The 56,083-nt window shown below is 67.6% G+C and carries 53 protein-coding genes and 1 riboswitch (1 of these 54 cut by a window edge); of the genes, 23 read left to right on the top strand and 30 right to left on the bottom strand.

Features of this window, described 5'->3' with window-relative positions; translation table 11 throughout:
- Positions 1-309: integrase core domain-containing protein (locus BM228_RS25865; RefSeq protein ID WP_139234123.1), on the top strand; the 309-nt coding region annotated here is incomplete at its 5' end.
- A 596-nt stretch (positions 310-905) separates the two neighbouring features.
- Here the strand turns inward: BM228_RS25865 and BM228_RS25870 are convergent.
- The 3 genes from BM228_RS25870 to BM228_RS25875 all read right to left on the bottom strand — a co-directional run bounded on the left by BM228_RS25870 (position 906) and on the right by BM228_RS25875 (position 5,688).
- Positions 906-1,298 carry a hypothetical protein gene (locus BM228_RS25870; protein ID WP_139234206.1) on the bottom strand — a complete coding sequence of 131 codons (393 nt, stop codon included), beginning with the start codon at positions 1,296-1,298 and terminating at the stop codon, positions 906-908.
- Between the two features lie 98 nt (positions 1,299-1,396).
- Positions 1,397-3,793, bottom strand: a complete 2,397-nt coding sequence (locus BM228_RS34085) for a DEAD/DEAH box helicase family protein (RefSeq protein ID WP_139234207.1) — start codon at positions 3,791-3,793, stop codon at positions 1,397-1,399.
- 887 nt (positions 3,794-4,680) lie between these two features.
- On the bottom strand, positions 4,681-5,688 hold the full coding sequence (locus tag BM228_RS25875) for a site-specific integrase (protein ID WP_167367827.1): 1,008 nt from the start codon (positions 5,686-5,688) through the stop codon (positions 4,681-4,683).
- A gap of 156 nt (positions 5,689-5,844) precedes the next feature.
- Between BM228_RS25875 and BM228_RS34845 the strand changes: the two genes are divergently transcribed.
- From BM228_RS34845 to BM228_RS25890, 4 genes are read left to right on the top strand one after another with little or no spacing between them, the layout of a single operon-like run.
- Positions 5,845-5,997, top strand: a complete 153-nt coding sequence (locus tag BM228_RS34845) for a hypothetical protein (RefSeq protein WP_167367828.1) — start codon at positions 5,845-5,847, stop codon at positions 5,995-5,997.
- Positions 5,994-7,277, top strand: coding sequence for a chemotaxis protein (locus BM228_RS25880; RefSeq protein WP_092045084.1), 1,284 nt, complete (start codon positions 5,994-5,996; stop codon positions 7,275-7,277). Before BM228_RS34845 ends, BM228_RS25880 begins: the two co-directional genes overlap by 4 nt.
- A complete protein-coding gene (locus tag BM228_RS25885; protein WP_092045086.1) occupies positions 7,274-8,938 on the top strand; it encodes a flagellar hook-length control protein FliK in 1,665 nt (554 codons plus the stop codon). The genes BM228_RS25880 and BM228_RS25885 overlap by 4 nt, the downstream gene beginning before the upstream one ends.
- Entirely contained in the window at positions 8,898-9,443 is a 546-nt protein-coding gene (locus BM228_RS25890) for a transglycosylase SLT domain-containing protein (protein ID WP_092045087.1), read from the top strand. Before BM228_RS25885 ends, BM228_RS25890 begins: the two co-directional genes overlap by 41 nt.
- Positions 9,444-9,790: 347 nt before the next feature.
- Here BM228_RS25890 and BM228_RS25895 read toward each other — a convergent pair whose 3' ends face one another.
- The 3 genes from BM228_RS25895 to BM228_RS25905 all read right to left on the bottom strand — a co-directional run bounded on the left by BM228_RS25895 (position 9,791) and on the right by BM228_RS25905 (position 11,497).
- A complete protein-coding gene (locus tag BM228_RS25895) occupies positions 9,791-10,219 on the bottom strand; it encodes a hypothetical protein (protein WP_092045089.1) in 429 nt (142 codons plus the stop codon).
- 277 nt (positions 10,220-10,496) lie between these two features.
- Positions 10,497-10,688, bottom strand: a complete 192-nt coding sequence (locus tag BM228_RS25900) for a hypothetical protein (protein ID WP_092045091.1) — start codon at positions 10,686-10,688, stop codon at positions 10,497-10,499.
- A 212-nt stretch (positions 10,689-10,900) separates the two neighbouring features.
- The gene (locus tag BM228_RS25905; protein ID WP_092045092.1) at positions 10,901-11,497 is read right to left on the bottom strand and encodes a cell wall hydrolase; all 597 of its coding nucleotides are present in this window, start codon (positions 11,495-11,497) and stop codon (positions 10,901-10,903) included.
- A gap of 415 nt (positions 11,498-11,912) precedes the next feature.
- Positions 11,913-12,112: riboswitch (cobalamin riboswitch) on the top strand.
- 110 nt (positions 12,113-12,222) lie between these two features.
- Here BM228_RS25905 and BM228_RS25910 point away from each other — a divergent pair.
- Entirely contained in the window at positions 12,223-14,385 is a 2,163-nt protein-coding gene (locus BM228_RS25910) for a TonB-dependent receptor (protein WP_425284998.1), read from the top strand.
- Between the two features lie 22 nt (positions 14,386-14,407).
- On the opposite strand, the gene BM228_RS25915 is transcribed toward BM228_RS25910, so the two are convergent.
- On the bottom strand, positions 14,408-14,734 hold the full coding sequence (locus tag BM228_RS25915) for a DMT family transporter (RefSeq protein WP_092045094.1): 327 nt from the start codon (positions 14,732-14,734) through the stop codon (positions 14,408-14,410).
- A 332-nt stretch (positions 14,735-15,066) separates the two neighbouring features.
- Between BM228_RS25915 and BM228_RS25920 the strand changes: the two genes are divergently transcribed.
- Positions 15,067-16,296, top strand: a complete 1,230-nt coding sequence (locus tag BM228_RS25920) for a serine hydrolase domain-containing protein (RefSeq protein WP_092045095.1) — start codon at positions 15,067-15,069, stop codon at positions 16,294-16,296.
- Positions 16,297-16,691: 395 nt separating this feature from the next.
- Here the strand turns inward: BM228_RS25920 and BM228_RS25925 are convergent, their stop codons facing one another.
- Both BM228_RS25925 and BM228_RS25930 read right to left on the bottom strand, forming a co-directional pair.
- Entirely contained in the window at positions 16,692-18,092 is a 1,401-nt protein-coding gene (locus tag BM228_RS25925) for an HdeD family acid-resistance protein (protein ID WP_092045097.1), read from the bottom strand.
- A 212-nt stretch (positions 18,093-18,304) separates the two neighbouring features.
- Positions 18,305-19,708, bottom strand: coding sequence for an omptin family outer membrane protease (locus BM228_RS25930; RefSeq protein ID WP_244537313.1), 1,404 nt, complete (start codon positions 19,706-19,708; stop codon positions 18,305-18,307).
- Positions 19,709-20,567: 859 nt separating this feature from the next.
- Between BM228_RS25930 and BM228_RS25935 the strand changes: the two genes are divergently transcribed.
- Entirely contained in the window at positions 20,568-20,996 is a 429-nt protein-coding gene (locus BM228_RS25935) for a Ros/MucR family transcriptional regulator (protein ID WP_092045098.1), read from the top strand.
- A 207-nt stretch (positions 20,997-21,203) separates the two neighbouring features.
- Here BM228_RS25935 and BM228_RS25940 read toward each other — a convergent pair whose 3' ends face one another.
- Complete coding sequence (locus BM228_RS25940; RefSeq protein WP_092045100.1) at positions 21,204-22,229, bottom strand: helix-turn-helix domain-containing protein; 1,026 nt, start codon at positions 22,227-22,229, stop codon at positions 21,204-21,206.
- 901 nt (positions 22,230-23,130) lie between these two features.
- Here BM228_RS25940 and BM228_RS25945 point away from each other — a divergent pair.
- Positions 23,131-24,045: a sugar kinase gene (locus tag BM228_RS25945; protein ID WP_092045101.1), complete on the top strand. Its 915-nt coding sequence runs from the start codon at positions 23,131-23,133 to the stop codon at positions 24,043-24,045.
- 178 nt (positions 24,046-24,223) lie between these two features.
- A complete protein-coding gene (locus BM228_RS25950; protein ID WP_050736270.1) occupies positions 24,224-25,024 on the top strand; it encodes a DUF502 domain-containing protein in 801 nt (266 codons plus the stop codon).
- Positions 25,025-25,092: 68 nt separating this feature from the next.
- Here BM228_RS25950 and BM228_RS25955 read toward each other — a convergent pair whose 3' ends face one another.
- Positions 25,093-25,416 (bottom strand): hypothetical protein, encoded by a 324-nt coding sequence (locus tag BM228_RS25955; protein ID WP_092045103.1) that lies wholly within the window; start codon positions 25,414-25,416, stop codon positions 25,093-25,095.
- 309 nt (positions 25,417-25,725) lie between these two features.
- Positions 25,726-27,945 (bottom strand): ATP-dependent DNA helicase RecG, encoded by a 2,220-nt coding sequence (gene recG, locus BM228_RS25960; RefSeq protein WP_244537314.1) that lies wholly within the window; start codon positions 27,943-27,945, stop codon positions 25,726-25,728.
- 99 nt (positions 27,946-28,044) lie between these two features.
- On the opposite strand from recG, the gene BM228_RS25965 reads away from it, so the two are divergent.
- Entirely contained in the window at positions 28,045-28,929 is an 885-nt protein-coding gene (locus BM228_RS25965) for an alpha/beta fold hydrolase (protein WP_092045104.1), read from the top strand.
- An 8-nt stretch (positions 28,930-28,937) separates the two neighbouring features.
- On the opposite strand, the gene BM228_RS25970 is transcribed toward BM228_RS25965, so the two are convergent.
- Positions 28,938-29,747, bottom strand: a complete 810-nt coding sequence (locus tag BM228_RS25970) for a class I SAM-dependent methyltransferase (RefSeq protein WP_092045106.1) — start codon at positions 29,745-29,747, stop codon at positions 28,938-28,940.
- Between the two features lie 119 nt (positions 29,748-29,866).
- Here BM228_RS25970 and BM228_RS25975 point away from each other — a divergent pair, with 119 nt between their 5' ends.
- The 3 genes from BM228_RS25975 (at position 29,867) to BM228_RS25985 (ending at position 31,835) form a co-directional block, all read left to right on the top strand.
- Positions 29,867-31,087 carry a UbiH/UbiF family hydroxylase gene (locus BM228_RS25975; RefSeq protein WP_092045107.1) on the top strand — a complete coding sequence of 407 codons (1,221 nt, stop codon included), beginning with the start codon at positions 29,867-29,869 and terminating at the stop codon, positions 31,085-31,087.
- A gap of 105 nt (positions 31,088-31,192) precedes the next feature.
- The gene (locus tag BM228_RS35555; protein WP_092045109.1) at positions 31,193-31,489 is read left to right on the top strand and encodes a toxin-antitoxin system TumE family protein; all 297 of its coding nucleotides are present in this window, start codon (positions 31,193-31,195) and stop codon (positions 31,487-31,489) included.
- A complete protein-coding gene (locus tag BM228_RS25985; RefSeq protein WP_092045110.1) occupies positions 31,476-31,835 on the top strand; it encodes an HVO_A0114 family putative DNA-binding protein in 360 nt (119 codons plus the stop codon). Before BM228_RS35555 ends, BM228_RS25985 begins: the two co-directional genes overlap by 14 nt.
- 163 nt (positions 31,836-31,998) lie before the next feature.
- On the opposite strand, the gene BM228_RS25990 is transcribed toward BM228_RS25985, so the two are convergent.
- Both BM228_RS25990 and BM228_RS25995 read right to left on the bottom strand, forming a co-directional pair.
- Complete coding sequence (locus BM228_RS25990; RefSeq protein ID WP_092045112.1) at positions 31,999-32,343, bottom strand: hypothetical protein; 345 nt, start codon at positions 32,341-32,343, stop codon at positions 31,999-32,001.
- Between the two features lie 160 nt (positions 32,344-32,503).
- Complete coding sequence (locus BM228_RS25995; protein ID WP_167367829.1) at positions 32,504-33,769, bottom strand: AMP-binding protein; 1,266 nt, start codon at positions 33,767-33,769, stop codon at positions 32,504-32,506.
- A 477-nt stretch (positions 33,770-34,246) separates the two neighbouring features.
- Between BM228_RS25995 and BM228_RS26000 the strand changes: the two genes are divergently transcribed.
- Positions 34,247-35,020 (top strand): invasion associated locus B family protein, encoded by a 774-nt coding sequence (locus BM228_RS26000; protein WP_092045114.1) that lies wholly within the window; start codon positions 34,247-34,249, stop codon positions 35,018-35,020.
- A 151-nt stretch (positions 35,021-35,171) separates the two neighbouring features.
- On the opposite strand, the gene BM228_RS26005 is transcribed toward BM228_RS26000, so the two are convergent.
- The 4 genes from BM228_RS26005 to BM228_RS26020 form a co-directional block, all read right to left on the bottom strand.
- Positions 35,172-36,155 (bottom strand): DUF4424 domain-containing protein, encoded by a 984-nt coding sequence (locus BM228_RS26005; RefSeq protein WP_092045115.1) that lies wholly within the window; start codon positions 36,153-36,155, stop codon positions 35,172-35,174.
- An 87-nt stretch (positions 36,156-36,242) separates the two neighbouring features.
- Complete coding sequence (gene hspQ, locus BM228_RS26010) at positions 36,243-36,581, bottom strand: heat shock protein HspQ (protein WP_092045116.1); 339 nt, start codon at positions 36,579-36,581, stop codon at positions 36,243-36,245.
- Between the two features lie 61 nt (positions 36,582-36,642).
- The gene (locus tag BM228_RS26015) at positions 36,643-37,026 is read right to left on the bottom strand and encodes a nuclear transport factor 2 family protein (protein ID WP_092045118.1); all 384 of its coding nucleotides are present in this window, start codon (positions 37,024-37,026) and stop codon (positions 36,643-36,645) included.
- Entirely contained in the window at positions 37,023-37,769 is a 747-nt protein-coding gene (locus tag BM228_RS26020; protein WP_092045119.1) for a DJ-1/PfpI family protein, read from the bottom strand. Before BM228_RS26020 ends, BM228_RS26015 begins: the two co-directional genes overlap by 4 nt.
- 53 nt (positions 37,770-37,822) lie before the next feature.
- Here BM228_RS26020 and BM228_RS26025 point away from each other — a divergent pair, with 53 nt between their 5' ends.
- A complete protein-coding gene (locus BM228_RS26025) occupies positions 37,823-38,806 on the top strand; it encodes a GlxA family transcriptional regulator (protein WP_092045121.1) in 984 nt (327 codons plus the stop codon).
- A 30-nt stretch (positions 38,807-38,836) separates the two neighbouring features.
- Here the strand turns inward: BM228_RS26025 and BM228_RS26030 are convergent, their stop codons facing one another.
- The 6 genes from BM228_RS26030 to mfd all read right to left on the bottom strand — a co-directional run bounded on the left by BM228_RS26030 (position 38,837) and on the right by mfd (position 47,693).
- On the bottom strand, positions 38,837-39,220 hold the full coding sequence (locus BM228_RS26030; RefSeq protein WP_092045123.1) for a nuclear transport factor 2 family protein: 384 nt from the start codon (positions 39,218-39,220) through the stop codon (positions 38,837-38,839).
- A gap of 143 nt (positions 39,221-39,363) precedes the next feature.
- A complete protein-coding gene (locus BM228_RS26035) occupies positions 39,364-39,717 on the bottom strand; it encodes an endonuclease domain-containing protein (protein WP_092045124.1) in 354 nt (117 codons plus the stop codon).
- Positions 39,718-39,944: 227 nt separating this feature from the next.
- A complete protein-coding gene (locus BM228_RS26040; protein WP_058191030.1) occupies positions 39,945-40,994 on the bottom strand; it encodes an HpcH/HpaI aldolase/citrate lyase family protein in 1,050 nt (349 codons plus the stop codon).
- A gap of 103 nt (positions 40,995-41,097) precedes the next feature.
- Entirely contained in the window at positions 41,098-42,420 is a 1,323-nt protein-coding gene (locus tag BM228_RS26045; RefSeq protein WP_092045126.1) for a DUF2778 domain-containing protein, read from the bottom strand.
- 263 nt (positions 42,421-42,683) lie between these two features.
- Complete coding sequence (locus BM228_RS26050; RefSeq protein WP_092045127.1) at positions 42,684-44,006, bottom strand: AmpG family muropeptide MFS transporter; 1,323 nt, start codon at positions 44,004-44,006, stop codon at positions 42,684-42,686.
- A gap of 66 nt (positions 44,007-44,072) precedes the next feature.
- Entirely contained in the window at positions 44,073-47,693 is a 3,621-nt protein-coding gene (gene mfd / locus BM228_RS26055) for a transcription-repair coupling factor (RefSeq protein WP_092045129.1), read from the bottom strand.
- A 141-nt stretch (positions 47,694-47,834) separates the two neighbouring features.
- Between mfd and BM228_RS26060 the strand changes: the two genes are divergently transcribed.
- Together BM228_RS26060 and BM228_RS26065 are read left to right on the top strand one after the other, a co-directional pair.
- The gene (locus tag BM228_RS26060; RefSeq protein ID WP_092045131.1) at positions 47,835-48,110 is read left to right on the top strand and encodes a BrnT family toxin; all 276 of its coding nucleotides are present in this window, start codon (positions 47,835-47,837) and stop codon (positions 48,108-48,110) included.
- Entirely contained in the window at positions 48,097-48,441 is a 345-nt protein-coding gene (locus BM228_RS26065; protein ID WP_092045132.1) for a BrnA antitoxin family protein, read from the top strand. The genes BM228_RS26060 and BM228_RS26065 overlap by 14 nt, the downstream gene beginning before the upstream one ends.
- A gap of 9 nt (positions 48,442-48,450) precedes the next feature.
- On the opposite strand, the gene BM228_RS26070 is transcribed toward BM228_RS26065, so the two are convergent.
- Positions 48,451-48,681, bottom strand: coding sequence for a hypothetical protein (locus tag BM228_RS26070; protein WP_092045134.1), 231 nt, complete (start codon positions 48,679-48,681; stop codon positions 48,451-48,453).
- A gap of 15 nt (positions 48,682-48,696) precedes the next feature.
- Positions 48,697-48,993: an FAD assembly factor SdhE gene (locus BM228_RS26075; protein ID WP_007559114.1), complete on the bottom strand. Its 297-nt coding sequence runs from the start codon at positions 48,991-48,993 to the stop codon at positions 48,697-48,699.
- A gap of 195 nt (positions 48,994-49,188) precedes the next feature.
- On the opposite strand from BM228_RS26075, the gene BM228_RS26080 reads away from it, so the two are divergent.
- The 3 genes from BM228_RS26080 to BM228_RS26090 all read left to right on the top strand — a co-directional run bounded on the left by BM228_RS26080 (position 49,189) and on the right by BM228_RS26090 (position 51,093).
- The gene (locus tag BM228_RS26080) at positions 49,189-50,166 is read left to right on the top strand and encodes a quinone oxidoreductase family protein (RefSeq protein ID WP_092045135.1); all 978 of its coding nucleotides are present in this window, start codon (positions 49,189-49,191) and stop codon (positions 50,164-50,166) included.
- A 4-nt stretch (positions 50,167-50,170) separates the two neighbouring features.
- Positions 50,171-50,797, top strand: a complete 627-nt coding sequence (gene pncA / locus BM228_RS26085) for a bifunctional nicotinamidase/pyrazinamidase (protein WP_092045137.1) — start codon at positions 50,171-50,173, stop codon at positions 50,795-50,797.
- Between the two features lie 95 nt (positions 50,798-50,892).
- Entirely contained in the window at positions 50,893-51,093 is a 201-nt protein-coding gene (locus BM228_RS26090; protein WP_007559109.1) for a hypothetical protein, read from the top strand.
- Between the two features lie 24 nt (positions 51,094-51,117).
- Here the strand turns inward: BM228_RS26090 and BM228_RS26095 are convergent, their stop codons facing one another.
- The 3 genes from BM228_RS26095 to rimO all read right to left on the bottom strand — a co-directional run bounded on the left by BM228_RS26095 (position 51,118) and on the right by rimO (position 54,046).
- Entirely contained in the window at positions 51,118-51,351 is a 234-nt protein-coding gene (locus BM228_RS26095) for a hypothetical protein (RefSeq protein ID WP_092045138.1), read from the bottom strand.
- A 141-nt stretch (positions 51,352-51,492) separates the two neighbouring features.
- Entirely contained in the window at positions 51,493-52,575 is a 1,083-nt protein-coding gene (dinB, locus tag BM228_RS26100; protein ID WP_092045140.1) for a DNA polymerase IV, read from the bottom strand.
- Positions 52,576-52,693: 118 nt separating this feature from the next.
- A complete protein-coding gene (gene rimO, locus BM228_RS26105) occupies positions 52,694-54,046 on the bottom strand; it encodes a 30S ribosomal protein S12 methylthiotransferase RimO (protein WP_092045141.1) in 1,353 nt (450 codons plus the stop codon).
- A 380-nt stretch (positions 54,047-54,426) separates the two neighbouring features.
- Here rimO and pabB point away from each other — a divergent pair, with 380 nt between their 5' ends.
- Complete coding sequence (pabB, locus tag BM228_RS26110) at positions 54,427-55,818, top strand: aminodeoxychorismate synthase component I (RefSeq protein WP_167367830.1); 1,392 nt, start codon at positions 54,427-54,429, stop codon at positions 55,816-55,818.
- Positions 55,815-56,083 carry the start of an anthranilate synthase component II gene (locus BM228_RS26115; RefSeq protein ID WP_092045143.1) on the top strand. The gene runs 358 nt beyond the window's last position, so 269 of the gene's 627 nt are visible here — the first part of the coding sequence; its start codon is at positions 55,815-55,817; the stop codon falls past the right edge of the window. The genes pabB and BM228_RS26115 overlap by 4 nt, the downstream gene beginning before the upstream one ends.

Genomic DNA, 56,083 nt, shown 5'->3' on the forward strand with positions numbered 1-56,083 from the left:
GGCGTCGGAGCCAAGACGGCTTACATCGCTCCAGGCTCACCATGGGAGAATGGCTACGTCGAAAGCTTCAACGCACGGATTCGTGACGAACTTCTAAACGGCGAAATCTTCTACACACTCAGGGAGGCGCAGATCGTGATCGAAAGCTGGAGGCGGCACTACAACACCGTACGCCCGCACGCCTCACTGGGATACCGGCCGCCGGCACCGGAAGTGTTCATGCCAGCCTTCACCGCTTGGCCGGCTGCGCTCGCCCGACCAGCTCCGCCGGCCAAGCTACCCGTGGTGGAGCGGCCAACCGTGCACTAACTTTAACCTTGGACCACCCCGTGGGGGCCGATCAGACGTGCTCTCCCTTTGGCCTACGGGACCATCAGGTTCGACATAGGGCTTTGGAGTAGGCGGCTGATCAATTAAAGCGGTGGCGGATGGTGCTGAGCCTGTAGGCGTCTTCTCCATCATACCCGAATTGGTAGGCGCTCCCGGTGTGATGGTGCGGATGGGTTGCCCCTTCGCATCAAGTCCGGTTCGTTCCTGCTTGGATAGGGGAACGACCGGTGATACCCGCTTTTCCTGTGCCACCTGCGGTCGAGGGCCATATCCGATCCATAGCGAAGTCAGAACGACCGATGCCACCGCAAGACCGGCGCTAAGGAACAGCGTGGATCGAAACATCATCACCCCTCGTTCGGATCGCACTTCCGCTGCCCAAGGGTCATGGCATATTCGGGGCATGGTGGAGGATAGGGCTGGAACTGCTCTGAGCCGTCAACGTCCACCTGTAATGGCTAGTTGCCCTTTCGCCACATCACAAAATTGCCCGCGAATTTAGAGCGCAAACCGTTCTCTATAACAGCAATATGAATTGGATGCGGGGCACCTTTGCCGCGATGCCCCTTAGCCTATCAAGCTGCCAAAGTCATCTTACAATCGTCCTCACGGCGATCGTCGGCGATGTATACGGTCAAGTTATTATAATCAGCACTTGCTTCGGCCTGGTCAATAGCTGAAAGGCACCGGCAATGCTGCAACGCCTCCACGATGGTAGTCTTATGATCCTCATAGATCTTTCCGTAGGTATCCATACTCCAGTCAAATTCGTTTAGAGCATCTTCGATAAAGCACATGATGTGCTTGTAATTGTCCGACTTATCACCCGCAGAGATCCGTGACCGAAATGAGGCCTCCTCAATACCCCTCAGCAGCATCTTACGCAGAACATAGCTATAATCGCTACTTGTTCCGTTGCGCGCTAGAAGGAAATCGGTGCGGATAAAATCGTAATTGGTGTCTATCATAGTCATAATGCCTTTTTGATTCGAAAATTTTCTTTGGTAGGTGGATCCGGCAGCTTTGCTGTCTTAGAAATTTCGGACCCCTGTTCGCTTTGATGAAATTAATGCTTCACTTTTTTCAAAAGATCTTGTACTTGCTTTCTCCTATCGTTGGGTGAAGTTGATTGAGTAGCGGCGTTCAAAAGGCGCCATTGGATTTCGTGATAAGGAATTTTTGCTTGTCTAAGGGCGATATAGAGGGTGAAGATACCCGCGTCACCGTTGCCTTTGGAACGGCCAAAAGTTTCCCATCGGTTTGTTGCTTCTACTATGATTAATTCCTGCTCCTGGGTAAGCGCAGCATCTTGATTATTGTAGTTGAACGGAGGAAGATCGTAGAAGTCATCATCGCCTTGAAACCATGAACGCTGATCTAGCCACGCATCTACGTTCAATGGCTCTTTCCCCTTCGTCAGATCGTGGAAGAACGATTCCTTGCCACTTTGCGTTTGACATGGAAGGATTGACAGCAGCGATGGATTAGGCCGGCAGTCGATACCATCAAAGGAACGATTGAAGCTTGCGCTTGGCTTTGCGTTCCGCTTGCCGTTGATCCAACCCTGATTTTTAAGACTATACCTTACCTCATGATAAATTGCAACACTTTCTTCGAAATACATCGGCCTATCTGTAGGAATATAGATCCTATAACGCGGCTCTTGCTTTGTGTGTCGAAACGTATTGAAGGCAACAAATTGGATATGAGGGAAAGCACGTTCGAATTGTTTGACCGTCATGTCCCCAAGCTCAATGTCGATCCATATTCCCCTGCACAAAGCTACATTCTTTGTGTGCCGCGTATTCTCTGATGATCTCCTTGGATCGAATAAGGCACCGGAAATACATGGGATGTCGTCTTTTGACTTGTACGAATTAGTTGATAACTGCTTCAACCAACTGACAAACCTTCTTTCGTTCATAGTTACATTCTGCGGCTCTTTATCAAAGTAATTATGGAAATAAGAACCGCGATAGTTACGGACAAAATTACCTATAGACCTTAAAGTACTTTTGTCCGATGTGTCATGGAACACGACATCCCGAAGAAATTCAGGTCCCAAATCACCGACGAAGTCGGCGCTCCGCGCTAACTGCTCTTTCTTCCGTTCCTCGTACTTATGCCTTCGGTTTTGATTACCGTTATAGACTTTTGGTCGTCCCACCTTCCGTTCTGGTAACGGAGTGAGACCCAGCGGCTTGATGACTGATCCTGGAAAGCGTTCTGACAACAGGTCCGCATCTCGCTTACAGGCTACCACCCATCGAGCTTCTTCACCAACATCCCCTTTCCGTATTGCAGTTCTCATAAAGGCTTGATACAGATTCAGGTTCATAGCCCGTTCCTGCATCTCTTTTTCGAACCACGCAACCTTGCTCAGAAAGTCAGATTGACCCGGATCATAATTATAAGCAGGTAAGATGATTGCGTGCCTGATGTGACTATAGGTATTCAGTCCAGCACATCCCGGAGGTAGCATAGGGCCTTCTTGTCTCAGGATGCTTGTTTCCTCGCGATCCTTGTTTTCAAGCCATAGGTAGGGCTCACCACGCATCAATTCGCGAGCCTTTTCCCATAACTCATTGTTCCCACTCTTCTCTAGTCGGTTGCGAAGCGCCTTGGAATTCCTGCCATCGTAACCGTAATAGATCTGAAGATTGGGGCTATGGTGGTGCTCACGTCGGATCACCGATGATGAAATTTCGCTATCTTCAATCCAGTTCACTCCTAGTCTTTTCCAATAATTAAAGGCTAGCGTGTCCTCGAAATTCGCAGATGCAAATGTTACCTGCTCAAATCCAAGAAATTTATCAGGTTTCCGCAATGAGTATATTGTGAGTTGACCCTCCTGTTTCCTCCCCTCAACAAGATCGGTGAATTGCTTTATCTTGACGTAACTATCGTAGTTCTCGTCAAGAAGGACCGACCCGAAATCGCGGACCAAAGCCCAAGCTGCATCATTATTCTTGTTTTCAACTACTGTTCGCAATCGGCCTGTATCAGTTACAGTAACACGCCCATATGTCGAGCCGGTACTTATTATCGCCATATGATCGGTGATAATCCCGTGGTTCTCTGGAAGGTTCACCGTGTTGGTTTCAAATACCGATATGTTTTCGTCAAAGAAGACTCGCCAACTAGCTTTCCGCGCGAAGTATGGAAGATAGTCGAAACACTGATGCGTGATTATTAGGATCTGGCCGTTAGGCTTGCACGTGTCGAGATAAGCCCTGACCCGATTGGTCACAGCACCTTCGCCGCCATCGTCCCTGTGGAACACATTAAGCTTACAGTTGTCGTCCTGTTCTTCTAATAATCGACGAACTTCTTCCGCCAGCACTAGCGTCGGAACGCAGATGGCTGTATTTCTTCCGGTTTTCGACCGGTGAATCGCGGCTCTGATTATAGAAAACGTTTTTCCTCCGCCAGCTATAGTACTGGCGTAATTAAGTGTGCTCAAAATGCTAGACTCTTATAAAAGGCAGCCCATTTCTTCGATTGAAATTCAAATCGAGTAGGATGCCGAATGAAATCTGTTCGCGCTATAGCTTGAACGGTGAATTTAATATTATAGTGCGGCACAACCGTCACGCCGAGACAGGCGTAAATGCAAGTTGACCGCAACAACCAAATGACAGCGGTAATGACTGAATTTAAGAGTTGATCACGTTTTTGAATGTATACTAAAGATATGATGCGTCAGTTGCTAAAGTATTGGTGATATTGCTTCTTTCAATTCGTCAATGTATCAGCCCTATTAATGCATGCATCGTCGCCCACCTACGATGAGGCGGCGCCCAGACAATCTTGATGTAAGGTGAAGATAACGCCCGCATACACTGCAGGGCGAACGCTGTTACCCCATCCCTTGGGTTTCAAACGTATGCCTTAAACGTAGGCCGCGGTCAAGCGCCATTTACCTTTGAGTAACCAGTTCCTGTCGCGATTCGCCGCTTCACGCAGTTTGGCCGTCAAGACACCTACGCCGATCAAACCAACATTATTGATAAATGTCGCATAACGGTCACACTCACTATCTAGGCGATGTGCTTAGGTTCAGTTGACGATCACATAAAGCTCTCGCACAATACGGTCCCTCGGTTGTCGTTCTGAAAATTCGCTCCTCTGTAATCGACGGTGAAACAGCGGTAGTTCAACCGTATATCGGGAGTTCGATCCTCTCCACCGGAACCTGAATGCCTCCGACTGGGGGAAAGTATTGCAAGGACTAATGGGTTTACATAACTCGTCTCAGTCGCTGCTGACGTTGCAGCTTGGTCTTAAATTCAAAGGAAATCCGGCATCAGCGACAAGAAATGTTTAATCATTTCTTGTCGCATGGCTGTTTTACGAATCCTTATTAAAGAGCATAGCGAGTTTGGCGGCAACATTTGCGGGCTTGATATGGGTATACCTTCTTAGCATTTGGTAGTCCCTGTGGCCCGAGATCATTGCAACCTCGGGAACGCTGAGGCCATATTCGAAATGTCGAGAAATGCCTTCATGTCGTAGATCATGCCATCGAAGGTTCCGAATCCCGGCGGCCTTTAGCAACTCTACCCACCAAGAATTTAGAGTGAAGTAATTTACAGTGATGATATTATTGTTGTTGTCAGTCCTTACTATTGATTTAATAATATTTATTGCCTTTGGAGTAAGTGGGATCGTCCTTGGGTATTCATTCTTTGTTTTCGGTATGTGGAGTGTTGATTGACTGAAATCAACATCTGTCCATTTAGCATTAAGAAGCTCCCCCTTTCTCATTGCTGTTTCGATTGCTAGCTCAATAATATGTAGCATAGACCTCCTGCCTCTCTGGCGATCACTTTCGACAATCCGGTTCCATTCTTCCTGTGAAATGCGTCGCTCTCTACTGTTTCTAACTTTTGGTTTCCGCGCACTCTTAAAAGCGTTTGTTGGCAGACGAATACCCCATTCGCCTTGGGCGGTAGTCATACAATGAGACCCAATAGAGAGTTCTCTTACAACCGTCGCAGGTTTCACGGATTTCAATCTCTGATCTCTGTAACGAGCGATATCACCCTCACACAAATCTTCGATACGGATGTTGTATATATCGGACCGCTGAAATCGTCTAAGTATTGAACATTCTCTACTATACCAAGGTCTCTTAGAAAGCACCTCTATATAGTACCGCTCCAGCAATGAACCTACAGTTTCCTGATTTGTGCAATCTTTATTGTGCGATACTGGATTGTTGTATTTTTCGACCTCGGTAGTCTTAGACCATATAGTTGCTTCGGTCTTTGTCTTAAATGTTCGCGTTACAGACTGCGATCCTTTGATGCGTATTTGCACCTGGAATTTTCCATTCCTTTTCCTGATCGTCGCCATCGTCATCCTCATTGTGCCCGTCATTGTGCCCGAACGCATGAATCAAAGGCTTCCGATAGGCTTCGATGGCGTTTGAACGACCGACAAACCATTGTTTTACAATGGCTTTTCCATCAACTAGCGTGAGGGAGACGCATAGCAGCGCGATTGCCTAGTATGGCCTCCTACATGCTGACGCGGGCCGGCATCGACGAGGCCCGGATCGCGCGGATCGAGGGCGCCGCCGACCGGATGCCGCGGAACACCGCGGATCCGAAGGCCCCCGAGAACCGCCGGATCGAGATTCTCCTGCAGGGCGCTCCCGGATGAGGCGGCTCACGCAGATCGCTCTCGGCGTACTTCTCGCCCTCTGTCCATACCCGGTCGCTGCAAACCCGGAGCCGCAGACGGCTGCGGAGGCGGCTCCGCAGGCGGCGGCGCCCCCGGCATCCGAAGCTTTGCCGACGACGGCCCCGACCGCCGACCTGAAGGACCGGAAGAGCGGTCCTGTCGAGTGGGTGCGCACGCTACAATTGCTGCAGGATCGGATCGCCGCAGGATCCCTGGCGGCGCATAAGAGCCAACCCATCCTGATAGCCCGGATCGAGGGCGATCTCCTGAATGCGGCGCCGGAGGTCTGGACCGATCGGCACAACGTGCAGGCGGCCATCGTCTTCGCCCTCAGCGGCGGCGGCCCGGCGATCCTGCGGCGCCTGACCAAGCAGGACAGCCCCGAAACGCCCGAGACGGATCTTGCACGCGGCGCGCTGGCCTATATCGACGGCCAGGAGGCCGAGGCAGGCCGCCTGCTCAGAAATGTCGACACGGCGGCCCTGCCGACGACGCTCGCCGGGGCGATCGCCCTCACGCAGGCCGCCCTCACGGTGACCGAGAACCCGGTCCGCGCGATCGCCCTCCTCGATCGGGTCCGGTTGCTGATGCCAGGAACCCTCGTCGAGGAAGGCGCGCTCCGGCGCGAGATCTTCGCCCTCGGGCAGGGCGGCGACCTAAAGAAATTCGAGGTCCTGGCGATCCAGTACCTGCGCCGGTTTCAGCACTCGATCTACGCGGGCAATTTCCGGCAGCGCTTCGCATACCAGCTGACACAGCTTGATTTCGGTCGGGATGAGACCCGTTTCGCGTCCTTCACCCGGATCATGAACGAACTCGCCCCCGAGAGTCGGCGGGACCTCTACCTGCTGATCGCCCGGACGGCGGTCCAGGCGGGCAAGACCAACGCGGCCCTCATGGCGTCCGATAAGGCGCTGGTGCTCTGCGCCCCGGAAAGCCCGGAGGCGACCCAGGCCCAGCTCTACCGCGCGGCCGCCGAGATCGTGACCTTGGCGACATTCCAGACGGCCCTGCGGAAGCTGCAGGCCGTCGACAGGGCCAAGCTACCCGCGCACGACGTCCAACTCCTCGACGCGGCTTTGTCGATGGCCGAGCAGATCGGACGCGGGCTGGCCCGCACGCCCGCGCAGCCGGATGCCGAGGCGTCGAAGCGCACGCAGGCTCAGACGGTAGCCGCCGACGAGCCCGGCAGCCTGATTCCCAAGGCCGAAGCCATGATCGGCCAGGTCGATCAACTCCTTCGGAAATCCAACCCATGAACCCGATCTCCGCAGCAGTTCAGAATCCCACGCCGAAGCCGGATCGCGAGGTCGGGCCGTCCAACGCCAACGGCGACACTCCGCAGCAGGGGCCGGGGTGCGAGAGCGCTTTCGGGTCGGTGCTGCGCGAAATCTCGGGTGGGCGTGCGTCGTCCCCGGCTGACACTGATGCCGTGAAGGGCAAGCCCGACGACGCAGACAGCGACGCTCCACCGGTGGCGGCGGAGGTTGTGGTCGCACCGGCACCCGCTGCGCCGGCAAGCTCTGCCGCGGCGATTCTGGCGAACCTCCTGAGCCTTGCCTTGCCGGCCCTCGCGGCCGCCGATTCCAAGGTTCCGGCGCCCGTCCAGGCTCGGTCGAACGAGGCGCCCGTTGCTTCCGCGGCCGAAAGCCTGTCGGCCTCCATGCTCGGGTCCACCGGAGCATCGGCCGGCACGTCTTCGGGATCTGCCTCGACGCCTATCAGGATCCCCCCCGGCGACGCGAAGGCGCATCCAGCATCAGCCCGCGATGCAGCACCCACCGATCGTGCAGCGGATGCGAAGGATATAGCCCCCGCAGACAGCGAAGCCCGCAAAGACAATCTCACGCGGGTAGGCACCGCAACGCGCGCTGAGGATGTTGCGCAGCCCGACAGCGCAACGCGCACGGAAGAGCCCCCGCGCGCGGATATCGCCGCCCGCACGGACATCACAAAGGTGCTCCAGACCGCCGCGGCGAAGATCGAGGTGCTCGGTCGCGCTGTTCATTTCAAGCCCGTCGTACCCGGTGGCCCGCCGGCGCCCGATGCCGCGCCGGCGGGCCAGACCAAGCCGGCCACCACCGAAGTCGGCGCCGAGATCGCCACAGCCACGCCGCAGATCGCCAAGCCCGAAATACCGACCCTGAACGCGGCGGCAGCGGCGCTGAAGCTCGCCCCCCAGATCCGGTCCGAGCCGGATCCGCGGCGCGCCGTGGCTGCAGCGTCCGATGGGGAGGGCGAGCAGCCGGCGGTGATCGCCCCCGCCCAGGGCCGCGCGGTGTCGGGCGTCGAACGGGCCGTCCTGGCCGCCGTCGGCGAGCGCGCGGAGGACTCTTCCGCGGCGTCGGCAGCGCCTCGGGACGGGAATGGGACCGCCACGAGCCTGCCCGCCGGATCCCTGCCGTTGATCGCCACGGCCATCCGGGAGGAGCTCCAACGCGCGACCGCGGCGGCGGCGCAGGGCTCGCTCCCAGCCGATCCGGGAGCCGGCGCCGTCCCGGCGGGGCCGCTGCGCACGCTCAAGATCCAGCTTCGGCCGGAGGAGCTGGGGGTCGTCACCGTGGAGATGCGGCTCTCGAACGGCCTGCTCGAAACGCATCTGCGCGCCTCGCAGCCGGAGACCGCCGCGCTCCTGCACAAGGACACGGCGATCCTCACCGACCTCCTGAGCAACAGCAGCTATCGGGCCGAGGTCAGCGTCGGGCAGGCGCGGTCGGCCGATGCCGGCGGCTCGGGCGGCTCCCAGCAACAGGCTTCCCAGCAGCAGGCCGCGTCGTCGTTCGCCGACGGCGGCGCGCGACCGGGCAACGAGGGCGCCAGACAGAGGCAGGACGCGCAGCGCCAAGCCACCACCACCCGACGCGAAGGAGAACGGACGGATGAAGCGGTACGTCCTCGTGACGGCGGCATTTATCTCTAGCGCCGTCCCGGCCACAGCGAATGTCTGCGAGGACGAGATGGGGCGCGCCTCCGCGCGCTACGGCGTGCCGCTGGGCGTGCTTTATGCCGTCGGCCTGACGGAGACCGGCAAGCGCGGCTCGCTGCAGCCCTATGCCATGAACATCGCCGGGACGGCCTATTTCGGGACGGGGCCGCGGGACGTGCTCGCCCGTTTCGCGGAGGCGCGCAGCAAGGGCGTGCGCCTGATCGATCTCGGCTGCATGCAGATCAACCACCATTACCACGGCGGCAAGTTCAACTCGGTCGAGGCCATGATCGACCCGCACGCGAACGTCCAGTACGCGACGCAATTCCTTCAGGAACTCAAGAAGCGGGAGGGCAGCTGGACCATGGCGGTGGCCCGCTACCATGCCGGACCGAACAACAATGCCGCGCAGAAGCAGTATATCTGCCGGGTCGTCGCCAACATGGTCGCGACGGGATTCGGCCAGTGGACCCCGGCGGCGACGCAGTTCTGCCGGTGATCCCCCGTCCGTCGAGGGGGGCCTCGGCCGCGCCGAATCGCGTTAAAAGCGGCCACGCCTTCGCCGGCGCCGGCTGCACGGCCTTATGCAGGACAGGGGCGGGAAACGGATTCTTCAGCGCCAACAGCGCAGATTACTGAACACGCTAGGCAGATGCCGCTGATTGGCCGCTCATACGTTGAGCCGGACGGCAGACGCCACCATCCTTCCGGGGCTGGGGGAGCATCATGAACGACGCGCCAGACCCGCCGGACAACCCTTTCGCGAAGACGCTGCTGCTGTTCGCCGTCACCGTCGCCGTCATCGCGGTCTCGGCCTACATCCTCATCCGGATGGATTGAAGTCCGTCACAAAGTCCGGCAGCTCCCGTAGCTCATCTTGATCTCGCTGCGGTCTTCCGGATTGAGCTGCGCCTCGACGAAGTTCAGCTTGTTGAGATCGATCAGAAGAAAATACACGCCGTTCTGGCATTTGATCGCATTGCGCGGCGTCCGCTCGTTCAGACGCGGCGAGGCCACCTGGCATTCGTAATAATCGGACCGTCCGGCGGAGATGACGGTCAGCAAGCCGCCGCTGGCGACCAGCGAGAAGGTCCGCGCCCGTTGCGGCTGCGATGGCGACTTCGCGCCTTCGGGGACAGGGACGGGGGCGGGGACCGGATCAAGCCGCACCGACACGTCCTCCGTACAGGTCATCGGGCGGCGCAACTGAGAGGCCGCCGGCACGAGGCTCAGCATGAGAACCGCGCCGGCGAGCGCTACCCGGTGGGCGATCATCGGCAGGAATTCCGTGATTCGTGGGTAGTTTCTACCGACAAGCTAAGGCTTTGTCCGTCGATGTAAATGTCGCACCCGCGGGCGGCGGAACCGATCAACAGTTTTGCCGCCGGTGGCGATGTCACTTCATCTGCCAGTACCGGTCAAGCCGGATCATTCGACAGCATCGGAGAGGCCTGGACCGAGGAATCGGCCTTCGCCGGATCAGCGCGAGAGCCGTCCTTGATGGGACGCGCTCGCTGACGCCGAACCGATATCCATGTCGGCGGCAAGCGCCCTAACCGTCCGGATCGTCGGGGTTGTCGTTCGCGGCGGTCTCCGCATCGCGGCGCAGGGCGATCTCCGCGCCGACCTCGATCAGCAGCAAGCGCGACAGGAGCTGCATGGTCGACGTGCCATGCACGAGCAGAAGTTCATGCGCCGCGATGGCTGCCTCCACCATGCGGCCGAAACCCTCATCCTCAGACATCGTCGCGCAAGAGCCGAGTTGAATGCGAGCATACAACTTTAAGATCTGGCTTCGGTTCGATACCCGCGGAGGAAATCGGGATCCCCGCGGCCTCGGACGCGCGATCCGAGGCCGGCCGACTGGCCCGGCGACCGTGCCGGGCCCTTTACGCGACAAGGGCATGCCGGACCGCGACCGGGCAGGGCTACGCGGATCCTGTGCCGTGACCGGCCCTATTGCGCCGCCGGCAGAGCCGGGATCGCCGCGTAGGTCGAGACCGTCGTGGGTAGCGCGGGGGAATTCGGCATTTCCTTTCGGGCCGCGCGGGAATCGCGCTTCTCATAGAAGGCATTGCCGCCGGCCACGGCCACGTAATGCATGTTCTTGTACGGGAAGTGATGGCCCGCCGTGTGGAAATACATCGCCTTCCCGACCTTTGGGTGCCGCTCGCCCGCCAGCACCGCATCGGCCGCGTCGGCGACCTTCTGCAGGTCGCGCTCCTGCATCGGCTTGGTGAGCACGCCGGGGGCGAACTGGCCGGGCTGGCCGACCACCGCGCAGATGCCGCCCGGGAAGATCGCGGCTTCCAGCCGGTTCATGACCACGGTGCCGACGGCGAGCAGGCCGCCCTGGTCGCTGCGGTTCGATTCGAAATACATGGCCCGGCCGAGACAGTCGCGCTCCTCATCGCTGACGACCAGGGCCGGCTTGCGGTCGGGGATCGATCCTGTGACCAGGGGTGAGGGCGTGGTGTTGCACGCTCCGAGGCCGCCGGCGAGCGCCAGGACGACCAGCCCGGATACGATCTTAGTCCTCTCGCTACCCTGCATGCATCAGCGCTCCGTCCTCCTGCAGCCGCGTTTCGGTGCGAGACGACCGCGCCATCGCAGTATCGCCTCCCGCCGTCGTTGTACGCGCCAAGCTTGAGTGCACGTTCGCGGCGAGGATGTGGCGAGCGTTTGCCCATGTCTCGCCGAGGGCGCCGGATCGCGGGAGCGGGCAGACGGCCCCATGGACCCGGCGTGCGCTCCCTCGGCCCGCGAGCGAAGCCCGCCGCCGGCTGGTCGGTCAGGCCGAAAACTCGTTTTTCGGCCGATCGTTAGCGTCATGACTGGATTGGGTGCCGTGGGAGCTCCGGCACCGGCCTGCGGACAATCGACCGGCGCGGTGAGGGGGCCCGGTGTCATCCGGGAGACACACTGGCCGCCAACCGGTGCCGGGGCGTTGACGGGCCCCGCGCCTTGGCTCGATGGTGGCCGCGACGGTTCCCTCCGGGGATCAAAAGGGAACGCGGTGAGGGGGTTTGCCCCCGAAGCCGCGGCTGCCCCCGCAACTGTAAGCGGTGAGCCTTCTCGTCACCACGTCACTGGGCTCCCTCGCCCGGGAAGACGACGGGAGGGCGACGACCCGTGAGCCAGGAGACCTGCCGTCAGCCGTGGTCACACGCGAAACGCGCTGGGCGGGGTGTCCTGGCGGGTGTCGGGACGCCCGTGCGCGAGCGCGGTCGGCGCGGCTTCATTCGCGGTGACGTGCCACTGCCGTCGCCCGAGGTCCCGTGTCCCGACCTGTCCCACGCTCCACGCTCTTGAACCTGTCCGCGCTGACGGTCCTCGGCCTCGCGGGCCTGCCTGCCGCGGCCTCTGCCCAGGATGGATCCCGGCCGAGCCCGGCCGCCGAGGCGACGCTGGACGAGATCTCGGTCACCGCCGAGCCGTCCGCGCCTCCGCGGGGTAGGGCCGCAGCCAGTGCAGGCTATGTCGGCGGTGTGACCGGCATCGGTGGCCCGCTCTTGACCGTGGATTCCGCCAGCGCCGGATTCATCACGGGCGCCCAGCTCAACAGCCGGCCGGTGACGCGCCCCGGCGAGGTGCTGGAAGAGGTTCCGGGCCTGATCGTCACGCAGCACAGCGGGGAGGGGAAGGCCAACCAGTTCTTCCTGCGCGGCTTCAACCTCGATCACGGCACCGACATCGCCCTGTTCCTGGACGGGATGCCGCTCAACATGCGCACCCACGCCCACGGCCAGGGCTACGCCGACATCAACTTCCTGATCCCGGAACTCGTCGGCGCGGTGGAGTTCCACAAGGGGCCGTACTTCGTGCGCGACGGCGACTTCGCCTCCGCCGGCTCGGTGCGGATCGACTATCTCGACACCGTCGCCAAGAACCTCGCGCTCACCTCCATCGGCAGCTTCGGCTACAAGCGCGCCCTCAGCATCGCCTCGACCCCGCTCGGCGACGGCAACCTTTTGGTTGCGGCCGACGCGCAGGTCTATGACGGGCCCTGGGTGGTCCCGGACGCCCTGCGCAAGATCAGCACCGTCGCCCGCTACAGCCAGGGCACGGCGCTGGACGGCTTCTCGGTCACCGGCATGGCCTATGCGAGCCGCTGGACCGCCACCAACCAGATCCCCGAGCGGGCGGTCGCGCAGGGGCTGATCGGCCGCTACGGCACGCTCAACCCCACGGATGGCGGCGATACGAGCCGCTTCTCGCTGTCCGGCCGCTTCAGCAGCACCGACGACACGGGGGTGACCCGGGCCTCGGCCTACGTGATCCGCTCGCAGCTCAACCTGTTCAACGACTTCACGTATGTCCTCAACGACCCGGTCAATGGCGACCAGTTCCACCAGCTCGACCAGCGCATCATCGGCGGCGGCGAGGCCCTGCACATCTTCCAGGGCGACCTGTTCGGGCGCCCGATGGAGAACGAGATCGGCGTGCAGACCCGGACCGACAGCATCCGGGTCGGGCTGTTCAACACCACGAACCGGCAATACCGCTCGGGCGTGCTCGACGACCGGGTGCTGGAGACCAGCGGCGCCTTCTATTTCGACAACCGGGTGCGCTGGACCGACTGGCTGCGCACCAGCCTCGGCTTCCGCGCCGACGGCTACGCCGCCCGCGTCGTCTCGGACACGCCGGCCAATTCCGGCCGGGCGCGCGACGGGATCGTCAACCCGAAGCTCGGCCTGACCCTCGGGCCCTGGTTCGATACCGAGCTCTACGTGAATTACGGCGGCGGCTTCCACTCGAACGACGTGCGCGGGGTGACTGCCACAATCGATCCGGCGAGCCCCCTGTTCAACATCGCCCGCGCGCCGTTCCTTGTGCCCTCGACCGGCTACGAGGTCGGGCTGCGCAACCGCTCGATCGCCGGGCTGGAGACGAGCCTCGCCCTGTTCCGGCTCGACTTCGCGTCCGAAAACCTGTTCCAGGGCGATACCGGCACCACGGAGCCGAGCCGCCCGACCCGACGCTTCGGCGTCGAGTGGACCAACCGCTACGCGGTGACCCCGTTTCTCTCGCTGGAAGGCGACCTGACGATCACCAATGCCCGGTTCTCGGACTTCGATCCGGTGGGAAACCGGGTGCCGGAGGCGCCCACCACCATCGCGTCGGCGGGCGTCACCTTCGGCGAGCCGCTCGGCTGGTTCGGCTCCCTGCGGTTCCGGTATTTCGGGCCGCGCCCCCTGATCGAGGACAACACGATCCGCTCGCGCCCGACCGCCCTGTTCAACTGCCGGGTCGGCTACGCCTTCGAGAACGGGGTGAGCGTCTCCCTCGACGTGCTGAACCTGACCAACAGCCGATCCGACCAGATCACCTACGCCTACGTCTCGCGCCTGCCCGGGGAACCGGCCGAGGGCCTGATCGACCGCGTGTTCCACCCGGTGGAGCCCACGGCCGTGCGCCTCACCATCGCGGGCCGCTTCTGAGCATGCCAGAGCCGGGGCCGGCTCAGTGCTGGCCCTGTCCGGACGCCAGGATGGCGACGCCCACCGCGATGATCGCGATCCCCACCAGCATGGTCGGGCTGATCGGCTCGCCGTACAGCCACGCGCCGCCCAGCGCCGCGCCGATCATGCCGACCCCGGACCAGATCGCGTAGACCACCCCGATCGGCAGCATGTCCATGCTGCTCGACATCAGCCACAGGGCGGTGCCGTAGCCGATGGCCACGATCAAGGTCGGCCCCGGCCGGGTCAGCCCGTCGGCGGCTTTCAGCGCCAGGGTGGCGGTGACCTCCGCGCCGATCGCGAGCCCGAGGATCAGGAAAGGGTTCATCGCGCGGAAGACCTTGTGTGCAGGAACGGAGACAGCTTCAAGTGAAACCCGGATCTTCGGGTCAGCATAGACGGTGAGGCAAGGACGGTGGGCTGCCGTTTGTACGCAGGCGCCGCCTCCCGTAAGATGCCACCAGACTTCGACGGCCCTTTTCCGCCGAATCCATGAATATTTTCGAATCCCCCGGGCCGGGCTCGCGCGGCTGAAGCTTGAATTCAACGTCCGGCCGGGTTGGCCCTTCGTTAACGCCTCCTCATCATGGTCGCCGCGCGTGCCGAGGCCCCGGTCGACGGCACCACGACAGTCACGATCCAGAGCGATACCGATCCACCATGACTTCGTCGCCTGCGATCCCGGAGCCGTCGGCCCGCCCCCGTCCGGGACGCCGGCGGGGCGCGCGCTGGGGCGTGATCGCGGCGGCCGGCGGTGTCGTGGCGGCGGCCTGCGCCTGGACCGCCACGGCGCTGATCAACGTCCCCAACCCGGTCACCCTGGCGGCCTTGGCTGTCATCGAGCCCTCCGCGATCGGACCGTGGTTCCCGAGCCGCGTGGTGCAGGCGCCCGAACAGGCCCGCGACCTGGCCTTCCGGCCGAGCCCGATCCTGGAGCGCGTCCCCTGGAAGGGGAAGACGGTCCCGCTCGCCACGATGCTGGCTGAGACGCACACCAACGCCTTCCTGGTGGTGCAGGACGGAATCCTGATCCACGAATGGCAGCGCCCCGGGACCGGCCCGGCGACCCTGTTCCCCTCCTGGTCGGTGGCGAAGTCGATCGTGTCGCTGCTGGTCGGCGCCGCGGTGGCGCGCGGCAAGCTCGCGGAGACCGACCGGGTCTCGGCCCTGCTGCCCGAGCTGCGCAACGGCGCGGTGTTTAGCCAGATCACCGTGCGGGACCTACTCGACATGACGAGCGGGATCGCCGTGCCGGAGAATTACGACCCCCAGCATCCGCTCACCGGCACCGCCGGGATGTACCTGACCCGGGACATCACCGCCTTCGTGCGCGACAACGCCCATCTGGCGTTCAAGCCCGGCAGCCAGGGCCGCTACCGCAGCATCGACACCGAGCTGCTCGGCCTGATCCTGGCGCGGGTCGAGGGCAAGCCGCTGGCGGACCTGCTCTCGGAGCGGATCTGGAAGCCGATGGGCGCCCAGGCGGACGCGACCTGGAACCTCGACCGGGCCGGGGGAATCGAGAAGGCGTTCTGCTGCATCAACGCCACGCCCCGCGACTTCGCCCGCTTAGGCCTGCTGGTCGCCGATCAGGGCCGTGCCGGGCAGAACCGCATCATCCCGGCCCGCTGGATCGACCGGATCGAGACGCCGGCCCGCCGGGATGTCGATGGCTGGCAGTATTCGGCGCAATGGTGGCACGCCCCCGGGGGCGACGAGAGCGACATCTCGGCGATCGGCGTCTACGGCCAGTATGTCTACGTCAACCGCGAGACCGGCACCGTGATCGTGAAGCTCAGCGACCACGGCGCCGAGCAGGACGAGGTCGACACCCTGTCGGTCATGCAGGCCATCGCCAGCGACCGCGCCGCCCACCGCACGGCCCGCTGACCCGGGCGCGCCTGACAGACTCAAACATCTCCGGATGCGGCGCGGGTCCCCTCTCTGGTGCGGGCGACCGGATTTACAGAATGCGGTCCGGATGGTTCTCGGCTGCAAGAGAACTCTGTCCGAGGCAAGCAAGCGCTCTCCCTCCCCCCTCTGCGGGGGAGGGTGGCCCCCGAAGGGGGTCGGGAGAGGGGAGCGACGGTGCAGAACAGGGCTCTGCCCGTCATGCCGGTCGCGCCTCTCCTGAACCCGGGTTCCCCTCTCCCGACCCCTGCGGACGCAGGGGCCACCCTCCCCCGCAGAGGGGGGAGGGAGGCGCGCTTGGGGGTAGCCTTCGCCCTCATCCGGAAACGCCATGCGGCCGCCGCAGACGACGGCCGGGAGGGCAGGGAGGCCGTTCAGGCCTCGGTTGGGCCCGCGCCCGAGACGGGCCGGCGCCGGACGAGCTGGTACAGCCGGGTCAGTGACCCGGCCCGTCCGTTGCGGATGAACCGCCGGCCGACATTGGCCCAGGCGATCGACGTCACCGGCGAGGCCGGATCGACCAGGGCGCTGAGCGCCCGCGTATAATCGAGCACCAGCCCGGGGGTCCAGGTCATGGACCGGGCGCCGTTCCGCAGCAGGGCGGCGGCCCAGAATTCCGGGCTGGTCAGCGCGTTGGCGAGGTTCCGCCACGGATGCCCATCGCGGCTGAACGCGCCCTCCACCGCCACGTCCAGGGCGCGGGCGACCGTGGTCGAGCAGTTGCGGCTGATGAAATTGTAGGTGGTATCGCCGCAATAGGACTCCCAGAACGCCCGCAGCCGAGCGCCGTCGACCCCGTTCAGCGTGACCGCCACCGTGGCCTCGCACCAATCCGCGACCTCCTCCCGATGGGACGGCAGGAACCGGCCTGGGACGTCGTTCTCGGGCCCGGCGCGCAGGCTCGACCGGAGGTTGGCGGGGGAGCGATCGATCTCCACCGCGGGGTAGTGGCTGATATAGAGGTCGCCCCCCAGTTCCAGGGCGGCGTGGCCGGTGGAATACCGCCCCGCCACATCGACGGAGGCAACGTAGCGCCGGACCAGCCGCTGCGTGGCAGGCGTGGTCGCCTGGCCGGTCGGGGTCCAGACATAGACCGTCAGGCTGTCCGAGCCCGGGTCCGGCGTCCCCTCCGGCATGGGCTCGGACACCGTCTGACGCGTGCGCAGGCCCGCCAGGGCCAGCCGCCCGCCGTTGATGATCAGGAACATCCCGATGCAGTAGCCCACAGTGCCGACATACCAGGTCGGCCAAGGCTGGAGGTGGAACACCCCGAAGGCGACGCCCAGCGCGCCGAGCGCCACCGAGGTCCGCCATTCGGGAAACTTCAGCAGGTAGGCGAGGACGATCCGGATCGCGCCGTCGACCAGGAAGGCGGTGCCGAACAGCATCGCCAGCAGGAAGAAGCTCGAGGCCGAGGCCATCATGATCAGGATGGCGGCCCCGGACAGGAACAGGCCCTTGAAGATCCGCAGCCGCCGGGCCGCCCCCGCGGCGATCAGGCCGGCAGCGAGCGAGCCGAGTCCGTCCAGGAGTAGGAGCAGGCCGAACCAGCGTTCCGGGATGTGGACCGCCCCCGCGAAGGCATCGATCATCACGGCCACGCCCAGCAGGGCCAGGGCCACGCCGGCGGCCAGGATCAGGGTCGCGTGGCGGCGGACCGCCTCGCCCCCGACCAGCACCTGCCAGAGCGGCGCCATCCGGGCGTAACCCTCCCGGATCGGACGCTGCGGATCGGGGCCGTCATGCCGGAGCGGCAGGGAGGGGAGATGGGACATGACCGGTCGTCTTCGGAAGCACAGGTGCGGCCCGCACCTTCCACGAGTCGCCTGAGGACTCTGTTAATGGAATCGCCGCCGGCGCGCCTCCCAGCGTGGTATCCACCAAGCACATTCGGCTCCGCCGAGCCACCCGATGGGATGGGACCTTGGGAGCGGCGTCGGTTTCACCCGAACCGGCTGCCGCTCCCAAGCCTACGACTCGGCGCAGATCAGTTCTTGCGCACGAGAACCGACGGAACATCCGATCCGCCGAGTCCCAGATCCGACAGCTTGTAGGAGATCTGCGCGAAGGCGCCGTAGCGATCGGTCTCGAACTTGGTCGGGCTGACCGGATTAAACGGGAATTTTGTGCGGCCCGAACCCGTCTGCATCCGCCAGTAGCGGCCGCCAACACCGACGCTGACAGCCGGCGTCAGGTCGTACGAGAGGATGCCCTCGGCGAAATAGCCATCCCCGTTGCCCCGCTGTGGAAGCGGGTTGATGATGGGCCGGAGCCAGTGGCGGTCGACGCCGGTCGCGGCGACCACGGGCAGATAGGCGCCTTCCAGGCTGACCTTGAACCGATCGAACCGCGCCGCACCGATGAGGCCGATGCGCAGCGCATTCCAGCGCAGGTTCTCGGTCAGGACCTTGATAGTGTCCGGCACGGCACCGCGGCCTGCACAGATGTCCCCTCCAGCCACCTGGGTGCAGCCATAGCCGTTGGCCAGTTCGGCGTCGTACTGGTAGCCGACGAACCCGCCTAGGCTGAAGCCGTCCCGGCGGAGCGCCGTGTAGCCGAGATCGATGGCACCGTAGCTGATGTCGCCGTCTTTGATCGGCGAGAGGGTCTTCGAATAGGGGATTTCGAGAGGTGGGAAATCCTCGTCGTAGAGGTGGCCGGAGGTGGTGCCGCCCGATCCGAGAAAGCCCTTCGCGAACAAGCCCGTCGGGTTGTGATCAATCCGGGCGAAGCTCTCGCCGGCATGGGCCTCCGTGTTCTGGTAGGTCAACCGGGAATTGACTTGGCCGCGCGTGTACGGGTCGCCCAGCGTGTAGCGCGGGCCACCGGAACTGTAGAAGTAGCGCAGGCCGCCCTCGAACCCCCAGATTCCAGCCCCCGCAGAGGCAACGGCGAACCGCGGAACCTGCACTCCATCGCCGAACCGGTAATTGAGGCCGACCCGGGTCAGGAACCCGTCCGTGGTAGCGCGCGTGCCGATGCGATAACGGGTCGTGTCGTCGAAGACCGCGCGGCTGCCGAGATCGTAGTACAATCCCTCGATCTTGGCCGAGAGATGCTGGCTGAAGGCATATTCGACGCCACCACCGACCACGTAGCCGAGGCGGATATCACCGCGACGGGCGCCGAACCTGGGACCAAAGAGACCGCGAAGAGTTTGCGTCGTGTCGACGCGAACGTTGCCGACCGCGAGGCCTCCGGTGGCGTAGACCAGCGTCTGGCCGGCGGCGAGACCCGCCTTCCCGCGCAGGGTCGTGAGATTATCCAGCCGCTGCCCGGCATGCGCGGTGCTGAACCGGTAGCCCCCCCCCCCCGCCGACGGCCGGGAAAGTCCCTTCGCGGGACCCGTAATCCCAGAGGCGGGTGAATTGATAATCCGCCGCGCCGCCAACGAGCAGGTGCGCCCCGAACAACCTGTTGTAGCCGATCTCGCCACCCGCGATGAACGCGCCATCGCTTCCCTTCCGGGTCTCGATGATCGGGCAGCTATTCGCGCCGCGTTTCCCGTTCGGCCCGATGCAATCGAACCGCGTCGCGCTATCCAGGCCTCCGTACCCCGCGAACAAGCCGCTGTAGAATCCGGATCAACCGGGCACGGATACGCCTCCCGATTCGATGATCGATTTCTTGAGAAAATCCGCAGAATACGAGTTATTTAACATTCAGCTTCTATGATCGCAGCAAAGATCAGTATCTTCATTGCACGATCCGATTTTTATGGCTCTATCTGATCCATACTCGATCAAATCGTCACGTATCGCCAAGATGGATATTGAGCAAACTAGAATTTTTATATTTTTTGACAAACCATCTCAGATATCATGATCGATAGCACATAAATATTTACAGCAGTGATTGAAAAATCCATGCCGTGATGTTTCTCGGCTCACAACAGTCCATTCCATTGTCCAACAGACTTGATCGTCGGCGAACGATGCGCACGCACAGCGGCCGGGACTGCGGCAAATGGGAAACAACGCGCCTTCGCACGGCGTCGACCTTCGCGAATGAGCAATAATTGCCATGAGCCGAAGGATGGGCAACCTCGTGTTGAGATGGTGGAACAAAAAACGCTCAAAGACTATTCAAGGTAAACCCTAGACAATTCGTCGCAATTTTGTATTGTTAGTCGCCAATTTTGGCGGGGTATCAGCAGTCCGGCGGCATTTAGACCGGGACGATCCGGTAAAATTATCGGTATCTTCTGCGATAGAACTTGATACGTCGCGGCAACCTGAAGCGAGGGGAATATGAACACGATCGAAATCGACACCAATACTCAGGAACCGAACTACGACCTGATCAAATGCACGGCGTCACTGGTCGCCGCTTATGTATCGCGCAACGCCGTCGGTGTTGAAGTGCTGCCGGCTCTGATCGATCAGGTCCACACGGCCATCTCGGTGCTTCAGGGCAGCACCGCCGGCTCGACCTCGGCCTGGACCGGCCCGACGGCCGCGCAGATCGAGGCCTCGATCGGCCAGGACGGCCTGATCAGCTTCATCGACGGGCGGCCCTACAAGACGCTCAAGCGGCACCTCACCGCCCACGGCCTCACGCCCGAGCGGTACCGCGCCAAGTTCGGCCTGCCGGCCGACTACCCGATGGTCGCCCCGAGCTACGCCGAGCGGCGCTCGCAGATCGCCAAGGCGATCCAGCTCGGCCACAAGGTCGGCTGAGTGCGCGCGCGCGTCCCGCCGCGGACCGGCTCCCGGTTTGGGCCAACCGGGCCGATCCGCGCGGGACGCGCGCCGTGACGGTTCCACATGCTGCGGCGTGAACCAAGGCACGCCCAGCTTGTCGATCGCAGCAGTCTTCGCGGCCGAGTTCGGCGCTCCCGAAGTCGCCCAGCCGGCGAACTCGGGGCCGCCCGGAGCCGGCTTCGCTCAGCCCTTGGCCACTGCCAGCGTGCCGTCGTCCATCAGGATGAAGCGGATGCCGGCCCGGCGCAGGGACGCGACGGCCTGAAGTAAGGAGCGGCTCCCGCGATGCTCGCTACCCTCTTCCAGGCGCCGCACGGTGGAATGCGACAGGCCGCTCGCCTGGGCCAAGTCCATCATCGACCAGTCCAGCAGGGCCCGGGCCGCGCGCAGATGATGGCCGCTCACAGCTTGGTCGAGACCTTCGTTGAGCGCCGCCGAGATCGGCATGGGGCTCCGGACCGGGCATTTCAGGCCGCAGCGTCCGAGATAGGTGCCATCCGGATCCCGGACGGGCATCGAGACGATCCTGAAATGCCACAGCTCGCCGTTGGCGAGGCGCTCGTGGGCCGTGCCCTGAAAGAATTGCTGCGTCTCGAACTGCGCCTGGGCCGCCTCCTGGAAGGCGCCCCGTTCCTCGGGAACGATCATGAGATACGGGTTGGTGCAGATCTCCTCATAGGGAAGCCCATGCACCTGCGCCACCTCGAAGGGGATTTCGAAGCGGTTATCGAGCCCGATCGAGAAGCACGTGATATGCTCCGTGAGATACAGAGCGCCCCGCCGCCGCCGCTCCAGCTGACGCATCTGCGCCAGCTGCTCCCGGTCGGTGACATCGAGCGCCGTGCCGTTCACGGCCACGGGCCGGCCATCCCCGGAGAAGCGCGCCTCCATCACCAGCGAGAGCACGCGCATCGTGCCGTTCGGGCGAATCACCCGAACGATCGTCTCACGGGGCACGTGGCCCTGCCGGACTTCGCCGAGCGATGGCAACAGGTGCCGATCTTCCGGATGGACCAGGCTCAGGAGCAGGTCGTAATTCGCCTTCGCGGCATTCGGAACGAGACCCAGGAGGCGGAAGAACCCCGGCGACCAGATCTGTTCGCCACCCGCGAGCACCCAGCTCCAGGCCCCGCTCAACCCCCGGCTCTCGGTGATCGTCAGAAATTCCCCGGAGGAAAAGGTCAGTGCGCTGAGGGCGGAATGAAACATCTCAGAGCATCCCGAACGTAGTCTTGCCCGCGGCCATCGATCCAGACGCATCCCGGGTGGGCCGCTTCGGCCGAACCTGTCGTCTGAGACGCGGCGCCGAAGCGAAAGCATCGCGCAGAGGCCTTCCACGGCGCCCGCAAAGCCGCGCCATGGACTCTAAGGCACCCGCAACGCCCAGCCTTCGCGCGGCGTAGCGGCGCCGCTCTCCCGCACACGCCATCGAGACCCGCCCGGTGGCGACGGATGCGATGCTCCGGCGTGTGGTGTGATGCGCAAGAATCGGGGCCATCCCTGTATAAGTCGATACCCACCGGCATCATTCGGACATCGCGGCGAAGATAATATGGGCGTCGGTCCTCTGAATCACCCCCTCTGGAGGTAGATCGGATATGCAAAAATCTCGTCTTTTATCGCACGAGATCGATAAAAATTTCGCAAATGCTCTTACACTAAATAATTTTCGCGCATCGAACGTTATGAATCGGCAGAATATCACACCGTGACACATACGGATTGATGTCACTCTAAAATAAAACATACGTTACGCAGAAAACATCACGCAGATGGCGGATACCGATCTATTTTCTGCTGTAATTTGAAATTTCATGTCACGCACGGCACATGAATAATCACAGCATCTGATAATCGACGGCGAGACAAGGGTCCGTCCATCTGGATCCGCGTCCTGAACGATGCGGCTCGCGGCAGGCTCCCCGACGCGCGGGAGGGGAGACCTAGCCGGATCCTGGACAGGATCGGCGGGAAGGGCGCACGGTCGGTTCGGGACGGCTATGCCCGGGAAGATCCGCGGCCCGAATATGAAACCACGCGATTGACATCCCTTGCCCAACGAGGCCCGTCCGTCGCGGGGCCGGTCAGCGGCCCGCACGGGAGAAGCCGCATGAGGGTCGCCTGCGTCGGCGAGTGCATGGTCGAGCTGTCGGAGCGGCCGGATGGGAGCCTCGTCCGGGGTTTTGGCGGCGATACGCTGAACACCGCCCTCTATCTCGCCCGCCTCGGCGTGCCGGTGGATTACGTGACGGCGCTGGGGGACGATCCCTGGAGCGACGCGATGGTGGCGGCCTGGGGCGGCGAGGGCATCGGCCTCGGCCGGATCCGTCGGCTGCCGGACCGGATGCCGGGGCTGTACATCATCCGCACTGATGACGCGGGCGAGCGCAGCTTTCATTACTGGCGCGACAGCGCCGCCGCCCGGGACCTGTTCTCCGAGCCGGGTGCCCCAAAGACGCGCGCCGCCCTGGAGGCCGACGACCTCGTCTACGTCTCCGGCATCAGCCTGTCGCTCTACGGCGAGGCCGGCCGCGCGGCGCTCGCCGAGACCCTGGCGGCCCTGCGTGCCCGGGGTGGCCGGGTCGCGTTCGACACGAATTACCGGCCCCGCGGCTGGCCGGACCGGGAGGTGGCCCGCACCACGTTCCGCGCGGCTCTGGCTCTGGCGGATTTGATCTTCGCCTCGGTGGAGGATCTGGACTGGCTGTTCGGCGCGGCCGGCGAGAACGAGGTGCTGCGCCATCGCGGCCGCGCCGAGATCGTGCTCAAGACCTCGGACGATTCGATCCCGGTCGCGCGGGTGCTGCACGGGGCGAGCGAGACCGCCGTTCCGGCCGGCCCGGTGGCGCGGGTGGTCGATACCACCGCCGCCGGTGACAGTTTTGCGGCGGGCTACATCGCGGCCCGCATCGCCGGGCTGAGCCCCGAGGCCGCCGCCGTCGAGGCGCACCGCCTGGCGGGCACCGTGATCGGGCATCGCGGCGCCGTGATCCCCCGGGAGGCGATGCCGGCCCTGGCGTTCTGAGTCCTGGGTTCCCAAAGGGCTCAGCCCTTTGGCGGGGTTTGGGGGCGGAGCCCCCGAGAACATCCATCGATCGGGGCGCCGCCCTTGAGGCGGACAAGCGCAGCCGCTACCTGTGCCCTCGGGGGATCGACCGCCCCCGGGCAGGATCGCCGCGCATCGAGCGGCCGAGAGGGCACCCGTGGCGCCGAGTTCCCCGCCGATTCAGGCTCCTGAGCCCGACGCATCCGCGCCCGGCCCCGCGACCCCGAAGACGCGCGTCAGCGCGCGGGGGCGGCTGCGCACCTATTTCCTCACCGGCATCATCGTGGCCGGCCCGCTGGCGATCACCGCCTACATCACCTGGTGGTTCATCGCGCTGATCGATTCCTTCGTGAAGCCGCTGGTGCCGGCGAGCTACCTGCCGGACCATTACCTGCCATTCTCGATTCCGGGCCTCGGCCTGGTGATCGCGTTCCTGGCGGTGACGCTGCTGGGCTTTCTCACGGCCAACCTCGTCGGCCGCTCGGTGATCGAGTTCGGCGAGGTGCTGCTGGCCCGCACGCCGGTGATCTCCGGCCTGTACAAGGGCCTGCGCCAGATCTTCGAGACCCTGTTCTCGGCCAACGGCACCTCGTTCCGCACGGTCGGCCTGGTCGAGTTCCCGGTAAAGGGCACGTGGTCGGTGGTGTTCCTGTCGGCGCCCGCATCCCCGGAGGTCGAGGGCGCGCTCCAGGCCCGGAATGCGGCCGGCGCGGACGAGATGGTGGGGGTGTTCCTGCCCTGCGCCCCCAACCCGACCACGGGCTTCTTCTTCTACCTGCCGCGCTCGGCCGTGGTGGAGCTGCATATCAGCGTCGACGACGCGGCCAAGCTCGTGATGTCGGCGGGCGTGATCCAGCCGGAGGATCCGCAGGGCCGGCTGCACGCCATGGCGGCGTCCCTGCGGGCGGCCCAGCAGGCGGGCGACCCGGCGGCCCAGCGGGAGCCGCAGGACGCGTGAGGGTCAAAGGAAAGGGCCGCCCCGCGCAAGCGGAACGGCCCTGAAACCTGAGTCGTGTTCGCCCAGCGTCAGCGCTGCAGCGAAGCCGTCTGCGGCGCGATGGTCGGCGGGGTCGCCTGGGCGACCGTCACGGCGCTGCGGGTCGGGGTCGGCGTCCAGCCGGTGGTGCACTGGATCGTTAGGGCCAGGCCCAAAGCGATGCAGAGCCCGTTGGCAGCCAGCCAGAAGGGGCGCGCAGCCTGCCGGACGGCAGCCTGCAAATCTTCCGACGTCTTCGTCACCGCTGCGGCGGCACCATCCGAGATCGGCAGCAGCCAGGGCTCGGTCGGTAGGGCTTGGATACCGGCCATCTCGTGGGAGCCCGGCAGGTTTTGGAACAGTCCGTTCGACATGTCCGTCCTCCAGATTCGTCCGTGATGTCCCGGCTTACCGGGCCATTCGTTCATCTGCAGTTAAGGGAAGATTGTGGCTGATGCAAGGTCACGAGGCCTGTCTACGCGCTCTCCCGACGCCTCCGAGGCTCCGGCGAAGCTTTCGCGCGCAACACCAAGCCACTGACAAAAAACATCTTTCCCAGAAGATCGTGCCTGCCATGCATCAGGCGGCGGTTCCGTGCGGTATGTTCCCTAGCGCACATGACCGGGCCGGAGCTTTCCTGAACGCCGGCCTTTCCTGAACAGCGCCGTTCAGGAAAGGCTTGGTCAGCCGGCGCCGATCAGCCGGATCGCGGCGTCGCGCTCGAACAGGTAGAGCAGCACCCGCAGGGCCTGCCCGCGCGGGCTCTTCAGGCCAGGATCGCGTTCGACGATCATCCGGGCGTCGTCCCGGGCGGCCTCCAGCAGGTCGCCGTCGCTCTCGAGCCGCGCCAGCCGGAAGGCCGCGAGACCCGACTGGCGGGTGCCGAGCACCTCGCCCTCGCCGCGCAGCTTCAGGTCGGCCTCGGCGATGCGGAAGCCGTCCTCGCTGTCGCGCATCATTTCGAGCCGCGCCCGGGCCACCTGGCCGAGCGGCCCCCGGTAGAGCAGCAGGCACGAGGACGCCTTGGAGCCGCGCCCGACCCGGCCGCGGAGCTGGTGCAGCTGGGCCAGCCCGAACCGCTCGGCATGCTCGATCACCATGATGGTCGCCTCGGGCACGTCGACCCCGACCTCGACCACCGTGGTCGAGACCAGGACCTTGGTCTCCCCGGCGGCGAACCGGGCCATAGCGGCGTCCTTCTCGGGGCCGGGCATCTTGCCGTGGATCAGCCCGACCGCGTCGCCGAAATGCTGCTTCAGGTCGTCGAAGCGCTCGGCCGCGGCGGCGAGGTCGATGAACTCGGATTCCTCCACCAGCGGGCAGATCCAGTAGACCCGCTCTCCCGTGGCGATCGCCCGGGCAAGGCCGGCCACCACCTCGTCGATCCGTTCGGTGGGCAGGGTGAGGGTGCGGATCGGCTGGCGGCCGGCGGGCTTCTCGTCGAGGACCGAGACGTCCATGTCGCCGAAGAAGGTCAGCGCCAGGGTCCGCGGGATCGGCGTCGCGGTCATGACCAGGAAGTCGACCGCCTCGCCCTTGGCGCCCAGCGCCAGGCGCTGGTGGACGCCGAACCGGTGCTGCTCGTCTACGACGGCGAGACCGAGGTCGCGAAACGTCACCGCCTCCTGGAACAGGGCGTGGGTGCCGACCAGGATGTCGATCTCGCCCGCCGCGAGGGCGGCCAGCGTGCTCTTGCGCTCCGCGGCCCGGTCGCGGCCGGTCATCAGGCGCAGGCGCAGACCGCCGGCCAGCGGCTGCAACCGCTCGAAATGCTGCCGGGCCAGGATCTCGGTGGGGGCCATCAGGGCGGCCTGGCGCCCGGCCTCCACGGCCGAGGCCAGGGCGAGGAGGGCCACCGCGGTCTTGCCCGAGCCGACATCGCCCTGGAGCAGGCGCAGCATCCGGCGTGGGGCGGCGAGATCCGCGCGGATCTCCGCCACCGCCCGGGCCTGGGCGCCGGTGAGCGCGAAGGGCAGGGCGGCCTGGATCCGGGCGCTCAGGGCCCCGTCGCCGGCATTGACCCGGCCGGCCTTGCGCCGCTGGCGGGCGCGCATCAGGGCCAGCGCCAGCTGTGAGGCCAGCAGCTCATCGTAGGACAGGCGCCGCCGCGCCGGGGTGGCGGGCGGCGGCTGGAGCGGGTCCTCGGCTTTCGGAAGGGGCTCCTCGGGGCGGTGCTCGACGCGCAGGGCATCCGCGAAGGCGGGGAGGCGGTTCTTCTCCAGCCAGGCCGGGTCCTGCCATTCGGGCAGGATCGGCAGGCGCTCCAGGGCCGCCACCGCGAGCTTGTTGATCGCCCGGGAGGTCAGCCCCTCCGTGGCACCGTAGATCGGCTCGACGGCGGGCAGTTCGGCCAAGCCCGCTTCGTCCACGATCCGGGACGGGTGGACCATCTGGCGGGTGCCATCCCACAGGTCGATCCGGCCGGTGATGTAGCGGTGGGCGCCCAGCGGCAGCATCTTCTCCACCCGGGCCCGGGGCATGCCGAAGAACACCAGGGAGATGTCGCCGGTGGTATCCTCCACCAGCACCCGGTGCGGGCGCTTACCCGATCCGATCTGGGCCGGCCGGTGCGCCACCACGGTGACCCCGACGGTCACCGGCTCGCCCACGGGCGCCTCGCTGACCGAGCCCATCAGCCGGCGCGGGACGCCGCCCTGAGGCAGGTGGAACAGCAGGTCCACCACCCGGGCCTCCCGCTCCGGGGTGCCGAGCAGTTTTTCGATGAGCGGCGCCATCTTGGGGCCGACCCCCGGCAGGGCCCGGACCGGGGCGAACAGGGGATCGAGGATGCTCGGGCGCAGCAGCGGCGCGCGGCCGGCCTCGCCCTCCGGCGCCTCGGCGTCCGGGTCGTTCACGGCCGCGTCCCGGGGGGCGGCGTCCTGAGTCGCGCGTGCATCTGTCATGGTGGCTCGGCGGACATCCTGCCGGAAGCGCCTTATCATCCGGTGCATCCCCGCGCGCCAGTGCGGCGCAAGGGACACGGGCATAGGCGACCGACGCGCATGACGACGGATTTCCTGCCGGGCTTCGACCGGCACCGAATCGAGACCGCACCGGGCGTGACGATCCACGCGCGCTCCGGCGGCTCCGGGCCGCCGGTTCTGCTGCTGCACGGCCACCCGCAGACCCTGTCCACCTGGCACCACGTCGCCCCGCGCCTGGCCGAAAGCCGCACGATCGTCGCGATGGACCTGCGCGGCTACGGCGATTCTGACAAGCCGCCGGGCGGCGAGCGCCACGCGGCCTACGCCAAGCGCGCCATGGCGGCGGATGCGGTGGCGGTGATGCGGGCGCTGGGCCACGACCGGTTCGCGCTCGTCGGCCACGACCGCGGCGGCCGTGTCGCCCACCGCCTGGCCCTGGACCATTCGGAGCGGGTCGAGCGCCTCGCCCTGTTCGACATCGCCCCCACGGCGACGATGTACGCCCGCACCGACAAGGCCTTCGCCACCCGGTATTTCTGGTGGTTCTTCTTCATCCAGCCCCATCCCCTGCCGGAGCGGCTGATCGGGGCGGATCCGGAATACTTCCTGCGCCATCACATCGAGGGCCAGTCCAAGACCCCGGGCTCGACCCCGCCGGACCTCTTCGCGGAATACCTGCGCTGCTACAGCGACCCGGCCTGCCGCCACGCGATCTGCGAGGATTACCGGGCGGCGGCGGGCATCGACCTGGAGCACGACGCGGCCGATTCGGACGCCCGGATCACGGCGCCGCTGCTCGCCCTCTGGGGCGCGCAGGGTACGGTCGGCCAGACCTACGACGTGCTGGAAACCTGGCGCGAGAAGGCCACGGATGTTTCCGGCCGGGCGCTCGATTGCGGTCACACGCTGCAGGAAGAGCGGCCGGAGGAGGTGTTTTCGGAGCTCTCGGCGTTCCTCGGGTGAGGCGCGGGTCAGCCCTCCGCCCGGAACACCTCGACGGCGAGATAGGGCGTCATGGTCTCGGTGCGATCGAGGCCGCCGGGCTCAGCCGCGGCCCAGGCCTCCGTGTCGGCGAGGGCGTCCGCATAGACAGCGTCCGGCACGTACCAGAACTCGGCGAAGATGCGCTCGCGCAGGCCCCGCAGGGTGTCGCCCGCAGAAGTCTCGAAGCGCCAGCCGATGTCGGACATCGCCACCTGGATCCGGGTCCAGCCCTGCGCGGCCATGAAGGCGACGAGCTCCGCGCTCGATCCTGGGTCCGGCCCCAGGAACAGCGTATCGATCCCCGCTGCCCGGATCCGGTCCGTGAAATGCCGGCGGACGGCGTTGCCGTAGGCCGCCCGGTCGCGGATGTGCACCAGCGGCGCGCCCGGCCGCGCCACGCGGATCAGTTCCCGGCAGGCGAGTTGCCAATCGGCGATGTGCATGAACAGCTTCGAGACCACCACGGCATCGAAAACGGCACTCGCCTCGGGCAGAGCCCGGACATCGGCCACGGCGTAGCGGGCGTCCCAGCCCGGCTGGCATTTGGCCTGCGCGAGGCTCACCATCTCGGAGGCGATGTCGTAGCCCGCGACTGCGTAGCCGCGCTCGGCGAGGGGGAGGGAGATCTGCCCGGTGCCGCAGCCGGCATCGCAGATTCGGCCGCGCTCCGGGAACAGCCCGGCCGCGACCAGCCGATCGTAGCAGGCGCGCAGGCTCGCGGCCGGGATATGGCGCGTGGCGTCATAATGCGGCGCCACCGAGGAGAAGCTGGAGGCCGGTCCGAATCGTGTCGGCATGCTCTGCTCCGGGCTGCGGCGCTGTGGCCTTCGCGGATCGGGCTTGGCAGGGATACCGGAATGCTCAGATAGGAGCACGAGCCGCGTAGACGAATCGGCGCGGAAACGGGTGAGACATCGTGCAGGGCAGCAGACCGGAGGGCGCGGCATTCGACGTCGCCGTGGTGGGCGCGGGGGCCGCGGGGCTGGCCGCCGCCTTGGCGAGCGCTCAGGCCGGCATCCGGACCGCCCTGGTCGGCCGCCACGCCCCCGTGGCGGATGGGCGGACGGTGGCGCTGCTCGACGGGTCGGTGCGCTTCCTGGAGGCCCTGGGCGCCTGGGAGGCGGTGGCGCCGCAGGCGAGCCCGCTCTGCACCCTGCAGATCATCGACGACACCGGCAGCCTGTTCCGGCCGCCGCCGGTGCGCTTCCAGGCCGCCGAGATCGGGCTCGACGCCTTCGGGTGGAACGTCGAGAGCGCCCGCCTGGTGGAGAGCCTACGGGTCCGCGCCCGCGCCCAAGAGAATCTCACCCTGGTCGAGGCGGATGCCGCCGGCGCCGTCCCCGGCGAGGCGGTGGCACGCCTGAACCTGGCCGATGGCGGCACCGTCGCGGCCAAGCTCGTGGTCGGCGCCGACGGCGCACGCTCCCCGCTCCGGGCCGCCAGCGGCGTACGCGTGCGCGACTGGACCTACCCGCAGAGCGCCATCACGACGATCCTGGCCCACGACCGCCCGCACCGGGACGTCTCAACCGAGTTCCACACCCGCTCCGGCCCGTTCACCCTGGTGCCGCTGCCGGGCGGGCACCGGTCCAGCCTGGTCTGGGTCACGGGCGAGAGCGCGGCGCGGCGGCTGGCGGCCCTGGACGACGCCGCCCTGGGCCAGGCCGTCGAGCGGCAGGCCCGGGCGATGCTCGGCGCCATGCGGATCGACGGGCCCCGGGGCCTCGTGCCGATGCGCGGCCTCTCCGTATCGAGCCCTGTGGCGCAACGCTTGGCGCTCGTCGGGGAGGCGGCCCACGTCTTCCCGCCGATCGGCGCGCAGGGCTTGAATCTCGGCCTGCGCGACGCCGCCGCCCTGCGCGACCTGCTGGTGGCTGCGACCCGCGATGGCCGCGATCCCGGCGCCCGGCCGGTCCTCGACGGCTACGCCCGGAGCCGCCGCCTCGATGCCGCCGCGCGCACCGCCGCGGTGGATCTGCTCAACCGCAGCCTGCTCACCGACCTGCTGCCGGTCGACGCGCTCCGGGGACTCGGGCTGCTGGCGATGTCGTATCTCGGCCCGCTCCGGCGGGTGGTGATGCGCGAAGGCGTGCTGCCGCGGCTCGGCGCGCCGGAATTGATGCGCGGGGCGCGCTGAGCGCCCGCTCGGTGTAACCGCGGTGCGCGGGGCGACAGACGTAGAGGGGTGTTATCCGCCCCTGTTGTCACTTGACGCCAACAGCCGCCGGCATAACGTGCGGCCATGAAGGCGGAACTTCTCATCCGTCGCCGCGTGGCTTTCAGCGACCGAAACTTCGCCGAACTGGTCGTATGGCGTGTCCCGAAACCAGTCCCGCCAACGGAGCACGGTTTCAAGTACCGCCTCGTCTATGTCGTCAACGGCGTACGCGTGATCGGCTTCGATAATGAACGCGGCAAAGGCGACCATCGGCACGATCAGGACGCCGAAGCGCCATACCGCTTCGTCGGTGTCGATCAGCTGCTCGCCGACTTTGTCGAAGCCGTCGAAGCCTGGAGGAGAGACCATGGTGAGGACTGAGGTCGAAGTCGGCCGCGGCCTGCGCGCGGCCGCGGCGGATGTGGCCGAAGCCTGGAAGGCGGCGGAGGCCGGACACGTCGTCGCCGGGAGCGATCGCATCCTGTTCCGGGACTGGAGCGCCCTGTGCGCCGTGCTGACGCCGAAGCGCTACGACCTCCTGCGCCACCTCCGGCAGACGCCCGAGACCGGGATTCGCGCCTTGGCCCGCGCGCTCGGCCGCGATGTTAGGCGGGTCCACGAGGACGTGGTGGCCTTGGCCGAGCTGGGGCTCGTCGTGCGGGGGGAGGATGGCAGCCTGTCGAGCGAGATCGACGAGATCGTGTCGACGATCCGAATCGCAGCCTGACATCGGGCTCCGGATCCTGGCCTCGACGGCGGGAATCCGTGTGCGGCCATCGCGCACGAAGCGACACGAGGATGCGCCACGATTCGGGGGACGGTGCGCAGCCCTGGGTTGCTTTGCTGCGCTCGCAATGATGGTAGCGGAACTTAAGGCCGAAGAACGGCCGTCAGAGGTCCGGCTGGGCCGCCACGTAGGCGCCGAGGCGGGTGGCGAGGTCTACCGGGCCGCCGGCCTTCGACTCGCCCGCGTCGCCGATCAGGAGGACCGGGATGCCGCGGTCGCGCAGCTGGCCGCGGAGGCGGGCGGCGCGGCGGGCATAGGCGGGATCACGACGGGTGGGGGCCTGGAGCAGCACCGCCGCTGGGCGGGCGATCACGGCCAAAACATCGTCCGCCGCCTCCATGGAGGCGGTGACGCTCGCGTAGCCGAGGTTGGCCAGCTCGCCCGAAAGGGACCGGTCCACGGCGCGGACGCCGTCATCGACCACGAGCACTTGTTGCAGCGCACCCATAGGCTTGAGCGGTACCTCATGAAGCGTGGCTTGGGAAGATAGCCAGAACCACAATCCGAAGCGAAACCCACGAAAGAGCGGATCGGATCCGTCCCCCATGTGCGCTTGCGAGATTATCTGCCACGCCTGAGCGCCGGATGAACCGGCGCGGACCCGCCGTTCAGACGGCCTCGATCCCGGTCGCGATCCCGCCGGATAGAATCGGCCGGTAGCCGGAATCCCGCCACGCCGCGGCGTCCGGCTCCGGGACGCCGCTCCGGGGGAGGGCCGCCGTCGCACAGGCCAGACCGCGATAGGCCAAGGAGCCATCCTCGTCGTCGCCGAGATCCAGGAACGCGAGGTCGAGGAGTGCTCGGGGCAGGGGCGCCCGCGCCGGATCGGCGAGGGTCGCGGCAAGGGTCGCGGCGAGGTCGTTTCCGCCGGGACGGGTGAGCACCGCATCCTCGTCGAAGACCAGCGAATCGATGCGGCGCGGGCCGGCCGATTCGGGGAGGGCGCTGGCGAGCACGCGCGCGGGCGCCCGGTGGACCACGTGGAGCGACCGCACGGTCCAGGGGAGGGGCAGGGCGGCGAGCGCGGTCTCGACCAGGGACGGCACCACGAGCCGGGTCGGCACCGGCCGCATCAGGGCGGCGCGGAACCCGGCCTCGTCGAAGGGAATCACGGTTTCGATGCTGGCCCCCACCGCGAGCGCCGCGCCGAGGCCGGTCACCAGGCCGCGCAGGTCGTGGGCCGGCAGGAGCGTCAGGATCCGCTCCTCCGCGGTCACCGCGAGTGCGCCGAGATGGACGTCGATCGCCGCTGCCAGCGCCGCCGCACTGCGGTAGACTGGCCGGCCGGGATCCCCCGCCGCGAAGGTCACGAGGCCCAGGCTCGCCACCGGCTCGACCACCCCGCGCTCCAGGGCCATCGCGTCGAGGCTGATCACCCCGTCCGGGATCCCGGGACCGAAGGCCGCGAGGTAGCGCAGCCCGAAATGGCCCATGGCCGCGCGGGTGAGGTCCTCGGCCGGGCGGCGGGCGCCGCGGCGTCCCTCCGTCAGCACGGCGACGAGGCCCGCGGAAGCTATCCCGGCCGACAGTTGCTCGGCCTCCCAGAGGGCGGGCATCGGGCAGGGCAGGTGGCCGGCCGCCTCGACGGCCAGATGGGCGAGAGCCGATTCGGCGCCGCCGGAGAACCACAGGCCGACCCGGCTGCCCGCAGGCAGCCGCCACGCGCCGATGCCGCGGGCCAGGCGGCCGACGATCTCGGCCGCCGCCGCGTAGGTCCAGGTGATCGGCGGGCGCCCGCACCAAGCCGCCCGGTCCCCCGAATCACGCAGGGCCGTGCGCTGCGGGCCGGTCCGGGCCGCCGCGAACAGGCAGGCGGACAGGCCGCCGGACCGCATGGACGCATCCGGCGCGGCGTCGGCCGTTCTCTCCGCCACCGCGAACGCGCTCAATCCGCCCCCCACCCAAACTGCAGATCCATCCGCATGGTCGGTCGACTATGGTTAAATCCCAGCTAAGACCGGTTCACTTGAGCGAAGCTGTCGTCGGCGCGGGACGCCGCGCGGCCGGGCGCGTCGCGGGTCCGGGCAACGTCGCGCTTGCAGCCGGAGAGTCACGGGCCTATCGGGGGCCGGCCGCGGCACCGAGTTCCCCGAGGGGCGCTCAATGCCGCGGTGTCATGCCTTCGCCTCATTCGGAGGGGACAGGCAGGCCGCCCGGTCGCCGGGGCGGGCGATGTGCGCATCCGGCGCCATCCTCGCCCGATGGTCGGACCGATTCATCCGGAGCCCCGGGAGGCACGCCACGGCGGTGCGTGCCCGGGCGGTCCGGCGGACCAGCCCGTCAGGCCGGCTCCGCATTCCGCAAGCCACACCACGTTTCGCCACACCACGTTTCTCAAGGGGTCAGAGCCGATGTCCTTCACCCGCCCCGCGACGCTGGCACGCGCCGCCCTCCTCGGCCTCGCGGGCCTCGGCCTCGCGGCCGCCCCGGCGCTGGCCCAGGCGAAGAAGCCGGCCGCCCCCGCGCCGACCGCGCCCGCCCCCGCCGCGCCGAACACCCCGGCCGCCAACAATCCGGCCGGCGCCGCCGCGCAGACCGGTCCCCAGATCGTGACCGTGAAGTCCGAGCCGAGCCAGGCCGACTGGACCAAGGTCTGCGGCAAGGATCAGGCCTCCGGCACCGACATCTGCTACACGACGCGCGACTTCGTGTCCGACCAGGGCCAGCCCGTCCTGGCGGTGGCCGTCTACGAGATGAAGAACGCCGCTCAGAAGCAAGAGGTGCGTGTGGTGCGCTACCTGCTGCCGCTCGGCCTGCTGCTGCAGCCGGGCATCCGCTTCAATGTCGACGGCCAGGCCGCCACCCCGGGCCGCTTCGCGGTCTGCTTCCCGAACGGCTGCTTCGCCGAGGCCGGCGGCGTCGATGCCGGCGTCATCGCCGCCATGAAGAAGGGCACGACCCTCAACGTCTCGGTCCAGAACCAGACCCAGCGCGAGGTCACCTTCGCGGTGCCGATGGCCGGCTTCGGCAAGGCCTTCGACGGCCCGGCCATCGACCCAAAGGTGCTCGAGGAGCAGCAGAAGAAGCTCCAGCAGGAGTTGGAGAAGCGCAGCGAGGACATGCGCAAGAAGCTCGAGCAGCAGGGCAACGCCGCCCCGGCGGCCGGCGCCCCCGCGGCCAAGTAACGGCGCACAAGGAACGTCGCAGCCGACTTCGATCGGGGGCCGGGCCGCTAAGGGCCGGCCCCTTTTTCATGGGCGATCGCCTGAGCCGCGCGTTCGGGGCTCTGCCCCGAGCCCCGCCAAAGGGCTTGCCCTTTGGGATCCTGGACTTGGCCTACCGGATCCCCGTGGGGCCCGGGCCGGGCAGGACGAAAAGCACCCGGAGGTCGTGATCGGGCGTGTAGTCCCGGGCCTCCCAGCGGAACGTGGTCGGGCCGGTCTTGCGGATGCCCGAGCGGCAGAAGCTTACCAAAGCCTCCGGGCTGCCCTTGTCCACTTTCAGGGTGAAGCGGCCGATCGGGGCGGCCCAGTTGCGCGTGGTGGTGACGATGTAGGGCACCACGAAGGCCCGCAGGTAGCCGGCCTCGTTCGGCGCCTTGGCGTGCAGGCGCCGGATCGCCGCCAGCCCGGCCTTATCGAGGCAGTAGGTCGCTTGGTAACCCTTGCGGGCGGCTTCCTTGGGGTCGAGAAAGTGGAAGCCGCTCACCGGGGCGTAACTGTGCGCGATCCGCACCTCCCGGTCGGGCGGGAAGGTCTGCAGCCAGTGGAACGTCGCCTCGAAGCGCCAGAGCCCCTCGGTCATGTCCTCGGCCTCCGGGAACAGGCCGGCCTTGACCAGCTCCGCCCAGTCCGGCTTGCCGATCCGCTTGGTGGCCGCCTCGATCTCGGAAAAGCGCAGCGGGTTGAGCGGCAGGCCGTGGCGGCGCAGCAGATCGGTGACCTCACGCTCGCCCACGAAGGCGCGCTCCTCCAGTTCCGGCTCCACCGGATGCCCGTCCACCGTCACGGTGAAGCCCACGAAGTTCGCCCGATCGACCTGCGGAAGCCTGGTGGCCGAGAAGCTCAGGGTCCGGCCGTCGATCGGCGGCAGCGGGAAGGCGATCCGGACGGTGCGCGGCTCCGACGCCTGGTTGCGGAACACGTAGGATACGTTGATTCGGTCGAGGGCGATCGACAGGTCCTCGCTCGCCAGGACGATACCGGGTTCCGGCCTCAGGATCAGGCCGCCGGCATCGAGCTCGGCGGCGCTGTCATTGGCCCGGGCCGGCGCCGCGAGGAGGCCGGCGGCCAGGAGCGCCGCGGCGAGGGGGCGGGACATCACGACGGACCTTCGACGAATCGCTGCGATGCGCTTCGGATTATCTCCGCGGCGTTGCCCGAGGGTGACCGGATTCTTCGAAAAAAATCAGTTCCGGACGCGGTCGCGCATCCGGTAGCCGCCGGTGGCGTCGCGCTCGAACATCTCGGCGATGCCGGCATGGCGCAGGGCCTCGCCGGACGTGTCGGGCAGCAGGTTCTGCTCGGAGACGTAGGCGACGTACTCGGTCTCGGCGTTCTCGGCGAGCAGGTGGTAGAACGGCTGGTCCTTGCGCGGCCGGACATCCTCGGGGATCGCCAGCCACCATTCCTCGGTGTTGTCGAAGACCGGGTCGACGTCGAACACGATGCCCCGGAACGGGTAGATCCGATGGCGCACCACCGCGCCGATCGCGAATTTTGCAGTTCTGGTTGTTACGTCCGTCATGACTCTGTCCGTTCAGAGCGGACAGATAGGACCGATGTCGGGGCGTGTCACCGGGCCGGTGTCACGTCCCGGTCTGCGCGGTGCGGTTCAGCAGGTCCCGGACCGCGAGCGCCTCCGGCAGCGGCCGCCACAGGACGGTCATCTCGCGGATCCGCCCGGCCGCATCGAGGCGCCAGTAATCCATGCCGTCGAGCCGGTGCGGCCCGGACACGGCCCCGAAGAACGCCGCGGCGTGCTCGGGCCCCTCCAGGATCTCGCGGATCTCGAAGGCGTCGATCACCGCCAGGAGGGCGTCGACCACCGGCCGGACCGCCGCCTTGCCGTGCACGGGCTCGGCCGCCAGGGGCGTGTTGAGCACGATGTCGTCGGCCATCTGGGCCAGCATGGCGTCCCGGTCCTTCGCCTGCAGGGCGGCGGCGAAGGCGTGGATATGAGTCAGGTTCATCGCGCATCTCCCGCAGCGGCCTCGGGGGTCGGGATGCCGAGCTCGGCCGCGATCGCCCGGGCGGTGGCCGCACGCCGGGCGGTGATGCCGGCGGCGGCCGCCCGGACCTGCGCGACGATCGCCGGCGGGGCGCTCAGCGGCGTGCCGCTGTCGAAGGGCGGCTCGGGGGCGTATTGCATGCCGAGCTGGATCGCCCGGGCGGCATCGTCGCCGCGCAGCTCGGCCGCGAGCCGCAGGGCGCCGTCGATCCCCGCGGTGACGCCGGCCGCGAACAGCCAGGTCCGGCCGTCGGCATCACGGTCGATCACCACCCGCGCGTCGACCGGCTGCGCCCCGAACCAGGGCAGCAGATCGACCGCGTTCCAGTAGGTCGTGGCCCGCCGCCCGATCAGGAGCCCGGCCGCCCCGAGCAGCAGCGCGCCGGTGCAGACCGAGAAGACGTGCGAGGCTCCCGCGGCCTGGCTGCGGATCCAGCCGAGCACGGCGGCGTCGCGCATCAGCGCCTCCTGGCCCTGGCCGCCGGGGATGTGCAGCACGTCGAGGCGCGGCGCCTCCGTGAGGGCGGCGTCGGGGGTGATCCGGAGGCCGCGCAGGTCGCGCACCGGCTCAGAGCTCGGCCCGTAGATCCGGTAGGTCGAATTGGGGATCCGCGACAGCACCTCGAACGGGCCGGTGAGGTCGATCTGGTCGAGCCCCTCGAACAGGAGCGAGCCGATCTGCAGATGGGTCTCGGGGGGAATCATGCGGGGCCTCCGTGCTGGACAGGAAGACCTTACCGCGGCACGATCTGGCCGAGATGCCAAAGACCCCTCGTTTCTCGCCAGACGCGTCCCGCCCGGTGGAGGTGCTGGCCTTCCCGGCGGTGCAGCTCCTCGACGTGGCCGGGCCGCTCCAGGTCTTCGCTACGGCCAACGACCTGAGCGACGGGCTCGCGCCCTACGCCCCGCGGGTGATCTCGGCCGGCGACCGGACGCTCACCGCCTCGGCCGGCCTGCGCCTGGTGGCCGACCCGCTGCCGGATCGCGCCGCGCCGGTGGACACCCTGATCGTCGCGGGCGGCCCCGGGGTCACGGTGGCCTCTGCCGATCCTGAGCTGGTGGCCTGGGCGCGGGACCGGGCCGGACAGGCGCGCCGGGTCGCCTCGGTCTGCACCGGGGCTTTCTTGCTCGGGGCCGCCGGGCTTTTGGACGGGCGCCGGGCGGTGACCCACTGGAAGCATTGCGGCGCCCTGGCCCGGCGCTACCCGCTGGCCCGGGTCGAGCCCGACCCGATCTTCGTGCAGGACGGCCCGGTCTGGTCCTCGGCGGGGGTCACCGCGGGGATCGACCTGGCGCTCGCCCTGGTCGAGGCCGATCTCGGCCGCGACCTCGCCCTGACGGTGGCGCGCCACCTGGTGATGTTCCTGAAGCGCCCCGGCGGGCAGGCGCAGTTCAGCGCGGCTTTGGCCCTGCAGGCCGGGGAGGACCGCTTCGGGGCGCTCCACGCCTTCATCGCCGAGAACCTGTCCGGCGACCTGTCGCTCCCGGTCCTGGCGGAGGCCGCCGGGATGAGCGCGCGCAGCCTCAGCCGGCACTACCGGGAGGCGACCGGCCTCACCCCGGCCAAGGCCGTGGAGCGCCTGCGGATCGAGGCGGCGCGGCGGGCGCTGGCCGAGACCACCCAGCCGGTGAAGCGCATCGCCCGGACCTGCGGCTTCGGCTCCGAGGAGACCCTGCGGCGCAGCTTTTTGCGCCACGTCGCGGCGACGCCGCAGGCATATCGGGCGCGGTTCGGCGGGTGAGGGGCGGCAGGCGCCGTCGCCAGGTCCGGCCTACGCCGCGGGCGCATGGAGCCGCCGTTCGCCCATCTTGAACCACGCCTTCACGATCGTCTCGCCTTCGACCAGGTAGGTGCAGAGCACCTCCACCTCGCCGCGGCCCTCGGGAAAGGTCCGCTGGACCAGCTCATGGTCCACGACCACATCGCCGACCACGATCCGGGTGAGCAGCTTTCCGAACAGGTCCGGCTCCTTGAAGCGCTCGATGTGCCGCTCGCGAATGGCGGCCGCGCCGTCGGCGAGGAGCGTCGCGGGGAAGGCGTAGTATTGGCAGTCTTCCGCCCACCAGCGCATGAAAGCGTTGATGTCGCGCGCGTTGTACGCCTCAAGCTGCATCTGAACGGGATGAGCGACGGACGTCGCTTGCGTGCTGGGCATCGTGGACATCTCAGGAACGGGAAGCGCCGCGCGTCACGGGGCGCTTCGGGTTTACAGGCAGGCACGCGAGACGACGAGATCTACCCCATCCGGCCCGACAAGCGTTCCGCGGGCGTATCGGGCGCGGTTCGGAGGATGAGGGGTCACACCGGATCGCCGGGCGGGAGGGCAGCCCAGATGGTCTCGCCCACGCCGTCGAGATCCTGGTGGATGTTGGCATTCAGGATGCGCGGCAGGGCGAAGCCGCAGGCCTCAATGATTGCGGCGCGTGCGGCATCGTAGACAAGCTCTCGCTCGGTCGAATGCGTTGCGCCATCGACTTCCACCACGAGCCGCGTCTCGACACACGCGAAATCGACGATGAAGCGGTCGATCGGATACGGGCGGCGGAACTTCCAGCCGTTGAGCCTGCGGTTCCGCAGGACACGCCAGAGCTTGGCCTCGGCGGTGGTCTGATTCCGGCGGAGATGGCGGGCTCGCGGGATCGACTTGCTCACCGGGTCGCCTCGACGGCACGGCACCGAATCAACCAGATGATACCGGTTCAGGACGAAGCGCGGGTCCCCTCTCCCGTGCGGGAGAGGGACAGGGTGAGGGATCAGGTTCTTCCGGAAAGCGCGCACCCCTCACCCCAACCCTCTCCCGCACGGGAGAGGGGGCGCGTTGCGGTCCTCAAAGGGGATTGCGCCTCAAACCGGTATCAGCCCGGTGAGCCCCCCGCGCGCTATCCCAACTGATACACCGCCGCCAACTCCGGATCCTTCGCGGCCACCAGCTTCGCCAGGTCCACGATGACCTTGGCCTGCTTCCAGGTGGCGTCGTCCTGCATCTTGCCGTCGAGCATCACGGCGCCGGTGCCGTCGGGCATCGCCGCGACGATCCGGGCCGCGAAGGCGACCTCGGCGGGGTCGGGCGCAAAAACCCGCTTGGCGATCGCGACCTGGCTCGGATGCAGCGTCCAGGCGCCGGCGCAGCCCATCAGGAAGGCGTTGCGGAACTGCGCCTCGCAGGCATCGCCGTCGGAGAAATCGCCGAACGGGCCGTAGAACGCCTTGAGGCCGTTGGCCATGCAGGCATCGACCATCTTGGCGATGGTGTAGTGCCAGAGGTCCTGCTGGGCCGTGGCCCGGGGGGCGTCGCCCGCGGGATCGCTGAGCACCCGGTAATCCGGGTGGCCGCCGCCGACCCGGGTGGTCTTCATGCCGCGCGACGCCGCGAGATCCGCCGGCCCGAGGCTCATGCCGTGCATCCGCGGCGAGGCCGACGCGATGGCATCGACATTGGCCACGCCCTCGGCGGTCTCCAGGATCGCGTGGATCAGGATCGGCTTGGTCACCCCGTGCCGGGCCTCGAGCTGGGCCAGCAGTTGGTCGACGTAGTGGATGTCCCAGGGCCCCTCGACCTTGGGCACCATCACGACGTCGAGCTTGTCCCCGACCTCGGCCACGATGGTGAACAGGTCGTCCAAGATCCAGGGCGAGTTGAGGGCGTTGATCCGGGTCCAGAGGCCGGTGCCGGTGGCGGCGAAGTCGGTCGCCTGGGCTAGGGCGACGAAGCCCTTGCGGGCTGCCTCCTTCTGGTCGGCCGGGACCGCGTCCTCCAGGTTGCCCAGCACCACGTCGACGGTGCCGGCGAGCTCGGGCACCCGGGCGCGGACCTTGTCGTTGTGGGGCGGGACGAAGTGGATCATCCGCTCCAGCCGCACCGGCAGCTCGCGGAACGGGGCCGGCGCACCGGTGGCGAGGGGCTGGAAGAAGCGGCGGGGCAGTTTCATCGGGTGCCTCTTGTCAGGGCTGGCGTCTGGCCCCGTTAAGGCAGGCTTGGGCGGGCGCGTAAAGGCGTGCCGCGCCGAACGCCCCTCCGACTTTCGGCGCAGATCAGCCCCGCCGGCCCGGCCGGTCGACCATGCCGACCCGGCCGCCGAAGAAGTCGCCGCTTCTGCCCGCCACCACCACCAGGCGCCGGACCTCGCCCCGCAGGAACGCCTGCAGGAAGCGGTTGTAGTCGCGGAACGAGACGCAGCCGTTCGAGGCGCCGGGCTGGCGCAGCATGTAGGTGTGGGCGAGCAGGCCGTCGCGGCCGTGGATCGCGCGGCTGCCGCCCACCGGGTTGAGGCGGATCGCCCGGACCCCGTGGAACAGGCGCTCGCGCTCGGTCAGATCGTAGGTGCCGGGGGGCGTCGAGCCGCGCATGCGCAGGTGGACGTAGCGCGGATCGTCCATGGCCTCGCCGAGGCCGGAATGGGCCTCCAGCACCTCGCCGGAGGGCAGGGTCACGGTGCGGGCGGTGATGTCGTAGACGGCGATGCCGGCGACCGAGTCCGGGGCGGGGCTGATCCGGGTGCGCGGCGCCTCCTGGGGCAGGGCCTCCGGGCTGGCATAGGCAAGGGCTTGGGTCGAGGCCTGGCGCGAGTCCGGGCGCGGCGCGGCGGCGCCGACGCCGAACAGCTTCTCGAGGAAGGACGGCTCCTCCGCCATGGCGGCGCGGAACACGTCGCGGGTGCGGGGCAGGGCGCGGGCCGCCACCCGGGGGGCCGGGGCCACGGCCGGGCGCCGCAGTTCGGAGGGTCGGGCGACCGGGAGCGGGACGAGGCTCGGCGCGAGGGCGGCGGGCGTCGGCTCGGCGGCGGCGACCCGGACCGGCGCGGCCGCCCTGGACGGCACGGCGGCGGCCTGAACGACGGGCGCCTGCGCGACGGGGGCCGGGGCCGGCTCGGCCGAGGCCATCCGGGCCTGGACCACCTTGCGGGCGACCCGCTGGGCGATCTCCCGGACAGCCGGGGACGGCTCGGCCACCGCGACCTGGAAGGACGCGGCCGGGGGCGGAGCCCCGAAGGCCGTGGCGGCGGCGGAGCCCAAAGCCGGGCTCGGATCGAGCATCCAGGCGATGTTCGGCCGCGGCGCGGGCCGGGATTCGGGGGCGGGCTGCACCTCGGCCACCGGGGCGGGCAGGTTCCAGTTGATCGGCAAGCCGTGCGGCAGGGTCAGCACGGTCCAGCCGGCCATGGACAGGGCGGCCAGGGAGATCAGCGCCGTCAGCCGGGCGCGGCGGCGGGCGCGCCGCATGGCGCTCGGGTAGGGAGCCCGGGTCGGCGGCGCGTAGGACGCCTCGTAGGCGAGGCGCGGGTACGGCGCCGGGGCAAAGGCCGGGATCGGGGCCGCGTCGCGGTACGCGGGTCGGGAATACGCAACCTGGGCCATGCGGGAACTCGCGTACGCGCTTCCCCACTTGGCAGCCGCCGCCGTTCGCCCGCGGAGGCTTTTCCGCGCACGTGGCCTGGGTTGCCCGTCTGGGGAGGACATCAACCGTCCAGCCCATTAGGCATCCCCATGGTTAATCTTGGCTAAAGAGCCGGCCCCGTCCGGCGGACCGACATGGAACACCCGTCGAAGGGGGGCGGAACACCAGAGTATCGCTCCGAAAATCGGTCGCCGTCGCCCCGAAGACTGACGCGGCCGACACCTTATCCGGCCGGCGCCTCCATGGGCCCGTGGCGGCGCGCCACCAGCACGCAGAGCAGCGCCACCGGCACGCCGATCAGGGAGGTGCCGACGAAGAACCACGTGAACCCGGTCTGCTCGATGACGAAGCCCGAGAACCCGGCGAGGATGCTGCCGGGCAGGGCGCAGAGCGAGGTCAGCAGGGCGTATTGGCTGGCCGCGTGCTCGGTGGCCGCGAGGCGGGACATGTAGGTGATCAGCACGATCGACGCGAAGGCGTAGGCGAAGCCGTCGATCCCCACCGTGACCGCGAAGGTCCAGAACGCCGCCCCACCATGGCCGCCGTGCCAGGCGAGGTAGGCCAACGCCAGATGCGATGCGGAGGCCACCACGGTGCCGATCAGCAGGCTCGCCATCATGCCGATCCGCGGGATGATGGCGCTCGCGAGAAACGTCCCGCCCAGGGTGATCCAGAAGCCGAACAGCTTGGTCACCGTGGCGATGTCGGTGTTGGTGTAGCCCAAAGTCTTGAACAGCGGGATCGCCATGGCGTTCGAGACGTAGCCGGGCATCCGAAAGCCCGCCACCAGCGCCAGGACCGGCACCGCCAGGGGCCCGAGCCGGGCGAGCAGGTCGCGGATCGGCGCCCAGACGGTCTCGACGAAGCCGGCAGCCGGGGGCGCCGTGGCGGCGGGGGGTTCGGGCGCCAGCAGCGCCGCCACCGTGCCGGGGGCGAGGAGCACGGCCATGCACAGATAGGCGGCGCGCCAGCCATAGGCATCCGACAGGTAGAGGGCGCCGGCCCCGGCCGCGAGGTTGCCGATCCGGAAGCCGATCTCGGCCCAGGACGACATCAGCGCCTGCCGCTCCGGGGGTGCCGCGGTGATGCGCCAGCCGTCGATCACCACGTCCTGGGTCGCACCCGCCACCCCGAGCGCCAGCGAGAAGGCCACCGTCCAGGCGAGCCAGTTCGCCGGATCGCCGAAGGCCACCCCGGCCAGCGCCAGCGCCACCAGGATCTGCGAGGCCACGATCCAGCCCCGCCGCCGCCCGAGCCAGCGCCCGAGCAGCGGCGCGTCGTACCGGTCGAGGAAGGGCGCCCAGAGGAACTTGAGCTTGTACGCGATGGTCAGCTCGCTCATCAGCCCGATCGTCGCGAGCGGCACCTTGGCCTGGACCAGCCAGGCGGATTGCGTCGCGTAGACGAGCAGGAACGGGATGCCCTGCGCGAAGCCCAACCCCAGCATCGCCACGACCCGCCGGTCGGTGAACAGGGGCGTCAGGAAGGCGTGGTTTTCGGATCGTTCTGAGGCTGACGCGCCGGTGGCCTGCGCCGGGTTTGCCATCTGCGCGTCTCCCTGGAAGTTACGAGGCCGGGCACCTAAACGGCACCCGACCCTGAAACAGAACCCTCACGCCGCCGTCTTCACCCGCTCGGCGATCTTCACCAAGCTGCGCAGCACCTCGGTGGCGGTCTTGAGCCGGGCCGGGATCGTGGTCAGCTCGCGCACGAACACGACGCTCATGTCGGGCCGCACCTTGGCGAAGGAGGCCTGCTCGGCCACGAACGCCACCAGCCCCTGCGGGTTGGCGTAGGACTTGTCGCGGAAGTGGACGACCACGCCCTTCGGGCCGGCCTCGACCTTCTCGACATTGGCCTTGAGGCACAGGATCTTGATCGTGCCGATCTTGAGGAGCTGCTCCACCTCCGGCGGCAGCGGCCCGAACCGGTCGATCATCTCGGCCCCGAAACTCTCCATCTCGGCATCGTCCTGGATGGTGGCGAGCCGCCGGTAGAGCGACAGCCGCGCCCCGAGATCCTCGACATAAGTCTCCGGGATGGTCACGGGGGCGCCGAGCGCGATGGTCGGCGACCACGCCTCCTCGGGCAGGTCCTCGATGCCGGCCTTGAGCGCCGTCACCGCGTCCTCCAGCATCTGCTGGTAGAGCTCGTAGCCGACCTCCTTGATGTGGCCGGACTGGGCGTCGCCCAAGAGGTTGCCGGCGCCGCGGATGTCGAGGTCGTGGCTGGCGAGCTGGAAGCCGGCGCCCAGGGTATCGAGGGTCTGCAGCACCTTGAGCCGCTGCTCGGCCTGGGTCGTGAGCTGGCGGTTGGCCGGGGTCGTGAACAGCGCGTAGGCCCGGGCCTTCGAGCGGCCGACCCGCCCGCGCAGCTGGTAGAGCTGGGCCAGGCCGAACATGTCGGCCCGGTGCACGATCAGCGTGTTGGCGGTGGGGATGTCGAGGCCGGATTCGACGATGGTGGTGGAGAGCAGCACGTCGAACTTGCCCTCGTAGAACGCGGTCATCACGTCCTCGAGCTGGCCCGCCGCCATCTGGCCGTGGGCGATCGCGACCTTGATCTCCGGCATCTCGGCGTCGAGGAATTTCTTGACCTCGGCCAGATCTTCGATCCTGGGCACGACGTAGAACGACTGGCCGCCGCGGTAGCGCTCGCGCAGCAGCGCTTCCCGGATGGTCAGCGGGTCGAACGGCGTCACGAAGGTGCGCACCACCAGCCGGTCCACCGGGGGCGTGGCGATGATCGAGAGCTCGCGCACGCCGGTCATGGCGAGCTGGAGCGTGCGCGGGATCGGGGTCGCCGAGAGCGTCAGCACGTGGACATCCGCCTGGAGCGCCTTCAGCCGCTCCTTGTGGGCGACGCCGAAATGCTGCTCCTCGTCGACGATGATCAGGCCGAGATCCTTGAACGCGATGTTCTTGGCCAGGAGCGCGTGGGTGCCGACCACGATGTCGACGGTGCCGTCGGCGAGACCGGCGCGGGTTTGCTTCATGTCGCCGGCCGAGACGAACCGGGAGAGCTGGGCCACCTGAATCGGCAGGCCCTTGAACCGCTCGGCGAAAGTCCGAAAATGCTGGCGGGCCAGCAGGGTGGTCGGCACGATCACCGCCACCTGCTTGCCGGCGATCGCCGCCGCGAAGGCGCCGCGCAGTGCCACCTCGGTCTTGCCGAAGCCGACATCGCCGCAGACCAGCCGGTCCATTGGCCGGCCGGCATTGAGGTCGTCCAGCACCGCGTCGATGGCGTTGGCCTGGTCCTCGGTCTCCTCGAACGGGAAGCGGGCGGCGAACTCGCCGTAGAGGCCCTCGGGCGCCTTGAGCACCGGGGCCTTCCGGACGAAGCGCTGGGCCGCGACCTTGATCAGCTCGCCCGCCATCTCGAGGATGCGGCGCTTCATCTTGGCCTTGCGGGCCTGCCAGGCGCCGCCGCCGAGCCGGTCGAGGGCGACCTCCGAATCCTCCGAGCCGTACCGGGTCAGGAGCTCGATATTCTCCACCGGCAGCAGCAGCAGGCCGCCGGTATAGCTCAGCTCCAGGCAATCGTGCGGGGCGCCGGCGGCGTGGATCGTCTTGAGGCCGGAGAACCGGCCGATGCCGTGGTCGGCATGGACCACGAGGTCGCCGGGCTGGAGCGCCTGCACCTCCAGGATCACATCCTGGGGCCGCTTGGCCTTGCGCTTCTGGCGCACCAGCCGGTCGCCCAGGATGTCGCCCTCGGAGACGACGGCGAGTTCGCCCACCGTGAAGCCCGCCTCCAGGCCCCAGACCGCCACGGCGGAATCGGCGCCGCGCTTGAGCGCGTAGACGTCCGACAGGCGGGTGATCGCCACGGGCTTCTTCAGGCCGTGGTCGGTGAGCACGCCGCAGAGCCGGTCGCGGGAGCCGTCGGACCAGGATCCCAGGATCACGTGATGCCCGGATCCCTGGAGATCGCGGATATGGGCCACCGCCGCGTCGAACACGCTGGCGCTCTCGTTGGCGCGCTCCGGGGCGAAGTTCCGTCCGGCCTTGGCGCCGCAATCGATGACGGCGCGCTCGGGGGAATCCGGCTGCGCGAACGGGGTCAGCCGCGCCACGGTGGCGGTGGCGATCCGCTCCTTCAGCTCGTTCGGGGTCAGGTAGAGGGCGCGCGGCGGCAGCGGCTTGTAGGGGGCGACGCCGGCCTGCGGCGTCTTCATCGCCCCCTCGCGGGCCTGGTAGTAATCCTGCACGAGGCTGATCCGCTCGGCGGCGGCGTCCTCGACCTGCGGGTCGAACACCAGGGGCACGCCGCCGAGATAGTCGAACAGCGTGTCGAGGTGATCGTAGAACAGCGGCATCCAGTGCTCGAGGCCGGCATAGCGGCGGCCCTCGCTCACGGTCTCGTAGAGCCGGTCGTCCCGGGTCGCGGCGCCGAAGCTCTGGATGTAGCCCTGGCGGAAGCGCCGGATCGTCTCGGTGGTGAGCTGGACCTCGCTCATCGGCATCAGGTCGAGCGAGCGCAGCTGGCCGGTGGTGCGCTGGGTCTCCGGGTCGAAGGCGCGGATCGATTCGAGGGTGTCGCCGAAGAAATCGAGGCGGATCGGCGCCGGCAGGCCGGGGGGCGACAGGTCGAGGATGCCGCCGCGCACGGCGTACTCGCCCGTATCCCGCACCGTCCCGGTGCGCAGGAAGCCGTTGGCCTCGACCCAGGCGACCACGTCGTCCATCGCCACGACGTTGCCGATCGCGGCCGAGAACGCCTCCTTGGCGATGTGGCCCCGGGGCGGCACCCGCTGCACCAGGGCGTTGACCGTGGTGCAGAGGATGCGTGGGCGATCCTCGGCAGAGCGGGTCCGGGCGAGACGGGCCAAAGCCGTCATCCGGGCGGCGGCCGTAGCCGTGGTCGGCGAGACCCGGTCGTAGGGCTGGCAGTCCCAGGCCGGCAGGTTCATCACGTCCATCTCGGGCGCGACGAAGCCGAGCGCCGACTGGAACGCCGCCGAGCGCCCGGAATCACGCGCCACGTGGACCAGCACCGCCGGGGCGTCGACGGTGGGCGCCAGGGCGCGGGCGAGATCGGCCACCGCCAGGGCGTCGAACCCCTCCGGGGCGTTCGCCAGGACCGGGCTGTCGCCGCGCTTCAGGGCCTCGAGCACCTGCGCGAGCGCGGAGGATTTCGGCAGCGCGAAGCGCGCGACCTGCGGCTTGGCAACCGGCTTGGCAGCGGGGGCAGGGGGCTTCGGGGAGGACTTCGGCTGGGGCTTGGCCATCGGGTCTTTCGCGGGGAGTCCCGCCGGGCACAGGGAGGGCTGACGCGGGCCGGCGTTAGCCCATTGAGCCGTCGTGATAAAGCATCCCGGCGGCGGCGTTGGGGTGGCTGACGGTGCCCTATATGGCGGCTACGCTCCAGCATGGAACGCGTGTTCAAGTGCGATTCGGGGAAGCAGGCGCTCTTGCCGGAGGCGCGGCACTTCGACCTGTTGGATATGGCCGAGGTTTTCGCCGACGATGCGCGGCTCGATCTGCTGGACGATCGGCACGATTACGGCGAGGAACGCCACGTGACCATCGGCCCGGCGCTGGGCGGTATTTTCACCGTCGTCTACACTATGCGCGGACCGGTCACGTGGCTCATCACCGCTTGGCCCGCGAACAGGAAGGAGCGCGCACGCTATGGCGAACGCTGACACGATCACGTTCACGCGCCTGGCGGATGGAACGCTGCTGCAACGCCATCCCGATGGCGCGTTCAGGCCAGTGGTTGCCCAAAGCGACCGCGCGAAACTCGCGGCCCTGACAGACGAGGAGATCGAGCGCATGAGCGCGTGCGACCCCGATCATCCCGGGCTCGACGATGCCTTCTGGGAACGGACGGCACGGCCCCCCGCTCAGGAGGCAGTCTCGATCACGCTCGACAGTGACGTACTGCAGTACTTCCGAAAAGCCGGCCGCGGTTATCAGGCCCGGATCAATACCGTGCTGCGGCACCATATGCAGGCGGCCGGGAAGGGGCGCTGAGCCCCAATCCTACGCGTCGGGCCCGACGATCTCGGCCAGCGCCGCCTCGACCCGCCCGCGAAAAAAGTCGGCGTTGGGCATGCCCTCGGTCATCGCGGCGGCCCGGCCGGTGGCCTGCCGCAGGATCTCGGAGCGCAGCGCCGGGTCGCTGCGCTCCATCATCTCCAGCATGATGCGGACCACGAGCTCGGTGGCGATCGATCGGGCGGGATGGTCGTAGGTGGGCTTGGGTTCGTCCATCGCGGGCTTTCGCTCTCAGGAATGAATCGGCGCGTCGTGCCGGTGGAACGCCCGCACGCGCCGCCAGACCGACGTGTCGTAGTTCGACGGCGTCTCGGCCTCGCCGGTGAGCCACTTGAACAGGTCGCGGTCCGGCACCTCGATCAGCGCCTCGAACTGGTCGAGCTCCGCCTCCGACAGGGTCCCGATCTCGGCATCGGCGAAGCGGCCCATGATCAGGTCCATCTCCCGGATGCCCCGGTGCCAGGACCGGTAGAGGAGGCGGCGGCGGCGCGGATCGAGATCGGCGCTGGTGCGGGTGGTGCCGGACATTGTTTGGGACTTCCGGTCGGGGAGAGACGGGTGGACGGAGAAGATAGGCGGCGGGGCGCCCTGGATCCAGGATCCTGATCCGAACCAAGCCGCAACCGAAGGGCGAACGACAAAAAGAAATTGCCTCCGGCGACCGCTCCGTTATCTCGGATCCGCGACGTCCCGGCGCAACGGGGCTTGAGCGGGAGTACGACGATGCCGAAGGCGATCCGGGTCTACGAGTACGGCGGCCCCGAGGTGATGCGGTTCGAGGACGTGCCCCTGGCCGAGCCCGGCCCCGGGCAGATCCGGGTCCGCCAAGCCGCCATCGGCGTCAACTTCATCGACATCTACTTCCGCACCGGCGCCTACAAGTCGCCGCACCTGCCCTACACCCCGGGTAAGGAGGGCGCCGGCACCGTCTCGGCGGTGGGCGAGGGGGTGACGCAGTTCAAGCCCGGCGACCGGGTCGCCTACGGCTCGGTGCCGGATGGCTGCTACGCCGAGGAGGCGGTGATCCCGGCCGCCGCGGCGGTCCCGATCCCCGACGGCGTCGACGAGAAGACCGCCGCCGCCATGATGCTCAAGGGTCTGACCGTCGAGTACCTGCTGCACCGGACCTACGCGGTGAAGCCCGGCGACACGATCCTGTGGCAGGCCGCCGCCGGCGGCGTCGGCCTGATCGCCTGCCAATGGGCCAAGCATCTCGGCGCCACGGTGATCGGCACCGCCGGCAGCCCCGAGAAGGCGGCGCTGGCCAAACAGAACGGCTGCGATCACGTCATCCTCTACCGCGAGGAGGATGTCGCCAAGCGGGTGCGCGAGTTGACCGACGGCAAGGGCGTGCCTGTCGTCTATGACGGCGTCGGGCAGGCGACCCTGATGGGCTCCCTCGACAGCCTCGCGCCGCTCGGCCTGCTGGCGAGCTTCGGCTCGGCGTCGGGTGCGATCACCGGGCTCGACCTGGGGCTCCTCGCCCCGCGCGGCTCGCTCTACGTGACTCGACCGACGCTGGCGACCTTCTCGTCCAACCGCGCCACCCTGGAGGAGGCGGCCGCCCGCCTGTTCAAGGTGGTCGGCGACGGCGCCGTGAAGATCGCCGTCAACGCGACCTACCCGCTCGCCGAGGCGCAGCAGGTGCACCGGGACCTGGCCGGCCGGGAGACCACCGGCTCGATCGTGATGCTGCCTTAGCGTCATGACGCCAGGCCCTGCCGACCTGCTCCTCGTCATCGACGTGCAGGTCGATTTCCTGCCGGGCGGGGCCCTCCCCGTCCCGGACGGCGACGCCGTGGTGGAGCCGGTCAACGCGCTCCAGTACCGCTTCCGGCACGTGGTGCTGATGCAGGACTGGCATCCGGCCGACCACGTCTCCTTCGCCGACACCCATCCGGGGCGTGCCCCGTTCGAGACCGTGGCGCTGCCCTACGGGCCGCAGGTGCTGTGGCCCCGGCACTGCGTCCAGGGCAGCCCGGGGGCGGGTTTCGCGCCGGGGCTGGCCACCGACCGGGCGAGCCTGGTGGTCCGCAAGGGCCTGGATCCCCGGGTCGACAGCTACTCGGCCTTCTTGGAGGCCGACCGCACCACCCGCACCGGGCTCGCCGGGGCGCTCGCCGAGCGCGGCATCACCCGCGTCGTCCTGTGCGGGCTCGCCACCGATTTCTGCGTGCTCTGGAGCGCGCTCGACGCCCGCGCGGCGGGCTTCGACGTGTGGGTGGCGGCGGATGCGGTGCGGGGGATCGACCTCAACGGGTCGGTCGCCGACGCGTGGTCCCGGATGGAGGCGGCCGGCGTGCGCCGGATCGAATCGGCCGCGATCGCCTGACGGCCCCCGGGAGGCGAACTGCCGCATGCCGGTCGGGCGACCGCCCGGGGCCCGACGCGTTGGCCCGGCTCCGAGACCCGATCAGGAGTCAGGCGATGTCATCCAAGCACCCGAAGACCGAGACCCCGACCGATGCCGATCTCAAGGGCAATCCCGGAATCGGCACGTCCAAGGGCATGAGCGGCGCCGACCCCGAAGACTTGGAGGCCGATTCGACCTTCGAGGGCGACGTCGAGAACGAGACCAAGCCGGACGGCGGCATCGACCCGAACCACCGCCCGCGCAAGAACGCCTGATACGAAATCCCGGGCCGATCCGCGTCAGCGGGCGCGGATCGGCGCCTTCGGCCGCTGCGGCGCGGCGGCCGGCCCGTCGACGAAGCCGAAGCCGGGGCTGCCCGACGACACGTAGAGTTGCGCGGGGCTCGCGGTGTAGCCCCGCAAGAGGGCCGCGTTGGCGGCGCTGAAGCCGGTGGTGCTGTCGGCGCGGGTGGCGCCCGCCGGGACGCTCAGCAGTAGAGCGGCGGCCAGGGTTAACGAGATGGGCTTCGACATGGGGCGGATCCTTCGGTTCGTGCGGTGTCCGGGCAATCCCGGGCCACACCGGATGGCTCCTATCTGTGGTTGATGAGTCGCACCCGACGTGTGGCGCCGCACAAGTCACGCGGCAGCGCAGCATGGGACCGTCGCGACGGATCAGAGCCCCAGCCCCAGTTGCAGCGGCTCTTCCTTCTCCCCTTGCTCGAAGCCCGAGAGCGCGATTCCGATCAGCCGGGCGCTGCGCCGGAGGGGGAACAGGCCGGAGAGCAGATCCAGGCCGATCCGCTCCAGGGCGACCCGGTCGGCCACCGGAGCGGAGAGCGACCTTGCCCGGGTGACTTGGGCAAAATCGGAAAATTTGAGCTTCAGGGTCACGGTCCGGGCGCGCATCCCCTTGGCGTCGGCCCCGGCCCAGACCTTGTCGAACAGGGGCGCGAGCCGCGCCGCCAGGATATCGTAGGCGGCGGTGTCCTCCGAAAAGGTGGTCTCCGCCCCGATCGACTTGCGCACCCGGTGGGCGCGCACCGGCCGCTCGTCGAACCCGCGGGCGACCGCGTGGTAATAGGCCCCGGCCGACCCGAAGGTCTCGCGCAGGCGCTCCAGATCCCATGCGCGCAGATCGGCCCCGGTCTCGATGCCGAGCCGCTTCATCTTCGCCTCGGTGACCGGGCCGACCCCATGGAACCGGCCGATCGGCAGGGCGGCGACGAAATCCGGCCCCATGGATGGGGTGATGACGAACAGCGCGTCGGGCTTCCGGTAGTCGGAGGCGACCTTGGCCAAAAACTTGTTGTACGAGACCCCCGCCGAGGCGACGAGGCCGGTACGCTCCAGGATCTCGGCCCGGATCGCCTTGGCGACGGCGGTCGCGGTCGGCAGGCCCAGAAGATTCTCGGTGACGTCGAGATAGGCCTCGTCCAGGGCCACCGGCTCGATCACCGGCGTGTGCCGGGCGAACACCGCCCGGATCTCCTCGGAGACGGCCCGGTAGACCTCGAAGCGCGGCTTCACGAACAGCAGATCCGGACAGAGCCGCCGGGCGGTGGCCGACGGCATGGCCGAGCGCACGCCGAACCGCCGCGCCTCGTAGCTCGCGGCCATCACCACGCCGCGCTCCCGGGAGCCGCCAACGGCCAGCGGCAGCCCGCGCAAGGACGGTTCATCCCGCTCCTCCACGGAGGCATAGAACGCGTCCATGTCGATATGGATGATTTTTCGGAGGGCGACCTCCGGATCCATCGCCGCCTCGGGGGCTCGGCTTAAGTTCCTGATATGTTCCTAAGAATCAGGATCGGCTGCCCGGGTCAACCGATCCGGCAACGCAGCGCACAGGGGATCGGGCGAAGTCCCAAAAAAATCAGGTCACGCTGCCGTAGAGGTCGTAGGCCTCGGCCCGGTCGACCTTCACGGTGACGATCTCGCCGGGCCGCACCGGGCGCCGGAAGGCGGCGTGGACGGTGCCGTCGATCTCCGGGGCGTCGGCCTTGGACCGGCCCTTGGCGATCCCGCCATCGACGGAATCGACGATCATGGCCAGCCGCTTGCCGACCTTGGCTCGCTGGAGCCGGAGCGAGATCGCGTTCTGCGTCTCCATGAACCGGCGCTTGCGTTCGGCCTTCAGCTCCGGCGGCACGAGGTCGCCCAGCGCGTTGGCGGTGGCGCCGGCCACCGGCTCGTATTCGAAGCAACCGACGCGATCGAGCTTGGCCTCCTGCAGCCAGGCCAGCAGCTCCTCGAACTCGGCTTCGGTCTCACCCGGGAAGCCGACGATGAAGGTCGAGCGGATCGCGAGATCCGGGCAGGTCTGCCGCCAGCTGCGGATCCGGTCGAGCTGGCGCTCCTGGTTGCCGGGCCGGCGCATGCGCTTGAGCACGGAGGGGCTTGCGTGCTGGAGCGGCATGTCGAGATAGGGAAGCACTTTGCCCTCGGCCATCAGCGGGATGACCTCGTCCACGTGCGGGTAGGGGTAGACGTAGTGCAGCCGCACCCAGGCCCCGAGCTCGCCGAGCTCTTTGGTCAGGTCGTAGAATTTCGCCCGCACGCTCCGGTCGCGCCACGGGCTCTCACTGTAGCGGACATCGACGCCGTAGGCGCTGGTATCCTGCGAGACGACCAGCAACTCCTTCACGCCGGCTTTGACCAGTTTTTCCGCCTCGCGCAGCACGTCGCCGGCCGGGCGGCTGACGAGGTTCCCGCGCAAGGACGGGATGATGCAGAAGCTGCAGCGGTTGCTGCACCCTTCCGAGATCTTCAGGTAGGCGTAATGGCGCGGGGTGAGCTTGATCCCCTGCGGCGGCACCAGATCGAGGAACGGGTCGTGGGCCGGGGGCACCGCCTCGTGGACCGCCGCCACCACGGATTCGTAGGCCTGCGGCCCGGTGACCGCGAGCAGGTCCGGATATTTTTCGCGGATCTCCTCGGGCTGCGCGCCCATGCAGCCGGTGACGATCACCCGGCCGTTCTCGGCCATGGCCTCGCCGATCGCCGAGAGCGATTCCGCCTTCGCCGAATCCAGGAACCCGCAGGTGTTGACGATCACCACATCCGCCCCGTCATGGCGGCGGGCCAGCTCGTAGCCCTCGGCGCGCAGATGCGTGAGGATCCGCTCGGAATCGACCAGCGCCTTGGGGCAGCCCAGCGACACGAACGAGATCTTTGGGGCGGCCCCGGGGGTAGCTCCCTGAGGTGCGGGCGTGGCGGTTGCGGTCATGGTGGCATTCGGAAGACGGGGCGGACGCCACCCTCGCGTGCGGCCGGTGGATCAGGTCGCACGGAGCGCGAGGAGTGGCGTTCGGGATCGCGCCCCTATAGCGGTTCTAACGCGCTCGCGCGAGACCGGCCGCCGCAGGGGTGACCGGCCCAAGGCGAGAGGCTGGCGCCAAGATCGAAGCTTGGCTGTTTGCAGGGCTTTGCCGGCGGCTCCTGAGATCCCACATCAGGATCTGCCGGCCTTCTCCCAAGCCCGGGACGGGTCCCGACCGCCCTTGATGGGCGCGGCCTTGCGCGGAACTGCCGCTTTCCCCGCGGCATCGCCTGTGCGACGGCAGCGCGCGGGGCGCGTGCCCTCAGGACATCAGCCCGAACCCGGTCATGTGGACCCAAGAGATCTGGACCCGAGAGATCCCCTTCATCGATCCCGTCGCGGCGGCCGCCCGGCTGCGGCCCCTGCCGGATCTCGCCTTCCTCGACAGCGCCATGCGGCACGACGCGCTGGGGCGGCACTCGATCGTGGCCGCCGATCCGTTCGCGCGCTTCCGCTTCCGGGACGGGCGCGCGACGCTGGACGGACGCCCGGTCCCGGGCGGGCCGTTCGCGGCCTTGCGGGCCTGCCTGGCGCCCTACCGGGTCGAGCCGGATCCGGACAATCCATTCCCGGGTGGCGCCATCGGCTACCTCGCCTACGATCTCGGGGCGCAGCTCGAGCGGGTCGCGGCCCCTTCCCGGCGGGCGGGGCTGACCGACGATAGCGCGTTCAATCTCTACGACACGGTGCTGGTGATCGATCACGCCGCTGGCACCGCCCGGTTGGTCGCCACGGGATTTCCCGAGACCGAGCCGGCAGCCCGGCAGGCACGGGCCGAGGCGCGGCTCGCCGCCTTCGCCGACCGGCTCGGGGCGGAGACGGCACCAGTAGACTCGCCACGTCAACTCATAAAAAAACTCGCGTGGCGCTCGAACTTCGACCGGCAAAGCTATGAGCAAGCTGTCGAAAAGGTCCGTGCCTATATCCGGGCCGGCGACATCTACCAGGCCAACATCGCCCAGCGCTTCAGCGCCGACCTGCCGGCGGGCTTCGACCCGTTCGCGCTCTATCGGCGCCTGCGCGCCACCAACCCGGCGACCTTCGGGGCCTATCTAGAGTTGGAGGGGCTGAGCATCGCCTCGTCCTCGCCCGAGCGCTTCATCCGGCTCGACGGCCGCCACGTCGAGACCCGGCCGATCAAGGGCACCGCCCGCCGGCTCGACGACCCGGCGGCCGACCGGGCTGCCGCCGAGGCGCTCCTGGCCTCGGTCAAGGAGCGGGCCGAGAACGTCATGATCGTCGACCTGCTGCGCAACGACCTGTCCCGGGTCTGCAAGCCGGGCAGCGTCGCCGTGCCGACCCTGTGCGGGCTGGAGACCTACGCCAACGTCCACCATCTCGTTTCCGTGGTGACCGGGACGTTGCGCGACGGGCTCGACGCCCTCGACCTCCTGGAGGGGACGTTCCCCGGGGGCTCGATCACCGGGGCCCCGAAAATCCGCGCCATGGACATCATCACCGAGATCGAGGGCGATGCCCGGGAGCTCTATTGCGGCGCCATCGGCCGGATCGGCTTCGACGGCGCGCTCGACACCTCGATCGCGATCCGCACCGTGTTCATGGACGACCGGCAAGCCGTGCTTCAGGCCGGCGGCGGCGTAACCCTGCTGTCGGAGCCTGGCCCGGAATACGACGAGACCCTGGCCAAGGCCGCCCGGGTGTTCGAGGCCTTCGCATGATCCTCGTTCTCGACAATTACGACTCCTTCGTCTTCAACGTCGTCCGCTACTTGGAGGAGCTGGGCGAGGAAGTCCGGGTCGTGCGCAGCGACGCGCTCGACGTCGCCGGCATCCGGGCGCTGGCCCCGGACGCCCTGGTGGTATCGCCGGGTCCCTGCACCCCCGCGGAGGCCGGGATCTCCCTACCGGCGATCCGCGACCTGTCCGGCCAGATGCCGATCCTCGGGGTCTGCCTCGGCCATCAGGCGATCGGCGCGGCCTTCGG

Origin of the sequence: Methylobacterium pseudosasicola (assembly GCF_900114535.1) — a bacterium.
GTDB lineage: Bacteria > Pseudomonadota > Alphaproteobacteria > Rhizobiales > Beijerinckiaceae > Methylobacterium > Methylobacterium pseudosasicola.

Bases quoted from the DNA above. Each gene is read 5' to 3' on its own strand.
- BM228_RS26070 (WP_092045134.1), bottom strand. From the start codon at position 48,681: ATGGACGAACCCAAGCCCACCTACGACCATCCCGCCCGATCGATCGCC.
- BM228_RS25965 (WP_092045104.1), top strand. From the start codon at position 28,045: ATGACGACGGATTTCCTGCCGGGCTTCGACCGGCACCGAATCGAGACC.
- BM228_RS25945 (WP_092045101.1), top strand. From the start codon at position 23,131: ATGAGGGTCGCCTGCGTCGGCGAGTGCATGGTCGAGCTGTCGGAGCGG.
- BM228_RS25915 (WP_092045094.1), bottom strand. From the start codon at position 14,734: ATGAACCCTTTCCTGATCCTCGGGCTCGCGATCGGCGCGGAGGTCACC.
- recG (WP_244537314.1), bottom strand. From the start codon at position 27,945: ATGACAGATGCACGCGCGACTCAGGACGCCGCCCCCCGGGACGCGGCC.
- BM228_RS25890 (WP_092045087.1), top strand. From the start codon at position 8,898: ATGAAGCGGTACGTCCTCGTGACGGCGGCATTTATCTCTAGCGCCGTC.
- BM228_RS25970 (WP_092045106.1), bottom strand. From the start codon at position 29,747: ATGCCGACACGATTCGGACCGGCCTCCAGCTTCTCCTCGGTGGCGCCG.
- BM228_RS26005 (WP_092045115.1), bottom strand. From the start codon at position 36,155: ATGTCCCGCCCCCTCGCCGCGGCGCTCCTGGCCGCCGGCCTCCTCGCG.
- BM228_RS26060 (WP_092045131.1), top strand. From the start codon at position 47,835: ATGGAACGCGTGTTCAAGTGCGATTCGGGGAAGCAGGCGCTCTTGCCG.
- BM228_RS25895 (WP_092045089.1), bottom strand. From the start codon at position 10,219: ATGATCGCCCACCGGGTAGCGCTCGCCGGCGCGGTTCTCATGCTGAGC.
- BM228_RS26040 (WP_058191030.1), bottom strand. From the start codon at position 40,994: ATGAAACTGCCCCGCCGCTTCTTCCAGCCCCTCGCCACCGGTGCGCCG.
- BM228_RS34845 (WP_167367828.1), top strand. From the start codon at position 5,845: ATGGCCTCCTACATGCTGACGCGGGCCGGCATCGACGAGGCCCGGATC.
- BM228_RS25920 (WP_092045095.1), top strand. From the start codon at position 15,067: ATGACTTCGTCGCCTGCGATCCCGGAGCCGTCGGCCCGCCCCCGTCCG.
- BM228_RS25990 (WP_092045112.1), bottom strand. From the start codon at position 32,343: ATGGGTGCGCTGCAACAAGTGCTCGTGGTCGATGACGGCGTCCGCGCC.
- BM228_RS26015 (WP_092045118.1), bottom strand. From the start codon at position 37,026: ATGAACCTGACTCATATCCACGCCTTCGCCGCCGCCCTGCAGGCGAAG.
- BM228_RS25875 (WP_167367827.1), bottom strand. From the start codon at position 5,688: ATGGCGACGATCAGGAAAAGGAATGGAAAATTCCAGGTGCAAATACGC.
- BM228_RS26030 (WP_092045123.1), bottom strand. From the start codon at position 39,220: ATGCCCAGCACGCAAGCGACGTCCGTCGCTCATCCCGTTCAGATGCAG.
- BM228_RS25905 (WP_092045092.1), bottom strand. From the start codon at position 11,497: ATGCAGGGTAGCGAGAGGACTAAGATCGTATCCGGGCTGGTCGTCCTG.
- BM228_RS25955 (WP_092045103.1), bottom strand. From the start codon at position 25,416: ATGTCGAACGGACTGTTCCAAAACCTGCCGGGCTCCCACGAGATGGCC.
- BM228_RS25900 (WP_092045091.1), bottom strand. From the start codon at position 10,688: ATGTCTGAGGATGAGGGTTTCGGCCGCATGGTGGAGGCAGCCATCGCG.
- pabB (WP_167367830.1), top strand. From the start codon at position 54,427: ATGTGGACCCAAGAGATCTGGACCCGAGAGATCCCCTTCATCGATCCC.
- BM228_RS26000 (WP_092045114.1), top strand. From the start codon at position 34,247: ATGTCCTTCACCCGCCCCGCGACGCTGGCACGCGCCGCCCTCCTCGGC.
- BM228_RS25925 (WP_092045097.1), bottom strand. From the start codon at position 18,092: ATGTCCCATCTCCCCTCCCTGCCGCTCCGGCATGACGGCCCCGATCCG.
- BM228_RS26045 (WP_092045126.1), bottom strand. From the start codon at position 42,420: ATGGCCCAGGTTGCGTATTCCCGACCCGCGTACCGCGACGCGGCCCCG.
- BM228_RS26075 (WP_007559114.1), bottom strand. From the start codon at position 48,993: ATGTCCGGCACCACCCGCACCAGCGCCGATCTCGATCCGCGCCGCCGC.
- BM228_RS25985 (WP_092045110.1), top strand. From the start codon at position 31,476: ATGGTGAGGACTGAGGTCGAAGTCGGCCGCGGCCTGCGCGCGGCCGCG.
- BM228_RS26050 (WP_092045127.1), bottom strand. From the start codon at position 44,006: ATGGCAAACCCGGCGCAGGCCACCGGCGCGTCAGCCTCAGAACGATCC.
- BM228_RS25935 (WP_092045098.1), top strand. From the start codon at position 20,568: ATGAACACGATCGAAATCGACACCAATACTCAGGAACCGAACTACGAC.
- BM228_RS25870 (WP_139234206.1), bottom strand. From the start codon at position 1,298: ATGATAGACACCAATTACGATTTTATCCGCACCGATTTCCTTCTAGCG.
- BM228_RS35555 (WP_092045109.1), top strand. From the start codon at position 31,193: ATGAAGGCGGAACTTCTCATCCGTCGCCGCGTGGCTTTCAGCGACCGA.
- BM228_RS26025 (WP_092045121.1), top strand. From the start codon at position 37,823: ATGCCAAAGACCCCTCGTTTCTCGCCAGACGCGTCCCGCCCGGTGGAG.
- BM228_RS26080 (WP_092045135.1), top strand. From the start codon at position 49,189: ATGCCGAAGGCGATCCGGGTCTACGAGTACGGCGGCCCCGAGGTGATG.
- mfd (WP_092045129.1), bottom strand. From the start codon at position 47,693: ATGGCCAAGCCCCAGCCGAAGTCCTCCCCGAAGCCCCCTGCCCCCGCT.
- pncA (WP_092045137.1), top strand. From the start codon at position 50,171: ATGACGCCAGGCCCTGCCGACCTGCTCCTCGTCATCGACGTGCAGGTC.
- BM228_RS26020 (WP_092045119.1), bottom strand. From the start codon at position 37,769: ATGATTCCCCCCGAGACCCATCTGCAGATCGGCTCGCTCCTGTTCGAG.
- BM228_RS26095 (WP_092045138.1), bottom strand. From the start codon at position 51,351: ATGTCGAAGCCCATCTCGTTAACCCTGGCCGCCGCTCTACTGCTGAGC.
- dinB (WP_092045140.1), bottom strand. From the start codon at position 52,575: ATGGATCCGGAGGTCGCCCTCCGAAAAATCATCCATATCGACATGGAC.
- BM228_RS25880 (WP_092045084.1), top strand. From the start codon at position 5,994: ATGAGGCGGCTCACGCAGATCGCTCTCGGCGTACTTCTCGCCCTCTGT.
- rimO (WP_092045141.1), bottom strand. From the start codon at position 54,046: ATGACCGCAACCGCCACGCCCGCACCTCAGGGAGCTACCCCCGGGGCC.
- BM228_RS26065 (WP_092045132.1), top strand. From the start codon at position 48,097: ATGGCGAACGCTGACACGATCACGTTCACGCGCCTGGCGGATGGAACG.
- BM228_RS25885 (WP_092045086.1), top strand. From the start codon at position 7,274: ATGAACCCGATCTCCGCAGCAGTTCAGAATCCCACGCCGAAGCCGGAT.
- hspQ (WP_092045116.1), bottom strand. From the start codon at position 36,581: ATGACGGACGTAACAACCAGAACTGCAAAATTCGCGATCGGCGCGGTG.
- BM228_RS26090 (WP_007559109.1), top strand. From the start codon at position 50,893: ATGTCATCCAAGCACCCGAAGACCGAGACCCCGACCGATGCCGATCTC.
- BM228_RS25940 (WP_092045100.1), bottom strand. From the start codon at position 22,229: ATGTTTCATTCCGCCCTCAGCGCACTGACCTTTTCCTCCGGGGAATTT.